This window comes from Metabacillus lacus (assembly GCF_009674805.1).
Taxonomy (GTDB): domain Bacteria; phylum Bacillota; class Bacilli; order Bacillales; family Bacillaceae; genus Metabacillus_C; species Metabacillus_C lacus.
The window spans coordinates 1-57,671 of record NZ_WKKI01000013.1 but is presented as its reverse complement, the minus strand read 5'-3'; the positions used below and the strand labels follow the sequence as shown (position 1 = coordinate 57,671).

Here is a 57,671-nt window from a genome sequence, read left to right as displayed (position 1 = left end):
ATTGGAAATGCAGCAAATCTATCCTGGATACAAAGAGTGAAAGAACACGGGGAGCTTATAGCTGCTGCAGCAGCAGGAATATTAATTGCTGCAGGGTGGATAGTTGGAGCACAGAGCATGCATGAAGCATCCACTTCTTTATTCATTGCAGCTTTTCTAATAGGTGGTTTTGCCAAAGCCAGGGAAGGCATTCTGGAATCCATCCGTGAAAAAACATTAAATGTAGAGCTGCTGATGATATTTGCTGCAATAGGCTCAGGGTTAATTGGCTACTGGACAGAAGGAGCTATACTCATTTTTATATTTGCTGTAAGCGGAGCTCTGGAAACTTACACGATCAATAAAAGCGAACGTGAACTGTCCTCTTTAATCACGCTTCAGCCTCAAACTGCTTTGCTGATCAATGAAAGTGGACAGCGGGAAATCGTTTCAGCTGAGAGTCTCGAGAAGGGCGACTATATAGAAATTAAAGCAGGAGAGAGAATTCCTGCGGACGGGCTTGTGTACAGCGGAAATGCTCTTATTGATCAATCAGCGATAACGGGAGAATCCATGCCTGTCGAGAAAAAAACAAAGGAAGAAGTATTTGCCGGAACAGTGAATATAAATAGCTCGATCATCGTAATTGTTACAAAAGCCAGCAATGAAACACTTTTTTCCAAAATGATAAATCTGGTTCAGTCAGCTAAGGATGAAAAGTCACCTTCTCAGCAGTTTATAGAAAGATTTGAAGGAGCATATGTAAAAGGTGTTCTTGCAGCTGTAAGCCTTATGATGATTCTTCCTCATTTTCTGCTTGGGTGGACCTGGACTGAGACTTTTTACAGAGCAATGGTTCTTATGGTTGTAGCATCTCCTTGCGCACTGGTAGCCTCTGTTATGCCTGCCACTCTTGCAGCCATTTCAAATGGAGCAAGAAACGGGCTGCTATTCAAGGGGGGCATACATCTGGAAAGGCTGAGCAGGACAGGGGCGGTCGCTTTTGACAAGACTGGTACCTTAACAAAAGGACGTCCGGCTGTGACAGATGTAATTCTCAGACATGGTGTCAATGAAGCTGAATTCCTGCGTACTGCAGCAGCAATTGAAAGCCAGTCCAACCATCCTTTGGCAAAAGCCATTGTTCAGTATGCACTAGATAAAGGCGTGGAGAAGAAGTTCCGGTGGCTGTCCGTACAAGAACAGTCCGGCAAAGGGGTGAAGGCCGAGTGGCAGAGAGAAAGCTGGAGGATCGGGAGCAGCGGATATATTGGCAGTAAAGCTTGTTCAGCATTTCAGCAGTCTGTGGCAGAAGAATTGGGCAGAGAAGGAAAAACACTTGTGTTCGCAGAAGATTCAAAAGGCATAGCAGGCTTGTTTGCCTTTAAAGACACAGTGAGGGAGGATACCGCTGATACTATAGAAACTTTGAAGAAGATTGGTGTATATACGGTTATGCTTACTGGGGATAATCAGCAAACCGCAGAAGCAGTGGCGTCAGAGGCCCGCATGGACGAAGTGATAGCGAATTGTCTTCCGGAGGATAAAGTAGAAGCGGTAAAAAAACTAAGGAAAAAGCATGGATATGTTGCAATGATTGGAGACGGAATCAATGATGCTCCGGCCCTTGCAGCAGCAGATATTGGCGTGGCAATGGGAGAAGGAACGGACGTAGCTCTTGAAACTGCAGATGTAGTGTTGATGAAAAATGAGCTTGCTAACATTTCAAGAGCAATTGAGCTATCGAGAAAAATGACGAGGATTATCAAGCAGAATATTATTTTTTCACTGAGTGTCATTGGTCTGTTGATCTCATCTAATTTTCTGCAAATTCTAGATCTTCCTCTTGGTGTAATAGGGCATGAAGGAAGCACGATTCTTGTGATATTAAATGGATTAAGACTGTTAAAAGGATAAATGAAAAAAGTGCACAACGCTTTGTCAGGAATGATGACAGAATGCTTTGTGCACTTTTAATAGGGACGCAGAGGCGATTTTTTTACTCAGGAGAAGATTCGTGAGGGGAATCCGGTCTTCTAAGCACAATAATATATGCGGAAATAAAACAAATAAATCCCAGAATCCATCCAAACAATGAGCTGAAATAAAAAAGGTCAATCAATTTCGTACTGACAAATGGAGCGGCAAGTCCCAGCAAACATAGCAGCTGGACAATATGCCTTTTTATAAAATCTATCATATAGAGCAGTCCTCTCCCTGCAAAGCTGACAATTTTAACGTTAAGAAGCAATAGTGCTGATGTTCACTTATCTTACTTATCTATGTATTCATATAGGAATGACTCTCCATTTCTGTAGAACCTTGGATCATATATTCCAAGCCGATTTCCATTCTCCACAACAACGACAAATGGGCTCCATGTATTCAAAGCAGCCGCTCTTGGGTTTTGGGCATATAAAGGAGACAAGTCAGCATCCTCATTAGATTCAAGAACGGTGTGGATGCTGTATTCCTTCCAAACTGCTGCTGATCCAATTGAAATATCTTTTCCGCTCTTAGCGACTATGGTGTAATGCCAAGGCAGGAATTCAGCAGATAGAGCTGCCTGCTCATAGCGTTCCCCTATAGTATTCAGTAAATAGGCACCCTGCAGAGTTTGCAATGATACATGAAGCAGAATGACTGCCCATGCTATCCGGAACACCAAATGCTGAGCTGTTCTTCCCATTCTCCAGCAAAGGAAAGCAGCAAGGAAGACGGCCCAAATAACAAAATCTACAATAGGAACGGTTCCAAGGCTGAGCCGAATCTGTGAAAAAGGCTCTAAATATCCGGTTCCCCAGGCATTTAATACATCAGATGTAATATGTATAAAAACGGAGAGCATGCCAATCCACAATAGTTTTTTCATCTGATGCCGAAATATCATTTTTGAAACCCAGTAGAGCAGTGCACCCCATAAGGGAACCAAGAATACTGAGTGGGTTAAGCCCCTATGCCACATTTGATATTGCCCGTTATAATCCCATAGTCGTGAAATCACATCAATGTCGGGTATTTGGCTTCCTGCGACAACAGTCAGAAGGAGCGCTCTTTTTTCATGTTTCTTCATATCCCTTTTATCAACTGCCGCATAAATACCTAACCCAAACAGAGTATGAGTAATAGTATCCAAAACACTTTCCACCTTTGTAAGAGTTTTATAAAAGCATACTAAATGCAAGGAAGAATGTGCAATATAAACTTTCTAGTACTCTTGCCGTATGGCAATGTTTATGAATAAGTCCTCCCTTTCCAGCTGTATTTTTGTTTTTTCAATGAAGTGAACATGGATCTAAACATAATAAAAATCATGGCAGCAGCGGAGAAGGGCATCCAAAGGGAAACTTGAAGATCTTGATTTGTACACCAGTCTATAAACAGCTTTTGTAAAACTATAATCAATAATGGAAGTAACCACAGAAACTGAAACTGCAGGGTAAGAAGCAGTTTTAGAATACCCGCAGCAAATAGAAACAACGGAAAAATATAAAAGGCAGCATAAAAGAAAGCTGTAAAAGAAACCAAAGTGACAGAACGGCCCATTCCAGGGAAAATATTTTTCGTAAAACCATCGATCACTTCTCTGTTGCTTTCATACATATAGCACCTGACATATTTCGTTATATTTACTAAAATTGCCTTCTTTCCTGACCTCTTCATGTTCCTGGCTAAATCTATATCATCCACAAGCGAATTCCGAATGCTGCGGTGTCCTCCTGAACTTTCATAAGCATCCCTTCGAAAAAGCATAAATGCCCCGTGTGCCGCAGAGGCAGCGGGAAATGTAGTAAAATTCGCCAGAAAAAGAGGCAAATGGAAAAGAGTTAGAAAGTGCTGCATGGGAACGATAAGCTTCTCCAGAAACAATGTCACGGGAAACTGGGGAAAGCCTGACAGAAGATCTGCATTTTTTCTTTGTATTAATTCAATCCCTCTTTGAACAGTGTGGGCATGAAGACGCACGTCTGCATCGAGAAACAAATAGTAATCTCCAGTAGCATGCCCGCTCAGCTGATGACACGCAAACACCTTTCCGGACCAGCCCTCTGGAAGGGAGGCGCCTTTTAAAATTTTGAAACGCTGATCGTTGTCCGTATATTGAAACAAAAGTTCTGCAGTGGAATCGGTTGATCCGTCATCTAAAAGGATAAATTGGAGCTGGGGGTATGTCAGTTCCTTTAAGGTATAAATTAATTCCTTAATATTTCTTTCTTCATTTCTCAGAGGGATAAGAATTGAAACAGGGGGATAATGCTTCAACGGCCTCGGTGAAAGTGACGGCATAAAGAAAGCATTTATGACAGTCCACAGGAGAAAAATCAATAAAATCATTATGTATAGCAGCATTGCTTCACCTCCAAAAAGAAAGTCAAAGCCGGCAGATAAACTCCGGCTTTGAACAGTAATCGTCATCTAGAATGATCATAGGATTACATTCTGTATAAAAAGATACTCAGCCAATATTTTTTTCTTTCTGCGGTATCTGTGTTTCTGCAATTAAATCTGCCGTCAGCTGGCCGGAGAGGGTAACCATGGGAACGCCGCCCCCTGGGTGTGTAGAGCCCCCTACAAAGTACAGGTTTTCATAGTGTGCACTTTTACTAGGGATTTTAAAGCCGCCGTTTTTCTTTCGATCTGTTACAACACCGTAAATTGACCCGCCGTTTGCACCATATAGCTCCTTTAAATCATCAGGGGTAAACTGATACTCAAATTCAATATGTTCACGAAGGTTTTCAACGCCCATTCTTTCCAGTTTATCAATCACCAGTTCACGGTACCTGTCCCGGTTCGCCTCCCATGTTTCTCCCTCTTTTAGAGGAGGGACATGCGTGAGTACAAAAAAGTTTTCTTTCCCTTGAGGTGCCTGGGATGGATCGGATTTAGAAGAGATGCCTATGTATACTGTTGGGTCATCCGCCAAAACACCCTCCTGGAAGATTTGCTGAAATTCTTTTTTAGGATCTTCAGAGAAGAAGAAATTATGGTGAGACAAATTGTTGTATTTTTTATCAACGCCCAGCAGCAATACATGTCCGGAAACTGTCGGAGGAAATTTTTCCATCCCTTTTTGGTCCTGTCCGCTGTGGATGCCATCTTTAAGAAGGGTTTTATAGGCAGGGATCGCTTCCAGGTTAGAAACAACCAGATCAGTAGAAATGACTGTGTCATCCTCAAGCTGTATGCCTGCTGCAGCAGATCCTTCAGTTACAATTCTCTTAACTTTAGTATTTAGTAGTACTTTTACATTTTGTTCTTCCAAAAGTTTCGCCATCGCTTCACCGATTTTGCTCATTCCGCCTTTTACATAATAAATACCCAGTCCAAGCTGAACGTGAGTGAGCTGTGAAAGTACGGCGGGTGCATTGTATGGTGAAGATCCTACATACATAATCAGGAAGTTAAATAACTGCTGAAGGTGAGGGTCTTTAAAATGTTTTTTGCTGATGGCATCAAGTGACTTCATAGGGTCCATGGATAGCAGTTCTTTCACAGTATTTAAAGATCTCATATCCCCAACAGTTGAAACAGATTTTTTATAAATGCTCTTCATGCTGTATTCATACATTTTGCTGCAATGCTGAAGATATTGCAAAAAATTTGATGCATCTTCAGGAGAAAGTTCGTTTATCTGCTGAAGCATCGCTGGCAGATCACTTGTTAAATCAATTGTGGTGCCATCTTCAAAAAATGTTCTCCATTGCGGTTCTACCCTGACAATGTCAATATAATCGTGGATGTTTCTGCCTGCACTTTCAAACAGCTGTTCAAGCACCCACGGCATGGTCAAAATGGAAGGTCCGGTGTCAAAGGAGTAACCTTTTCCGTTCCGCACATTCAGCTTGCCTCCAAGACGCTCTCCCTGTTCAACAATTGTAACATCATAACCGTCTGCTGCCAGCCTGATGCCTGCAGACATTCCGCCAAGGCCGCCGCCAATTACCGCAACTTTCTTTTTCATACATGTTCCCTCCAGTAAGTAAAAGTTTAAAAAAGACCAATACCTCAACAATTCCCCTTATAATAAAAAAATAAACAGGTTTTTATTCTCAAATATGCTGTTGGGGAGGATAGGGAATGACGTTTTCCATAAATAGATGTATGATGTAAGATAACGGGTTAGCAGTTTTCGTGTGCAGTATACATATCATGCTGAGTGCATAAGCAAAGGAGGCTTGCTGTTGGGGATTATTGCTGCGGCCATTACAATAGGTATATTTATTTTCTGGTCCATACCTGTCTTGTCTGCAAGGCCAAAGGCAGAGAGCAGGGAGCTTTTTTCAAAAGTGACCATTATCATTCCTGCAAGAGATGAGGAAAAAAACATAGCTGTCCTGCTGGACTCACTAAATAAACAAACAGAAGAAAATCTTGAAATCATTGTAGCAAATGATCAGTCTGCTGATTCAACTGCTGAGATTGCAAAAGCGAAAGGTGCAGCAGTGCTGGATGTTCCGGATTTGCCGCAAGGCTGGCTCGGAAAGTCTTGGGCATGCTGGCAAGGAGCTAGACAGTCTTCAAAAGAATGGCTTTTGTTTATAGATGCTGATACATATTTTGAAAAAAACGGTTTATTGAGAATCCTAGAAGCATTTCAAGATCAAAAAGAAGGAAGCGTTCTATCCATTCACCCCTTTCATGCGGTTAAAAAGGGCTATGAATCTCTGTCAATGCTGTTTCATATCGTCATCTACGGGTCTATGGGGGCCTTTCATCCTTTACAAAGGAAACTCTCCTCTAATGGTGCGTTCGGTCAATGCATGATTATCCGAAAAAGAGATTATGGAAAATTTGGAGGTCATGAAGCAATTAAGGGACGTATTGTAGAAAATATGGCGTTTGCAAGGCATGTGAAAAAGCAGGGAGGAAAAGTCAGGTGCATCAGCGGCAGGCACGCCATTTCAATGCGAATGTATCCAAATGGCTGGAGCGAGCTGATTAAAGGCTGGTCAAAAAGCTTTGCTTCCGGAGCAGGGACTACAAGTAAAGTTTCGCTCGTTCTCGTATTCATATGGCTTACGGGGATGTTTACTTTTATACCTGCTGCACTTTCAAGTACAGTAAGCTATCATTGGGTGCCGATTTTGATTTTATACGCTGCTGCTGTTCTTCAGATTTACACAATAGCAGTAAGAATCGGAACGTTTTCTTTCTGGCATGCCCTATTTTTTCCGGTTCACCTCCTCTTTTTTGCAGGCGTATTTTTATTTTCTTTTTTACAAACATATTTGACAAGAAACGCTAAATGGAAGGGTAGAAGTATCGCAGAAAAGGAGCAGGCATAGCATGTCGCTTCTCCTGATTAATATCATAGCGTGGATAATCATCCAAACGGGGATATCTGTTCTTGCAGGAAAACGGACCCTTGATTTTATGAGAAACTTCCAATGGATATATAAAGAGAGGAAATGGGAAAAGGAAGGCCGGCTTTATGAGCGCCTGCTGATTAAAAAGTGGAAGGACAAAGTGCCGGAAGCGGCAAGACTGCTGAACATAAAAAACAGCAGAGCAGGTGGTAGAAAAGAAAAGCTGAATCTGTACATAGACAGGACGAAAAGAAGCGAATACGCACACTGGCTTCAAATTCCTCCTGCCCTCCTTTTCTTCCTTTGGAATGATGCAGTCATTGCCGTCTATATGATTCTATATGCGTTGATATTTAATCTGCCGTTCATCATGATTCAAAGGTACAACAGAATCAGGTTCTCGCGAGCAGTAAAAAAACTTAACAATAGAGAGGGAGGCTGTTAGATTTGGCAAAGCGGTTGAAAGCAGTTCAGAAATGGCTTCAGCAGAAAGATATTCCATGTGCGTTTATTAGTTCAACAGAAAATGTCTTTTACTTGACTCAGTTTTACACAAACCCTCATGAGCGGATAATGGGAGTTTTTGTGTTTCAGGAAGAAGAGCCTTTTTTTATTCTGCCTAAAATGGAGCAGACTCAGGCGAAGGAGGCCGGATGGCCATATGAGATTATCGGCTATGAAGATCATGAGGATGCATGGGAGCTTGCAGGCAGCTTTCTGAAAAAGCGCTCACTAAAAATAGATTGCGTTGCGGTGGAAAAAGATCATTTATCCTTCAGCAGAGCAGAACGCTTGAAGGAAATCAGCGGAGCAGGCGATTTTGCAAATGTAGATAGTCTACTAAATGAGCTTCGTATGATAAAAGAAGAACAGGAAATTGAAATACTTAGACAGGCAGCAAAACTTGCTGATGCAGGAGTTGAAATTGGTGTCAGTTACTTAAGGGAAGGCGTCACCGAAATGGAAGTTGTCGCTGCTATTGAGTATGAACTAAAGAGAAAAGGCATTCGTTCCATGTCCTTTTCTACGATGGTTCTGTTTGGAAAAAAATCCGGCCAGCCTCATGGAAATCCTGGTTTGGAAGTTCTCGCCAAAGGAGATTTGGTCCTTTTTGATCTAGGTGTAGTGCTTGATGGTTATTGTTCTGACATTACTAGAACATTTGCTTTTGGATCAGTCAGCGAAGAGCAAAAAGAAATATATGATACTGTTTTGAAAGCGCAGAAAGCCGCATTGAAAGCAAGTAAACCTGGAACAGTATTGGGAGATTTAGATGCAACAGCAAGGAAAGTAATTGATGACGCTGGGTATGGGGAGTATTTTCCGCATAGACTGGGACACGGGCTGGGAATAAATGTCCACGAATATCCATCTCTGGCACAAAATAATAAACTTATGCTGAAAGAGGGTATGGTGTACACAATTGAACCAGGGATATACATTCCTTCCATCGGAGGGGTCAGAATAGAAGATGATGTTCTTATTACAAAGAACGCTCATGAAACGTTGACCGGTTATCCAAAGGAACTGCAAATCATCAAATAATATCCCAAGAAGTATTATCAGCTCATTTCTACTAAGGCCCGCCATGTGGCGGGTTTTCTTTGTAAAATAAGAAAGTATCATGTGACCAAGCCTCAAAGTTAATAATCGGTGCACAGGAGGCGGACTAGCTTCTTAAGTGTTAGTAACGGAAAGGATTTTATTTATGTGGAAAAAACTTTTAGCGGTGCTGTTAAGCACCCTGCTACTATCAGCCTGTTCAATCAACCTTGCAGAAGAATTAAGGCAGACGTCAGCAGATAAGCAAGGAACCCAAAAACATATTCCTGCAGAAGTTGTAAGGGTAGTGGATGGAGACACTGTGCAAGTTTCCATAAACGGCAGAAAAGAAACCGTTCGCTTGCTGCTGATTGATACACCGGAAACTGTCCATCCCTCAAAGCCTGTTGAACCTTTTGGACCGGAAGCAAGCAGCTTTGCAAAAAAACACTTGGAAGGAAAAAGTATCGGCCTTGAGCTGGATGCAAGTGAACGGGATAAGTATGGAAGGCTTCTTGCATATGTTCATGTCGAAGGCAAAATGTTTAATGAAATGATTCTGGAAGAAGGTCTGGCCAGAGTGGCATATGTATTTGCACCAAATACAAGGCATGTTGATAGATTTTATGAAATACAAAAAGCAGCGCAGAAAAGAGAAGCGGGACTGTGGAGTATAGAAAATTACGCAGCTGCTGATGAAAAATATAGTACTGACAGCGAAACGACGGCATGCAGAATAAAAGGAAATGTATCTTCATCAGGTGAAAAAATTTATCACCTGCCAGGAGGGCAATTCTATCAAGTGACAAAAGAAGAAGAGTTATTTTGTTCCGAAGAGGAAGCAGTAAAAGCGGGATATCGAAAGTCCAAACGGTAAAAAAATGAGTTTTCTCCTAGAGTTTTAAAGTGATAGGAAAATAGAAGGTTGTTATATTACGGATTTGTGTCAAAAAAGTGGTAATAAAGTCGATTGTTGTTACAAAATTGTAATACATGGTAAATAAACTGTAACTTCAAAACTATGGTTTTTCTGGTATTCTTTATATACACCAAAGAAAAACGGAGGTTTACCATGAAAAAGATAGGGGTATTGTTAACGTTTATTGTGTTTCTCTTCTCAAACAGTCTTGTGATAAATTCAGCTGAAGCTTCTTCCGGTGCAAAAGTGGACAAGTTTGTAACAGAAAGCAAAAAGCACGTGAAAACACCTTATAAATATGGCGGTACAACTCCTAAAGGCTTTGACTGTTCCGGCTTTGTCGGCTATTCTTATAAAAAATCTGTTGGTTCAGCACTTCCAAGAACTGCTTCTGATATGTATAAAAAGGGTAAGACAGTGTCAAAAAGCCAGCTTAAAAAAGGTGATCTAGTTTTCTTCTCCACTAATAGAAAAGGTGTATCCCACGTAGGAATATATGTAGGAAATAATCAGTTCATCCATGCATCCAGCTCAAAGGGTGTTACAGTGGATAAAATGTCAAACAGCTACTGGAAGACTAAATACGTTGGTGCGAAACGCACTATTTAATAGAATGAAACAAAAAAAGCGTGGGCAGCTGCCTGCGCTTTTTTTCTTTGCGGAATAAGACAACTTATCTGATGAGTATTCATTGCATGTTCTGTCAGGCTTTTCAGTAGAATAACCGGAAAAGCTTCCCCGTTTTCTCTATCGTTGGTACCTCAATCTATTTTTACTTGAAGAGTACACTGATTTAGCTCCTCCTTCTCACGATTGAAGAGGGAGTCTTCGGTCGAAAATTGATAGAGTTAACCTGTTTTCAGATCAATTAGCTTGCTCCTATGGAAAACTTCAATATTGATAGAAGAATTTTTGCCAGCTGTTGCAGTTAATAAAAAATACGCTCAAAATATTAATTTTTGAGCGTTAGGTCCTGCCTCCTATTCAAAGTCAGGAGGTTACTTGAAGTTTCATATTAATTTGCTTCAGAAGAAGGGGAGATAAGCTTGGCTTTTCAATATAATATCCCTGTCCATATTGTATTCCGAGATCTCGGCTGAATTCCAATTCTTCTTTTCTTTCAATACCTTCTGCCAGGATGCTTATTCCGTATTCGTTTCCAATTGCAACAATCTCTTTTAAAAAGTTTTCTTTTTCTTTGCTTTGATCACAGTAGCTAATATAAGCTCTGTCAATTTTAGCATAGTCTGGCTGCAAGAGTTTCAGTGTTTCTAACGTTGCAAAGCCAGAACCAACATCATCGAGAGCAACTTTCATCCCATTTTTTCGGTACACTTGAAAAATATTGAGCAAATGATCAATATCTTCAATTTTTTCAGATTCCACAACTTCAAATACTAAATCATCTGGTGATACTTTGTGTTTTTCAACCAATTTAAATGTGTGTTCAAGGCAGTGTTCAGGGCTGTAAATAGTGGAAGGCAGAAAGTTAATAAAACTTTTTATTCCTTTAGGAACTAGACTTCCACGGCTTTTGATTGCAACTTCTCGTGCCCGCTTGTCCAGAAAGGAATGCAGATTTGTTTTTTGAGCAGTATCAAACAGCTGATATGGTGAATATTGTCCGCTCATATCTCTCAGTAAAGATTCGAAGCCATAAAGCTCGGAGGATTGCAGGTGAACGATGGGTTGAAGATGGCTTTCCAGATCTCCTGAAGTGATGATATGGAGAATTCCTTCATGAAATGTGTGGTTATAAATTGTATAAAGCGTTTGATCTTTATAAAAAACAGGTGTATTCTGCCTGCTGATTGAGGCTGGATATGTATGCAGTGAAATTCCTTCTGAATGAAGAAAAGAAAGGATTTCTTTCAATTCATTTTTTGATGTATATTCTCTTTTGTAAACACTTGAAGAACTCTCAGTAAATTGCAGGCTGTTCAAGATGTGAATCAATTTTAATGAAAAAGTTTCTGATTGAATAAAAAGGTAAGCAGAATTTAGTATTTTTAATGGCTGAAAGCACATATGGCAAGTTTGCATGGTATATCTCCTCTTCTAACAGGTCATTTGATCTAATCATAACAGACTTGTATAACTTTTGTACAACATTAGTCGAAAATTATTTTGTTCACTAATCCATATTCTTTTTTTATAGTAAAATCTCTAAGTACTTACAAATGACAATAAGGAAGCTTTACCTGTTTTGTGTTTGTACTAAAAGATTAGGGGAATGATACCTAGAGCATTTCAAATTCTTAAGTGAGGTGAAAAAATGAAAAAAATAGGAGTTTTGACAAGCGGAGGAGACTCTCCAGGAATGAATGCAGCAGTGAGGGCTGTTGTGAGAAAAGGTATTTTTCACAATCTTGAAGTATTTGGTGTGTATCAGGGTTACGCAGGGTTAATGGAAGGAAACATCAAGAAGCTTGAGCTTGGATCTGTGGGTGATATTATCCACCGGGGAGGAACCATTTTATATACAGCCCGTTCTGAAGAATTCAAAACAGAAGAAGGACAGCAGAAAGCAATTGATCAGCTTAATAAATTTGGTATTGAGGGTCTGGTTGTGATTGGCGGGGATGGTTCTTACCGCGGAGCTGAAAAACTTACCCAAAAGGGATTTCCTTGTATCGGCCTGCCAGGAACAATTGACAATGATATAGCCGGAACAGATTATACGATAGGATTTGATACAGCTTTAAACACAGTAGTTGAAGCAATCGATAAAATCAGAGATACAGCTACCTCCCATGAAAGAACATTTATTATTGAAGTAATGGGAAGGCATGCCGGCGATATCGCGCTGCTGTCAGGCTTGGCAGGAGGTGCTGAAACCATTTTAATTCCGGAATTAGAGCATGATCTCAGCGATGTGATGGATAAGTTAAAAAGTGGAATAAAGAGGGGTAAAAAGCATTCAATAATTGTCCTGGCAGAAGGAGTCGGTAAAGCGGATGACCTGGCACAGCGTTTGAAAACTCAGTATGACCTTGAAACACGAATTACCGTGCTAGGACATATTCAACGGGGCGGAACGCCAAGCTGCTTTGACCGTGTATTGGCTTCAAGGCTTGGTGCACATGCAGTTCAGCTTTTGATGGATGGTGATGCAGGAAAAGCTGTCGGGCTTGTAAAGCAGGAAGTTGTCGCAAGAGACTTTCATGATGTTTTACAACATAGTAACACGGTCGATAACACACTTTACACATTATCACAGGAGCTCTCGATATAAAGTAAGTGAGCTGCTTTAAGACTGTGTAATTGTATTCATTATTTCGCAAAAAAGCAGCCCCTGTAGGGAGCTGCTTTTTAACATATGTTGAAAACATTATATACGTTTTCCCGCTTTCCTTTTTCGCAGCAAGATGAAAATTATAATAAAAATCAAGCCGGCAAGCAATGTTGCAATAGTACCGTATTCACTAATTAAGGTCGTCGCATTTTCACCAAGCAGCATAATCAGCAATGCAACTGTGAAAAAGCGCAAGCCTCTCCCAATGAAAGAGCCGACCACAAAGAGGGCAAGATTCATTGAAACTGCACCGCTTAAGACTGTGAACACTTTATAAGGAATGGGTGTAAAGCCTGCAATAATAATAGCACCTATACCATATTTTTCATAAAGCTGTTCAGCACGTAGAATCAGCTTTTCAGAGGCAAATTTATTAAGCAGGGGCCGCCCGATTCCTTTTCCTAAATAGTACCCGAAAATTCCCCCGAGAACAGAAAATAGAGTGGCATATCCAGCAAAAAGCAATGCACTCTGGGGTTGTAAAAGACTCATAGGAATTAACAGGGCATCCGGCGGTATGACAAAGAATGAGGATTCTGTAAAGGCAACCACAATCAGTCCCCATACACCCCATTCCTGGAAAAATTCAATCATGTGTTGAATACTTTGGTGAATCATATACAGCCTCCGGTAATATGTACTTTTACTTAAAGAATTTTAACAACACTTACTTCTCACGTCAATGACAACCCTGTGAAAAGCTAAAATAAAGAGACAGTGCACATGAAAAGTGCGCTGTCTCTTCAAATAATATCATGAAACTGATACTGCCATTTCTTGAGCATAGCTCCAAGGCATGACTGCTTGTTTCATAGAATCATTCCCTTTTCTCTGACTAACTACTCCGGCTGCTGCCACAGGTACTTCATTATGTAACAGCCTGAGCAAAACTATGCTGTTTCTTAAGTAAGTATTTCCTGTCTGCCATCTAAGGATTCAAATACCACATTTGTAGGTAAGTGTTTTGAAAGAAAGAGGGAATGAGCATTGCTGCCTGTATAAGACAGTCGCTCTTGACACTTAGACGATGTAAGCCCTGCCTCTCTTACATCCTTGCGGTTCCTGGACCGCGCCAGCTGAATAAGTGCCTTCAACATGAACAAGGACTGGGCCTTGATGATTGTTATAATTGATGACACTGGTTAAATTCCCGCAAGCCTGCTTTCCCAAACCTGTGGAAGAGCATTGGCTGATTTTTTTATGCTGCTTCCCTGCCAGATGAAAACCTTAAAATCAGATATCGTATCAAAAAGCCTGTAAATAAGCCAGGAATTAAAAAGAGCATTGGAAGAAAAACCGGTCCAGGATATATTCCAAAGAGCTTAAGCTTTGGAGAATACATAAGTCCCACAGTGACAAAGTAAGCACAAAAAACAAAAGGCAGGAATGAATATGGAGGGACTTTTCCTTCTGCGTGTTTGTATGCATCATAAGCTGCAAAGGTGTAGACACAAGGATAAAACATAAGCCATTGAAAGTTCAGTACTGCATAAGCTTCATTTAATTCACCTAAAAAGCTATGCATAATGGCAAGGTTAAATCGGCTGAATACATTTATCAGAAATTCAAGAGCGATAAAAAGAAACCCTTTTACAAGATGACCATTAAGAATTTGGGCAAAGCCGGGCAGGGCTATACTCCACATAACAGCTTCCAGCTTACTAGTCTTCACTGCAATACCTCTTTCAGGACGTATAGTCGAACAATGAATCATTGTGTTTCTTCTAATAAATGTGCAGAATCCTCGGTACTAAACAACACTTTCCATTGTTGGCGGCTTCTCCAGCCAGCCATATTTGACTGTAATATCCGCTCCCTCTTTGGCGAACATCCCTATTTCTGCAGCAAGTCTAGAATAATTAGCTGCCACGTCGATTCTTTGACTTGCTGATCCAGCAGCAGAATAGTTTCCAATTCCTGCAGCACTTGAAAAAGCCATTAAAAACATCATGAGCTTCTCTGAAAAAGGTACCCCTTCTCCATTAATCACACTAATTTCGCCGGACATCGGTGCGGCAATGTCACTATTTAAAAGTGTTTCCTGGAAAACCTGCACATGCTTTTTGCTGATTGCTTTCCCTTTGTGCATATATTTTTTTACTTCCTCTGTTTTTGCAGTTTCAGCGAAAACCCTGCTTAGCAGTAATCCAAGATGGTTGTTTTCAATGTTAAAAGACAAGTGTGCTATTTCAATCGCATTCAGCGGCCTGACTTTTTTGAGTGGGTTCAAGCCGGAAAAATAATCTTCTGATGATATCATCTCTGCTGTTGAGGGATAGGGAATAAAGGGTTTTTTCATATAAATGCCTTTTTGGACTGCCAATTTTAATGCATTACTGTTGAAAGTAATCATTTCTGTAAGGAAGTGCTGCATTGAATCATGAACATCTTCCCGTGAAACAAGGGTCATTCCTGCAGAGTAATTTAATAGTCCCATTCTGCTGATATTTAAAAGGAAAGTCAGCATATAGGCGTCGGTAAAATGTTTTCCCGCTGAAGTATCTACATCATCCTCTTGGAAACCAATAGGAAGGGGGAAATCTTCTTTTTTTAGTAATTCTTCCAGCCGCTGAATAATGTTTCGTGTAAGGGTCGAAGCGTGCTGAAAAAGCTGCTTAACATCCTCATCATCTGTCGTTTTTAAAAAGTATGCGAGTACTTTATCTGCCATACTGTTTTGAAGATATGTTGTCCAGATAGCGGCAATTTCAGAAGATGAGAGTGGTGAGTGTTGAGTAGGCATGCTTTCGGTATCCCTCCTGTTTAACCATTTCACTTATTATGCAGCGGGATTGGAAAATTTATGTGGAAAAGAAATTCTAATATGTAATGGAAAAAAATATGAAATCCACGCTACTCAACAGAATCCCTCTTTCTATAATAAAGTTGAAAAGGGGGTGAGAAAATGGCAGAAACATTTATTCAAGGTTCAGTGCTCCGCATAGCTTTTGAAAATGGTCTTGATGAAAACGGCAAGCAAAAGCTGACAATCAAAAACTACAGCAACGTGAAAACAACGGCAACGGCAAGCCAGCTTTTATCAGCAGCAGAAGCGGTCATCAGCCTTCAATCCAAGGCACCGATGTACGTAGGAAGAGTCGACACAAATCATGTAAGGCCGTAATTCAAAAGGAATATATATGGTAAGGAGGTGAACAACGATGGCAAGAGTTTTAGAATTGCTTTTTTTAAACACTGAAGGAAAAACAGTCAAGGTAAACGTCGATGAGCCGAAGCAAGATATCACAGAGGCTGACATCAATGCAGCGATGGACCAGCTTTTGGCTGCTTCTGTATTTACTTCTAATGGAGGAGAATACATTTCAAAAAAAGGTGCCCGTATCATCGAGCGAAATGTAAATGAGTTGTCGCTTTAAAATGAAAGCCAGCGCAAGCTGGCTTTTAGCTTAATGTCATAAAAGCAGAAAGAAGGTGAGGGATTTGGAGGAATGGATCAAGGTGATCAGTGATACAGGTTTTCCTGTAGTCGTAACTTTATTTTTACTTCACAGAGTAGAAAACAAGCTTGATGCTTTGAATGTTTCAATTCAAAATATCCCTGTTTTCTTAGCTAGAGAAATGAAATAAAGAATAGAAAAGCTCCTAAGAAAATCTCCCTACTTTTCTTAGGAGTTTTCTATTAAATAAATCAAATATAATAAAAAAGTCTAATGATCCTAAACAGGCTTCTTTCTCATTTTTGTTATTTTCTGAAAAAATGGTATATTTCTATGTTATAAATGTACTTGTACATACGATTAAGGGAGAGTGATTTGGTTGAAAAGGACATTATTCAAAAGTATTGCAGCAGCAACTATTACAATTGGAAGTTTTGCAGCAGTTCCCCTGCCTTCTGCGGATGCAGTTGGTAGTGGTCCTAATCCGGGAAATGGGCAGGTACAACTAAACCGTTTTACAACAAACCAGGAACTTTCTTCGTTTCTGCAATCGATTACGAAGAAATCTGATGCATTATCTTTGGAGGTCATTGGCCAATCCGTAAAGGGTAGAGAATTATATCTTGTAAAAGCAGGAAATAATCCTAATAATCCAACTGTACTGTTTCTTACTCAGCAGCACGGGAATGAAGGGCTGATAACAGAAGGTGCACTTAATTTTATAAAAAAACTAGGTACAAACTCTAAAGAGGTGAGGGATTGGCTTGATCATGTTAACGTCCTTATTCTCCCAAGATTAAATCCTGACGGTGCAGAAGGTGATGTGAATTTTGATATATCACACTACGTTGGTGGAGGGCAAGCAACCAGATTTAATGCAAACGGAGTAGATTTGAACCGTGACCACACAGTCCGTAAAGAACCTGAAACAAAGGCATTTCACGAAAATGTTCTTAAAAAATATAAAATCGACTATATGATAGATTTTCATCACCAGGGAACTCAAAGTGCGATCAATAATAAATATGTTTCTGGATCCATTCTTTACCCGACAAGTCCGAATGTAGCTCCAGAAGTAAGGCAAATGTCGCAGCAGCTTGGTTCAGTCGTCTATCATGCCATTGAAAAAAGAGGATTTGGCCACATTGGCAAGTATGTCGGCGGAACAGAGAATACCATTGCAAGAAACGGAATAGCTGCTGAATATGGAATTGCAACGCTCCTTTTTGAAATGAGGGGCATGATGGATCATGAAAGAGAAGATTATGTGCTTGGTCAAAAAAGCAATGGCTACCTTATTAAGCAGGCTGAAATTGCCATGCAGGAAAGTGTCGCCAGCATCGCTGACGCTACTATTAAAACAGCTGACACATCATTTTGGGAGAACCTTCCTGAACAAAGAAATAAAGAAGCTGAATAACCATTATCCCCTGCGCTCAAAAATGAGCGCTTTTTCTATGAATAAAATAATACTTGTTAAGAAACATTCCGGCCTGTTTGTGCAGCCGAAAGAACTCGGTCCAGGGAGAATGTCCTTAAAGCGCCTCTTTTATAACAATAGGCTGATATATGAGAAGCTGTCAGTCCAAGAACAAGTATGCTTCGCTGCGTTATTTCTCCAGATTTAGAAAGGTAAAAGATTGTGACAGGTGTTTGCATATTAAGGCTTTGTTTCAGTAAATAGTTCATTCTCCCCGCCCTCCTTATAAACTATTATATACGAACGTACATTCTATATTCCACTATTAAGATTATAATAATCTAATGAAGTGGTGTAAACAATTTGATGTATAGATATACAGGAGGGTTATTTAATGAAGGACATTTCTGATGCAGTTTCAGCTGGATTTGTCCTTCATTGCCCTTATGAAGGACATTTCTGCAGCTATTCGGGCTGTAAATGTCCTTCATCGCCGTTATGAAGGACATTTCTGAAGCTATTCCAGTCGTATATGTCCTTCATCGCCGTTATGAAGGACATTTCTGCAGCTATTCCAGCCATAAATGTCCTTCATCGCCTTTATGAGGGACATTTCTGCAACTATTCCAGCCGTAAATGTCCTTCATCGCCGTTATGAAGGACATTTCTGCAACCATTCCACCCTTAAATGTCCTTCATCGCCCATATGAAGGACATTTCTGCAGCTATTCCAGCCGTAAATGTCCTTCATCGCCGTTATGAAGGACATTTCTGCAGCTATTCCAGCCGTAAATGTCCTTCATCGCGTTATGAAGTACATTTCTGCAACTCTATTCCAGCCGTAAATGTCCTTCATCGCCGTTATGAAGGACATTTCTGCAGCTATTCCAGCCGTAAATGTCCTTCATCGCGTTATGAAGTACATTTCTGCAACTCTATTCCAGCCGTAAATGTCCTTCATCGCCGTTATGAAGGACATTTCTGCAGCTATTCCAGCCGTAAATGTCCTTCATCGCCGTTATGAAGGACATTTCTGCAGCTATTCCAGCCATAAATGTCCTTCAGCGCCTTTATGAGGGACATTTCTGCAACTATTCGGGCTCTAAATGTCCTTCATCGCCGTTATGAAGGACATTTCTGCAGCTATTCGGGCTCTAAATGTCCTTCATTGCCCTTATGAAGGACATTTCTGCAGCTATTCCAGCCGTAAATGTCCTTCATCGCCGTTATGAAGGACATTTCTGCAGCATCCAGTCGTAAATGTCCTTCATCGCCGTTATGAAGGACATTTCTGCAGCTATTCCAGCCGTAAATGTCCTTCATCGCCGTTATGAAAGACATTTCTGCAGCTATTCGGGCAGTAAATGTCCTTCATTGCCGTTATGAAGGACATTTCTGAAGCTATTCCAGCCGTAAATGTCCTTCATCGCCGTTATGAAGGACATTTCTGAAGCTATTCCAGCCGTAAATGTCCTTCATCGCCGTTATGAAGGACATTTCTGAAGCTATTCCAGCCGTAAATGTCCTTCATCGCCGTTATGAAGGACATTTCTGAAGCTATTCCACCCGTAAATGTCCTTCATCGCCCTTATAAAGGACATTTCTGCAGCTATTCCACCCATTAATGTCCTTCATCGCCCTTCAATTTTGGTAGGGATATTTTAAAAAAACAGAAAGTTACTCAGAAATTTTTCATTTAAGAGGACCTTTAAAGAAAGGAGATATAGTAGTGTTTATCGAAGGTATTTAATAGGAAAAATAATAAAGAAGTGCTCTCCTGCATATCATGAGGAAAAAGGAGTGAGTGTATTGGAGCAAAAAGACAAAGTCGACAAGATTAAACATACCGCAGAAGAAATAGTCAGGACGCTGTTGAAGGACAATTACCAGCCGAGTGATGGAGAATTGGTAAGAGCAGTAGAACTTCTATCAAGATCCGTTTGCGATTTGTCAGATGTCTATTTGGATGATTCTGTGAACCATGAAGAAACATTAAAGGCTGCACTTGCAAAGGTGAAAATAACTTACAATGCAGTTTCAAAAAATAATACCCGGAACACTTCAAACGCAGTTTAATCATAAGCTGCGTTTTTTTAGTTGTTACACATGCTGGTTTTCACCATTCTAAAATAAATCTCTATCCTCATTTATAACAAGGTGATTTGGTATGAAAGGACTAAAAAACAAACGTATGTTCTTATTTATGTAGAAATATGATATAATGTACTTGCAGTGTTACAGCCCCTGTAGAAAGGGGGTGTTGCCATGTCGGTGTACGAAAGCCTGATTATTATGTTTACGTTCGCTTCTTTAATTATTGCGATTTTGACATTTACGGCAAAAAAATAAGCCGCCTTCAATAATGAAGAGGACTTAGTTTATAAAAGTTCATATATTTAGTAACACTGCAGTTGACTGTAGATGCTGCAACATCTGCAGTCTTCAAACTAGATTATATCATACGGCTAATAGAACTTCATTCTAAATCTGACCATTTCTTAAAACATTTCACACTTCTGCTCTCTTTGAAAAAACGCGGGATATCTTATGTCTGAATATTATCCCATTTAACATATTTATTTCATATAATTTTTCTTTAATCAAGGGTGATATTTTAGAACACTGCCTTAATTTCTTGCACATCATTCAGGTTTGATATATTTTATTTTATAGAAACACACAACGAAAGGAGCTTCTCTTGAAAACATCCGCAAGTGATTTAGTTTTACATCCTGTCAGAATTAAAGTACTTCAAGTACTCGCGCTCGGAAAGCCGTTGACTGTTCAGCAAATTAACCAGCAGCTCCCGCAGATAGCTCAGGCAACCCTGTACCGGCATCTAAATAAATTGGTCAAAGGCGGCATGATTCAGGCAGTCGAAGAGAAGCAGGTAAGGGGGACCGTTGAAAAAACATATGCCCTTTCCTCTGGCAGCATGCTGCCAGAGCAGCAAGATATCATGAGTGCTTCACCGGAGGAGCACCTGAACATGTTTTTAAAGTTTATTGGAATATTGATATCCGATTTTGAAGAATATATTCATCAGCCGGATTTTCATCCATCCAAAGATCTGGGAGGGTACAGCCAGGCTATACTGCATATGAGCGATGAAGAATTTATGGACTTTAATAGGGAACTACAAAGAGTTTTCTTAAAAGCAGCCAAAAACGAGCCATCACCATTACGTCAAGCCAGAAATATTACCTTCATCACTACCTCGAAGAGAAATATTGATCCTTAAATATATTGATACAGTAGTGCCAGCAATCGGTATTATGTAAAAGGAGCATACAATATTAGCGCTTCTAATATCTATGCTCCTTTTCATAGAGTGTCCAACTTACCTTAAGTGCTATAGAGGTGTTAGCCCTGAAGCTCGCTGCTGTTCATTTCAAGAACCTTCTCTATAGCGTGGCTTACTGATTCAACAGTATAGACAGCCTGCTCTTTAACACCTGGCAGGGCTTCTTTCATTGCGAAGCTGTGTGGAGTGAGCGCGAACATAGGCAAATCATTAAAAGAATCACCTATGCAGGCAACCTCATGAGGCTGAATGCCCAGATGGTCAAGAAGAAGCTCCAGTGCTGCACCCTTGCTGATATTTTTAGGCATAATATCAAGACATTGTTTATCGGAAATGTACAGCTCAATGTCTCTGCCGTATTTTTGCTGAAGCTCCAGCTGAAACTCTGTCAGCTGCTCATACTCCCCCAAAACACTCATTTTTGAAATATGCAGGTTATCGCCTATGTCATTTTCCAGCGTGCTTACAACTTCTACAGGTGCAAACAATCTTTCTTCAATTTTTGTGATGATTTCAGTTCTTTTTTCCACATAGTTTTTGCTGTAGTCTGCAATTAACGTGACGCAGTCCAACGCTTTTATTTCCTGAAAGATTGATTTGGCAAGATCTTTTTCAAATGTAATTTCATGAAGCATTTTTCCGCTTCCTGTTTGGACAAACGCACCATTTTGGCTGACCCTGTGGTACGTTTCACCAATCACTTTTAATATTTCGGCAATTTCAATATCCATCCGGCCAGTAGCCAGGCAGATGTCTACACCGCTTGCTTTCAGGGCAGTTAGTGCTTCAATGTCCTCTTTTTTTATTTCTTTTTTAATATCAATTAACGTTCCGTCAAGATCACTTACGAAAAGCTTTATCATCATATTCCCTCCGAATTCTTTTTCCTTTGCTACTATACCATTTTCAAAACAGCAGAGTAAGCAGGATGCCTGAAAGTACCAGATTAATGTAGGCAGCTAACATCCAGACTAACTGTAAGGTAATCATGAGGAGTTGACTCTAAATATGAGAAAAATCACAGCATTGATTCTTATATTGTTTCTAGCAGGGTGTGTTCAGGATGATCAGACTGAAGAGAGATCATTTCTGATACCTGCCGGATATGTAGGCTGGGTAACTGTAGAATACAGCCAGCAAGGAACACAGGTTCAACAGGGTAGAAACAATACCTATGAAGTCAGTAACAAGGGATTAGTGCGGACGAGCCAATCGCAAATACATGAAGGCTGGGCCACCAACCATTTTTATTACGTTGATGATACTGGTAAAAAAACACGGCTTCAGCAGGGGAAAATGATTCATGGGCCATCGAGCGGCCAGGAAAGCAATCATGAATCTGTGGAATACTTTTTCGTTGGAACAGAGGAACAATACAGCAAAATTGAATATGTGCCAAAATAATACGAAAGCATCCCTATCATGAACCAGGGATGTTTTTAGAGCCGTTTCCTGGGCACATTAACCATAATCTCATGTGTTTGTTGATAATTTTTGTTAGTGAATGCCAATTCTTCTGCAATAAAAGTGCCAGTATACCCTGTTTAACTTTAGCTGATCTGTAAGTAGTTCATAACCTGACATTCCTCATAGACAAAATCCGTTGCACTTTTTCATTTTCTTATGTACCATATTGAGGATTGAAACTAAAAGGAGCTGAGGATCTAATGGGATCCTTCATTATAGAGAAGGTACTGAACAACAATGTGCTGATTGCTGCCCATTCCCAATATGAAGAAGTCGTACTGATTGGAAGGGGTATCGGGTTTGGGCGAATTAAAGGGGAAGAAATAGTAGAGAATATTGCTGAAAAAATGTTTATCCTAAAAAATGAGCGTGAGCAGGAACAATTCAAATTGCTGCTTTCACATATAGATGAGGAAACAGTGGAGATTGTTTATGATGTTATTCGATTTATTTCTGACAGACTAAACGTTCACTTAAATGAACATATTCATGTAGCATTGACGGATCATATTTCGTTTGCAATCAAGCGACTTCAACAGGGACTGGATATTAAAAATCCGTTTCTCCTTGAAACAAAGTCTCTATATCCCGAAGAATACAGGATAGCAGGCGAAGCCGTTACCATGATAAATGAAAAGCTGCAAATACATCTTCCGGAAGGAGAGATTGGCTTTATTGCCCTGCATATTCATAGTGGGATTTCAAATAAGCCAATTTCTGAAGTGAATCAGCATTCTCAGTTAATATCACGTCTCATCCAGGTAGTTGAAGATTGTTTAAAAATAACTGTGGACCGTGACAGCATGAACTATCTCAGGCTGATTCGCCATCTCCGCTTTGCGATTGAACGTGTGAAAGCGGATGAAAAAGTAGAAGAGCCGGAAAAATTATCATTGCTATTGAAAAATGAGTATCCTCTATGCTACAATACTGCTTGGAAAATGATTAAAGTCATGCAGCAAGCTTTAAACAAGCCGGTATATGAGGCAGAAACGGTATATTTAACTATGCACCTATACAGGCTGGCCAATAAAGTTTCATAATAGAGTGCAATTTGTTACGTGTAACTGATTCGATCAGGCATGAGAAAACAAGAGCGTTTGAAAGCATCATTCTGGGGAAAGATAACCCTAGAAGCTTTCAGCTTGTTTACTCATGCTTTTTTGTGTTTTTCATTATTTTATGAAAACGCTTGAACTTCATTGATCTTTCATTGCTTCTAAGGTGCTGCATGAGATACATATTCTAAGGAGGTTATTTTCACATGTTTAAAAACATCTTTGGTGTGCTTCAAAAAATTGGGCGCGCCCTGATGCTTCCTGTTGCGATCCTTCCGGCAGCAGGTATTCTTCTGGCGTTTGGTAATGCAATGCAGAATCCACAGCTGACAAACAGATTTGGCTGGCTAACCAATGAGTATGTTGAGCTGATTGCAAGAGTAATGGAACAGTCAGGGGATATAGTCTTCGCCAACCTCCCGCTGCTTTTTGCGGTTGGTGTAGCAATAGGGCTCGCTAATGGTGATGGAGTGGCGGGTATAGCTGCAATTATTGGCTATCTTGTTATGAATGCCACCATGAGTGCAGTGCTTCTGCAAACAGGGCAGCTGCCTGCTGATGCAGTTGAGCTGGCACAATTCTTCCAGGAAATTAACCCTGCATTTGCAAGGGTGCTGGGAATGCCTACGCTGCAGACGGGGGTATTCGGGGGAATTATAGTGGGTGTGCTTGCCGCCTACATGTTTAACAGATTTTATAAAATTGAGCTTCCTCAATATCTTGGCTTTTTTGCAGGAAAGCGATTTGTGCCGATTGTCACTGCTGTTTCAGCACTGATTCTTGGTTTAATCATGCTGGTTGTGTGGCCGCCGGTACAGCATGCGCTAAATTCATTTTCAACAGGGCTGCTTGCAGCTAACAGTACATTAGCGGCATTCATCTTTGGTGTCATTGAAAGGTCACTTATTCCTTTCGGATTGCATCATATCTTCTATTCTCCGTTTTGGTTTGAGTTTGGTAACTATACGACAGCCGCGGGAGAAGTTGTTCGCGGAGATCAGCGAATCTTCATGGCGCAAATTCGTGACGGAGCAGAGCTGACAGCAGGTACATTTATGACAGGTAAGTTTCCGTTCATGATGTTTGGACTTCCTGCAGCTGCACTTGCTATCTATCATGAAGCAAAGCCGGAAAACAAAAAGCTTGTCGCAGGGATCATGGGATCAGCAGCGTTGACAGCTTTTCTTACAGGTATTACAGAGCCGATTGAGTTCAGCTTCTTATTTGTTGCACCTGTTCTTTTTGCCATTCATGCCGTTTTTGCAGGCTTATCATTTATGATCATGGATCTTTTGAATGTTAAGATTGGGATGACCTTCTCCGGAGGGGTAATTGATTATTTCTTGTTCGGAATCCTGCCTAACAGAACTGACTGGTGGCTCGTTATACCAGTTGGATTAGTGCTTGCTGTTATATACTATTTTGGATTCAGATTTGCAATCCGTAAGTTTAACTTAGGAACTCCCGGACGAGAAGCTGCTGAGGTTGATACATCTGACGATGGCAAACCACAGAGTGCCGGAGATCTTCCTTATAACATCCTGCAGTCTCTTGGCGGTCAGGAAAACATTAAACACCTTGATGCCTGTATCACAAGGCTGCGCGTCACAGTAAATGACCAAAAATCTGTAGATAAAAACAGGCTGAAAAAGCTGGGAGCAGCAGGTGTACTTGAAGTAGGGAATAATATTCAAGCTATTTTCGGACCAAAATCGGATAATTTGAAAACGCAGATTCAGGATATAATATCAGGAAGAACACCACGTCCTACTCAAACTCATTCTCAAGAGGAAGAGGTTGAGCAGCAAATTGAAGAAGTAGTTCCTGAACCGCTTCGAAATGAAGCTGGTGAAGATGCGTTTGTGTCTCCGCTAACAGGTGCCATTTCTCCGATTTCAGAAGTGCCGGATCAAGTTTTCTCTGGAAAAATGATGGGCGACGGCTTCGCAATCATGCCTTCAGACGGCACAGTCGTATCACCGGTAAACGGTAAAGTTCTAAATGTTTTCCCTACGAAACATGCCCTTGGCATTGAGTCTGAGTCAGGTAGAGAAATCCTAATACACTTCGGTATCGATACAGTCAACCTTAAAGGAGAAGGATTCACCTCTTTTGTTTCTGAGGGAGACAGAGTTGAAGTGGGTCAAAAGCTGTTAGAGGTTGATATTGAGTCTATTAAAGACAAGGTTCCTTCATTGATGACTCCGATTGTTTTTACAAACCTTAAAGAAACTGAAAGTGTAAAAATCAATCACGGCGGAAATGTGAAGGCTGGACAAGATTCAGTCATAAAAATTGAGGAATCGTAAGGGTTCTTGCTTGTCAGATGGGACTATAGACTGTTAAGATAACTAATTGTGAACAACTAAATTTAAAATAATACTTTCTTAAAAGGAGATTGAAAATTATGGCAGAAAAAACATTTAAAGTAACAGCAGAATCAGGTATCCATGCTCGTCCGGCTACAGTTTTAGTACAAACAGCAAGCCGTTTTGATGCGGATGTTAACCTTGAACATAACGGCAAAACAGTAAACCTTAAATCCATTATGGGTGTAATGTCTCTAGGTATCAGCCAGGGAGCAGAAATCAAAATTTCAGCAAACGGTTCTGATGAAAACGAAGCTATTGCTGCAATTGAAGAAACGATGAAGAACGAAGGATTAGGCGAATAATGCAGCACTTAAAAGGAATCGGGGCTTCTGCAGGTATTGCTATTGCAAAAGCTTACCGCCTTGAAGAACCTGATTTGACAGTCCAGAAAAAACAATCAACGACCCGGCAGCTGAAACAAGCAGATTTGAATCAGCAATCCACACGTCAAAGGAAGAGCTTGAACAAATTCGCCAGTATGCTCTTAAGGAGCTTGGTGAAGATAAGGCGGAGATTTTTTCTGCACACCTGCTTGTCCTTAGTGATCCCGAATTGCTTAACCCTGTGAAAGACAAGGTTCAAAATGAGGGAGTCAATGCTGAATTTGCTTTAAAAGAAACGGCAGATATGTTTGTTTCCATGTTTGAGAGCATGGACAATGAGTATATGAAGGAAAGAGCTGCTGACATCCGCGACGTCACAAAAAGAGTGATTTCTCACCTTCTTGGTGTGGAAATACCAAATCCGAGCATGATTTCTGAAGAAGTTGTCATTATTGCCGAAGATTTAACTCCATCAGATACTGCTCAGTTAAACCGCCAGTTTGTAAAAGGCTTTACAACTGATATTGGAGGACGAACTTCACATTCTGCGATTATGGCTCGTTCAATGGAAATTCCGGCTGTTGTTGGGACTAAGGAAGCACGGAGCAGAATTTCCAACGGCACAATGGTAATTGTAGATGGATTGGATGGGGAAGTCATCATCGATCCTTCAGAGGAGACAATTGCGGAGTATCGTTCCAAGCAGGAACAGTATGCACAGCAGAAAATAGAGTGGGCCAAGCTCGTTAATGAGTCAACTGTAACCAAAGATGGCGTACATGTGGAGCTCGCTGCTAACATCGGTACACCTGAAGATGTAAAAGGCGTTCTTGAAAACGGCGGTGAAGGAGTAGGTCTTTACCGTACTGAATTCCTTTACATGGGCCGTGACCAGCTTCCTACTGAAGAAGAGCAATTCACTGCTTATAAAACAGTGCTTCAAAAAATGGAAGGAAAACCGGTTGTAGTCCGTACCTTGGATATTGGTGGAGACAAAGAGCTGCCTTACCTTCACCTTCCTAAGGAAATGAATCCGTTCCTCGGCTTCCGTGCAATCCGCCTTTGCCTTGAAGAACAGGATATATTCCGTACACAGCTGCGTGCTCTTCTAAGAGCAAGCACATTCGGCAACTTGAAAATCATGTTCCCGATGATTGCAACTCTTCAGGAGTTCAGAAGCGCAAAATCCATTCTTCTTGAAGAAAAAGAAAAGCTTGTTTCTGAAGGAACAGAAGTGGCAGGGGACATTGAAATTGGAATTATGGTAGAAATCCCTTCAACTGCAGTGCTTGCTGACGTATTTGCGAAAGAAGTTGATTTCTTCAGTATAGGAACGAATGATCTGATTCAATATACAATGGCTGCAGACCGTATGAATGAGCGGGTTTCTTATCTGTATCAGCCTTACAATCCGGCTATTCTGCGCCTTGTTTCCAATGTTATTGATGCAGCACATAAAGAAGGCAAATGGGCTGGCATGTGCGGTGAAATGGCCGGAGATCCAATTGCCATTCCAATCCTTCTTGGTCTTGGACTGGATGAGTTCTCAATGAGCGCAACGTCTATTCTTCCTGCAAGATCTCAGATAAAAGAATTATCCAAAGAAGACATTCAACGTTTTAAAGAGGAGATTCTTTCAATGGGCACGACAGAAGAAGTTGTTGAGCTTGTAAAAGAAAAATTTAATGTGTAACAGGCTCAGCCTGATAAAATCCGCCGGATCAGCCGGCGGATTTTTTTATGCTTGATATGTTATATTCCAAATTAATATGAAGCTCTAATATTTACCACACAAAAACTTGGCTTAGATGCTTCAGTACATACCGCTGTCGTAGACACCGCGTCTTTATTGAATAGAATTCCTGCTTCATCAACATACTAACCTTATTCAGAAATGAAAGGGTGTATTTTGATTGGAGAAAAAGGACCTGAAGGCTGGGGATAAAATCTTTGTGATTTATCGCAACCCCCATGCAGCAAATGTTGCGCACATCAAAGAGGCTGAAGTTGTTCAGCACCCAAGTGATGAAGATGATCTTGCCATGTTTCTCTATGACTCTTACCACCTTCTAACAGAGGATGATGCAATTTTCGGTTCTTATGAAGAAGCTGAAGTGTTGTACAATGAGTTATTTGACATCGAACAATATCAATAATGGGAATATCTGAAGAGCATATGTGAGCCGGACAATGCAGAAACAATGAATGCAAGCTGGAAAGGATGTGACAATAATGAAACCTTTTATGCCCCAACTCGTTTATATAGAACCCAGAGCGCTGGAATATCCGCTTGGAGTTGAGTTGAAGAAAAAGTTTGAAGATCTTGGAGTAGAAATCAGAGAAACCACATCGCATAATCAGGTTAGAAATATTCCGGGGGAAAACCATCTTCAAAAATACAGGATTTCCAAATCGACGCTGGTTATTGGTGTTAGAAAAACGCTTGATTTTGATACTTCCAAACCCTCTGCTGAATACGCCATTCCTTTTGCGACGGGCTGTATGGGCCATTGCCATTACTGCTATCTGCAGACAACGATGGGGAGTAAGCCATATATCCGTACATATGTGAATGTAGAGGAAATTCTTGATCGTGCACAGCAGTATATGGAAGAAAGAGCACCGCAGATTACGAGGTTTGAGGCCTCCTGTACTTCTGATATTGTCGGAGTTGACCATCTAACACACTCGTTAAAGAGAGCGATTGAGTATTTTGGAGAAACTGACCTTGGCAGACTGCGCTTTGTTACGAAATTTCACCATGTGGATCATCTGCTTGATGCGAAACATAATGGCAGAACCAGGTTTCGATTTAGTATTAATGCCGATTATGTGATTAAAAACTTTGAACCTGGCACATCACCTCTGGATAAAAGAATAGAGGCTGCAGTAAAGGTTGCCAAAGCTGGCTATCCACTGGGCTTTATCGTTGCTCCTATTTATATTCATGAGGGCTGGGAAGAAGGCTATAAAACTTTATTTGAAAAGCTGGATTCTGCTCTCCCAAGTGAAGCTCGAAAGGATATTACGTTTGAGATGATTCAGCACAGGTTTACAAAACCTGCTAAAAGAGTCATTGAGAAAAACTATCCAAAAACTAAACTTGCAATGAATGAAGAAGAACGCCGTTATAAGTGGGGAAGATATGGAATCGGAAAGTATATTTATCAGAAGGATGAGGAAAAAGATTTAAGGGAAACACTTGAGAGTTATGTTGATACTTACTTTCCTAATGCTAAAATAGAATACTTTACATGAGAATACCCGGGTTTCATGCCCGGGTATTTTATTAACCTTTAGCAGCTTACTGCCTGGAAAAGCAGTTAAACCAGCTTGTTTCCAGAGCGGATTTTAAATGAGAGGATTTTTCCATTCCATCAGCAGTCCATAATTGCACGACTCTTCGTCATCAAGATAGTTTTCAACAAGTGACACAGGCGTTCTGCCGCAAGAAAGAAGAAAACTGATAACAGGATCTCTAAGTGTGCCATTCACTACCTGGTGAACATATTCTTCAGGTGATAGCTCGTTTTTATAAGTGTGGTAGCCTGGCATTCTGCCGCCTCCAAGCAGCCTGTCCAACCTAAGGTGCACAACTGTTTCGTATAGTGATTGAAGCAGCCATTTTCCTACCTTGAGCTTACGGTAAGCAGGAGACACACAGATGTCTACCACATACAGTGTATTTCCATTGTGCTTGTGCGTTGAGATATAGCCGTTGTCCGTTATGAAATCCCATGTATGATGCTTGTCTGACTCAGTATAATCAATTCTCAGGCTTGTTATTGAGCCTATAATCCTTCCGTCTGCCTCTGCGCAAAGAGAACCTTCGGGAAAGAGCTGAATATGATTTGTAAGCTGATTCTCATTCCATAAAAGCTCCTCTGGAAATGGAGGAGGAAAGCTTTCCCTCTGAATCTTAATTAACCCTTGAAAGTCTTTCTCCTGATAATTACGTATGATGATCTTCCGCTGCTTTTGTCCGTCATACACATATAGCTCTTTTCGAAACATACTTGTCTCCTTTCATTAAAATCATTTTTTTACCCCCTTTAAAAACTTCTTAAACTTTGCTAGTTTTTGCCGATATAAGCTGTGACAGAGTTTCTCATTCTTAATACCCGCTGATGGACGGGAATTATCATAAAGCTGGTGAATGATACAATGATCCAAATACCTTTCTTTTACATAAGCATAATCGTGTTTCATGCAGGATTATCTATATTTGCCTGTTATCAATTTATGAAATTTTTTGAAAGAACAGGAGCACCATCTTCTAAAGTGAGAAAGCTTGTTCATTTGCTGATTCTTGCGGTTCCATTAAGTTTTGGACACTTATTTATTTTTCTTATGGTAGAACAGCCTTTTACAGGTATGCAGCTTGCAGTCTGTATTGGCATTTATTTTACTATAAAACTGCTGACGGCCTATTGCTGCCTCATTGCAGCAGACAGAGAATATATTCCTTTCGGCACTTACCTGGTAATGGGAATCTCAATAGCCGGACTGGTGCTTCTAGCTGACTATGCCAGCAGCCTGGTGCTTTTCAGAGACTTTCTATCTTTAAAAGCAGATTTGCTTACTCTTTCCATCATTATAACTTTAGGAGTTGCGTTTGCAAGCATTCGCATTGTTAGTATGCTCTCGCAGACCTGCAGCAGTTTTTGGCTTAAGCTATCCGCATCTGCAATCGGCCTTTCATTAAGCGGGATTCCGATTATGGTAATGTATTCTTTAGTAGAGACAAGCGCTTTGCTGCCAAGCCGGTATATAAGCATGCCGATTTTGGCACCCTTTCTGACAGAGGCATTTTTTCTTCTCATTTTGTGGCTCATTCCTGATTATTTGCTTTCTAAAACAAACAGAGAACAAAAAGCAGAGCTCCTTGAACAGCAGCATCACTATAAATCGCTGTTTGAGCATAATCTCTCAGCAGTGTTCACTTGTGATGTGAACGGGGTTGTTGTAAATTCCAATCAAAAAGCTTCAGAATTTCTTGGGTACCATGCAAAAGAGCTGCTGGGAAAACATATTCTTACAGCGGTACATACAGCAGATAAAGGGGAAGTAAAGGCTTTGCTTCAGAATGCTTTGGATGGAGAAGCATCAAATATGGAAACGAGAGTTATTCGCAGGGACGGTACCTCTACATCTCTGAGACTGAAAATGGTTCCCATCAAAACGGGAGAGATTGTTAAGGGAATATTTGCCATAACTGAGGACTTATCAGAAATCAAACAAAAGGATGAAAAAATCTCTTTTATAGCTTTTCATGATGAATTGACAGGCTTGAAAAACAGAAGTTTTCTGATTCATGAGATTGAAAAGCTAAGGATGGCTGGTGATGATCAGTTTTCAGTATTTTATCTTGACATTAACGGATTCAAAAAGTGGAATGATCTTTATACTCAATCTTTTGGTGATAAACTTTTATACGAGGTTGCGGAGAGATTTCAGCGAAAGGTGTCAACAAATGGATCTTTATTTGTAAGGTTTAATGGTGACGATTTTGGCCTGCTGCTTAGAAGTAAGCAAAAACACCGCCAGGAAGAAGTGCTTTTGCAGCTGAGAGAAGCACTGCACCACCCAATTATTGTTCAAAACCAAGAATGCTATGTTTCAGCTTCCTATGGAATTGCAGCTCCAGACTCGGTGGGGTTTATCACAAATGAATTACTGAAAAATGCAGAAACAGCCATGAGATATGCAAAACAAAGCTATGATGATCATGCGTATTATGGAGATGAAATACAGGAAGAAAGAATACAGGAACTTTTTCTGGAAAAAGAGCTTCGAATAGCGATTGAACGCAAAGACCTGCATGTCCATTATCAGCCAAAAATCAACAGCAGGTACAACTCTCTCGCGGGACTAGAAGCTTTAGTCAGATGGAGGCATGCTGAAAAGGGAATGGTCCCTCCAGGTGTGTTTATACCGATTGCAGAAAGAAACGGATTGATTGTACCTCTGGAGCGGATTGTGTTTGAAGAAGTATGTCAGGATATAGCCTCCCTTCTCAACAAGGGCCAGCTCATTAAAAGGGTATCGGTCAATATTTCACAGATTCACTTATATCAGGAAGATTTTTCTCAATTCATTATTTCCTGCTTGAAAAAGTACAATATCCATCCCACTGCTATAGAACTTGAGATTACAGAATCTGTGATTATGATGGATGACTTGAATGTGATCCAAAGGCTTGAGCACCTGAAAGAAATGGGTGTGGAAATCAGTATGGATGACTTTGGAACAGGATACAGCTCTCTAAGCTATATTAACAAGCTTCCTATCGACAGAATTAAGATCGATAAAAGCTTTATTGACCAGATTGAGATAGACGAACAGTATCAAACCATTATTAAAACCATTGTTTCGATGGCGAGACATCTCCGTCTGGAAGTAATTGCAGAAGGCGTAGAAACAGAAAAACAGATGTTATTTCTTAAAAGCGTAAATTGCTTTCATATTCAAGGCTATTTTTATTATGCGCCTATGACGTTTGAAAAAGTCCGAGAGCTGCTTTATAGTGAAGAGCTGCTAAAGGAACCAGCAGTAAACTAAGCTTGATCAGCAGGCAGAGTGACTAGGGAAGAACTGAACTGCAGTGATTCTCTATAGTTCGGTGCCGAGGGTAACCAGGATGGCTATGCAGCTTGTAGAAGGAAAGCCTGTTGGCTGGTGTGAAGACGGTATAAACTTTACCGTATTCATGCCAGCTGTTTTTTTATGCTAAAAAATAACCCTAACAAGTTCTGATCTAGCTGGCTGACTGTACAATGCAGGAAATGGAGGCAGGGAGCCGTCTTCTGTTACAATATAGATACATTGAAATAGGGGAGGGGAATGGGAAATATGGATTTACGTTACAAGGGAAAAACAGCTTTGATTGCTGCCTCCAGCCAGGGTCTTGGAAAGGCAGTTGCAAAAAAATTGCTGGAAGAAGGTGCTTCTGTCATGATTTCCGGGAGATCTGCGGAAAAGCTGGAATCTGTTATGGAGGAATTTTCAGCATATAAGGATAATCTTTCATACAGCGTATGCGACATTACGATAAAAGAAAATATTGAAGCAATCGTAAAAAAAACGGCTGAAACATTCGGTGGCATTGACATTCTTGTGAACAATGCTGGCGGTCCTCCTGCAGGCACATTTGAGCACTTATCCGATGAAGATTGGCAGCGAGCGTTTGAATTGAATTTACTCAGCTACATACGTTTCATTAGAGAAGTGCTTCCACATATGAGAGGCAGGGGAGGCAGAATCCTCAATATCGCCTCATCTTCCATAAAAGAGCCCATCCCTGGATTGCTTTTATCTAATACATTCAGATTGGGAATTGCCGGAATGACAAAAACCCTGGCCGGAGAACTGGCTCCATACGGCATCTTAATCAATACTGCCGCACCCGGCAGAATTGCAACAGACCGGGTTGCTGTACTTGATACACTCAATGCAGAAAAGGCAGGTATTTCAAAAGAGGAAATGGAGGAAAGTGTGAAGGGTGCTATTGCCCTCAAGAGGTATGGCCAGCCTGAAGAATTTGCTGTTTATGCTGCCTTTCTTCTCTCAGAGGTAAATAGTTACATGACTGGACAAGTATTTCTTGTAGATGGCGGGATGGTAAAGTCAGTATAAAAATTCCACCAAATGTCTGACTTGCTGAAAAAAGTGTTAACAATCACGATAAGGAGCGGGAATGAATGAAAACAATCGGTTTTATTGGAATAGGTGTAATGGGGGAAAGCATGGCGGACAATCTTATGCAAGCCGGCTTTCAAGTGCAAGTATACACCAGAACAAAGAGCAAGGCGGAAACTATCATAGGAAAAGGAGCCGTATGGAAGGAATCTGTTAAAGAAGTAACTGAAGGTGCTGATGCAGTGATCACCATAATTGGCTATCCAAAGGATGTGGAGGAAGTCTATTTAGGTGAAGATGGAATTCTTGCTTATGCAAAAGAGGGTACATATGTAATTGACATGACAACTTCTAAGCCTTCACTGGCTAAAGAAATTTATCAGGCTGCAAAAAATAAAGGTATCTTTGCTCTTGATGCTCCTGTATCAGGTGGAGATATCGGAGCAAAAAATGGAACTCTTGCTATTATGGCTGGCGGTGAGGAAAAGGATTTTCTGGCCTGTAGGAGTATTTTCGAGGCTATGGGAGAAAATATCGTCTACCAGGGAGGTCCTGGATCTGGTCAGCATACAAAAATGTGCAATCAAATTGCAATAGCTTCAGGAATGATCGGGGTCTGTGAATCCCTCGTATATGCAAAGAGAGCCGGGCTGGATCCTGAAAATGTGCTTAAAAGTATTTCTACCGGCGCTGCCGGAAGCTGGTCATTAAGCAATCTGGGGCCCCGCATGCTGAAGGAAGACTTTGAACCCGGTTTTTACGTAAAACATTTCGTAAAAGATATGGATATTGCACTTTCTGAAATTCAGCATATGGATGTCGAGATGCCAGGACTTCAGCTTGTCAGATCTCTATATGGTGAACTGCTGGACCGCAATGAGGATAACAGCGGAACTCAGGCATTGTATAAGCTTTGGAATTATTAAAGTTAAAATAAAAATCGCCGGCAGGGAGCCGGCGATTTTTCAATGAATCTATTATTTTCCGATAAACATTTGAGTCCAGTAGTTACCATCCGCTACATGTCCTACACCAATATGTGTATATTGGCCGTTCATGATATTTTTGCGGTGTCCTTCACTGTTCATCCACGCTTTTACAACTTCTTCAGGAGAGCGCTGACCCATAGCGATATTCTCACCGGCAGTTTTGTATGAAATGCCGAATTGCTTCATCATATCAAATGGTGATCCGTAAGTAGGGCTTGTATGAGAAAAATAGTTTTTGTTTTTCATATCTTGAGATTTTACTCTTGCCACTTTGCTTAAAGCTTCATCAAGCTGCAACGGTTTAAGACCTTGCTTCTGGCGCTCAACGTTTGTTAATTCAACCACTTTCTTTTCAAACGCACTCACGCTGGATTGTGTTTGCTCAGCAGGCTTTGGAGCCGGAGCTGGAGCAGGTTTAGTTTGCTCAGCAGGCTTTGGAGCCGGAGCTGGAGCAGGTTTAGCTTGCTCAGCAGGCTTTGGAGCCGGAGCTGGAGCAGGTTTAGCTTGCTCAGCAGGCTTTGGAGCTGGAGCTGGAGCAGGTTTAGCTTGCTCAGCAGGCTTTGGAGCTGAAGCTGGAGCAGGTTTAGCTTGCTCAACAGGCTTTGGAGCTGGAGCTTGCTGGAAATTAAATTTTAGGTTAGGAAAATGCTGTTTTAGCAAATTCTCAATTGAAGATTGATCTAATTGTTTTACCTCTATTTTAAAAGATTGTACTTCCTGTGCATTAGCTTGTCCTGAATTGAAAGTAAAAATAGTTGCTGCAGCTGCTAATGAAAGAACTGTCGCTTTTTTAAACATAATGATTATGCCTCCCGTTTTTTTCTTATTTGTAGTTGTCTCGATGACAAACTCATCATAACACGCTTTTTTTGTAACAAAGTGCCCAAGACTTTCCATTTACAATGTTTAAGATATTGTACTTTGTATAAATCCTTATGATTAAAGGGTTTACGAAAGAAATCCTTCCTACAGTTCTTTTAAGATATCACCCATAAATCTCCTAGTAATCTAATTTTTTCATAAAAATTGAGGTTGACATAGTTTTTTAGGTACAAAGATATATGACAAGTTTTACATAAATGTTACAATATATATAGTTTTGTGAAGAGGAAATACCGAAGGGAGAACCGAAAAAATTGACTGAGCAAAAGGGAAATCAGCCTGAACAGCGCAAGGTAAAGAAATTGAGGCAGTTTCGCATCAATATCTTTTTCTTTTTTATATTTCTGCTCTTTGTCGCATTGATTGTTAAATTAGGAGTTGTCCAGATTGTCCAGGGTGAGGAGTATTCAAAAGAAGTTTCAAAAACTGATGCTGATATAGCAAAATTTCCTGCTCCTCGAGGTAAAATGATTGATAAATATCGAAGGGTGCTGGTTGATAATACAGCCGTTCCTTCCATTACCTATACAGTAGACAGAAAAACAAAAGCAAAAGAAAAGCTTCAGATCGCAGAGAAGCTTGCTCAATATATTGAAGTTCCTACTGATGAATATCAGGAGGACAAGAAAGTGACAGACTTGAAGTATTACTGGCTTGCGGCCAACCCGGAGAAAGCGAAAAAGCTTTTAAAGGACAGTGAGCTGTCGCTGGAACCGAAAGAGACAAATAAGCTGCAGCTGGAAAGGGTGCCTTCTGAAGAAATAGAAAAGCTGAGAAAGGATCCGGAAGAACTGGAAGTGGCCGTCATTTATACAAGGTTTTCCTCTGGTTATGCCTATCAGCCGCAAGTGGTAAAGTCAGATGATTTAACTGAAGCTGAATTATCAATTGTTGCTGAAAGGCTGGAAGAGCTTCCTGGAGTTGATGTCATTACAGATTGGGCAAGAAAGTATCCTTATGACCGTACACTTAGAACAATTTTCGGCGGGCTGACAAAGCCCGAAGAAGGAATTCTGGAGGACCGCAAATCTCACTATCTGGCAAGAGGTTATGCGCGAAATGAGCGGGTAGGAAAAAGCTTTCTTGAATTGCAGTATGAAGACTATCTGAATCCCCGTAAATCCAAGGTCCTGTTTACTTCTGACCGTAATGGAAACATTGTATCAGAAGAAGTGATTGATGAAGGCAGAAGGGGTTACGATCTTCAGCTTACTTTTGATATCGAGCTGCAAAAAGAGGTGGACAGAATTATCGAGGAAGAAGTTCGGGAGGCACGATCAATAAACCGTAATGTAGACCGTGCTTTTGTTGTCGTCATGGATCCTTATAAAGGGGATGTTCTCTCTTTAGGCGGCAAGGTGATCAATGAAAATGGCGAAACAGAAGATTTTGCTTTCGGGACGTTTACCCAGCAGTTTGAGATGGGGTCAACAGTTAAGGGAGCCACAGTTCTGGCAGGTTATCAGAATGGCATATCACATGGTGCGTCCTTCTATGACAGACCGATAAAGTTTGCCGGCACGAGAGAGAAAAAGTCTTGGAGAGCCGGAGGTTTTGGCTGGCTTAATGATGAACATGCACTTGAGGTCAGTTCGAATGTGTACATGTTTTATATTGCGATGGACATTGCAGGAGTAAAATATGTCCCCAATGGACCTTTTCGGGCAAAAATGGATGCTTTTGTAAAAATGAGAAATTACTTTTCCCAATTTGGGCTTGGAGTTCCTACGGGAATCGATATGCCTTACGAATCAGTCGGGCAAAAAGCTGATCCGGATCAAATGGGTAAGCTTCTTGATTTAGCAATCGGACAGTTTGACACTTACACGCCGCTGCAAATGGCCCAGTATGTGTCTACTATCGCAAATGGAGGCTACAGGGTCGCACCGCGATTGCTGAAATCTGTCCATACACCAGGCAATGAAAACGAGCTGGGCGCAATTGTAGCTGAAAACGAAGGGAAAATCCTTAATCGCATCAACAATACCCCTGAAGATCTGAAGCGTGTACAAGAAGGCTTCAGGCTTGTTACCCAGGGATCTCAAGGAACAGCAGCCGGCAAATTCGGAAAGTACGATGTGAGCGGCAAAACAGGGACGGCTGAAACCTACTTGAATGGAAGATTGACAACAAATCTTACATTCGTAGGCTACTATCCTTCAAAGCAGCCGGAAATTGCGTTTAGTGTAGTGGTTCCTTATGGAGGTAAATCGACAATAAATAAGAATATTGCCAAACGGGTAGTGGAGGCTTATGCCACATTGCAGGAAAAATATCAGTCTGGAGACACTGAAGCACTAACTGACGAAGAAAAAACACAGCAGGTTATCGATACTGATACGAATGTAGAAGTTGTAAACTAAGAGGGAATCAATTGATTTCCTCTTTTTTTTTGCTCGTTTGCATAGCTTAGTTGAAATATGAAGTAATTGGTTACCCTCCCGATTCCGCTTAAGCGGTTCAAATCATCCATTTTAGTCCTTTTCACTAAATAGCGAAGTTCCTCCGTTACTATATGTATAGTGTCTAAGGTCCTTCATGAGGGCGATGAAGGACAAAATTGACTGGAACAGCATGGGAAAGGTCCTCCAACGGGGCGATGAAGGACAAAATTGACTGGAACAGCAAGAGAAATGTCCTTCATCGGGGTGATGAAGGACAAAACTGAATGGAATAGCAAGGGAAATGTCCTTCTTGAGGGGCGATGAAGGGCAATTTGGCAGGAACAGCATGCACAAGGCGCTTCCCCATCCCGACTAAGGAGAAATAAGGGTAGGAATTCCGGTTACATTCAAAATTAGCCGTTTTTAGGAGAAAATAAGGGAACGAATTCCGCTTAAGCTGCTAAAAATCCTCCTTTTTAAGGTTTTTTGAGTGCTTAGACGAAAATCCTCCGTTTAATTCAGTCCATTTTCATCGTTTGTTTAAAATAGGCGGAGTTCCTCCGTTTATCTATGTATGATGGTTTCCCCAAGGCACCTCACCACTTTTTCTTAAATAAAAACCCATTACCCTATTCAGTAGAATACTTGTATTTTCACAATCTAATAAATTTGCCTCCGTTCAGCAAAATATTAAGGTATTCAAACTCTGGGCTACCATCAGCTCCTTATTACAGAATTTTTAGAAAAATTGTTGAAATGTCGAAGTCTCTTATTATATGATTATAGAAGAAAGTACATACCAACCGGTCAGTATAGAAAGGAGGCAGAAAAATATTGTATTTTCAGTACAGTTCAAAAGTAGAAGAATTGCAGAAAGAACTTACTGCTTTTATGGAAGAGTATATTTATCCAAATGAAAAGGTATATGAAAAACAATTAAATGCAGAAGCTTCGCGATGGGAAACTGTGCCGCATGTCATGGAAGAACTGAAAAAGAAAGCGCGGGAAAAGGGGCTTTGGAATTTATTTTTGCCAGACAGTGAATTGGGAGCAGGTCTGACGAATACCGAGTATGCACCTCTCTGCGAGATTATGGGTAGATCTTTGCTTGCGCCTGAAGTGTTTAATTGCGGAGCTCCGGATACTGGAAACATGGAAGTTCTCGTCAGATATGGAACGCAGCAGCAGAAACAGAAATGGCTTCAGCCGCTGCTCAATGGAGACATTCGTTCTTGTTTTTCAATGACAGAGCCTGATACCGCTTCTTCAGATGCTACCAATATCGCAACAAGCATTGAAAAAGATGGGGCTGACTATGTCATTAACGGACGAAAATGGTGGTCGTCCGGAGCAGGAGATCCCAGATGCAGGATTTCAATCGTTATGGGACGCTCAAATCCCCATGCTCCCAAGTATGAACAGCAGTCTATGATACTCGTTCCTCTTGATACACCAGGTGTGATTATTGAGCGCACCCTTCCAGTTTTCGGCTATGATCACGCACCTCATGGACACGCTGAAATTTCTTTTACAAACGTAAGGGTCCCGGAAGAAAATATGATCTGGGGGGAAGGAAAAGGCTTTGCTATTGCTCAGGGCAGGCTGGGTCCCGGCAGAATTCATCATTGTATGAGACTGATTGGTGCAGCAGAACGTGCACTTGAGGAATTATGTAAGCGTGTTCAATACAGGGAAGCATTTGGAAAAAGTCTTTCACAGCAAGGGGTTATTGGCGAATGGATAGCAGACTCCAGGATAGAAATTGAGCAGGCAAGACTGTTAACCTTAAAAGCAGCTTATATGATGGATACTGCAGGAAATAAGGCCGCGAAAGCAGAGATTGCGATGATCAAGGTAGTTGCTCCATCTATGGCCCTGAAAGTAATTGATAGGGCAATACAGGCTTTTGGTGCAGCAGGTGTTAGTGAAGATCTCCCTTTAGCGGCTTTATGGGCGAATGCCAGAACGCTGAGAATAGCAGACGGTCCTGATGAAGTTCACAGGGCTCAAGTTGCAAAGCTTGAATTGAAAAAACATCAGATAAATGTTTGAAGAAATAAGGAGGGATATCTTGAACGCTCTAGAACTATTTCATCTTAACGGTAAAACAGCCATTGTCACCGGAGGAGGGCGGGGGCTTGGAGAGCAGCTTGCAGAAGCGTTGGCAGAGGCGGGTGCAAATATTGTCCTTTGTTCAAGAAAGGTGGAAGCATGTCAGGAAGTTGCAGATAGGCTTCAAAAGCAAACAGGAAATAAAACTCTTGCATTGTCATGTGATGTAACAAAGCAGGATGAGGTAAAGGCGGTGGTAGCTGCAGCGGTCGAAACTTTTGGGTCTGTTGATATTCTTGTCAACAACAGCGGGGCAACCTGGGGAGCACCTGCAGAAGACATGCCTCTTGAAGCATGGCAAAAAGTAATTGATGTAAATACAACCGGAACGTTTTTGATGAGTCAGGAAGCAGGAAAGGTGATGATTCAGCAGAATAAGGGCAAAATTATCAATATTTCTTCTGTTGCTGGACTGGGAGGGGTGGATCCCCGTTTCATGGATACTATTGCTTATAACACAAGTAAAGGAGCTGTTATTACCTTTACAAAGGATTTAGCTGTTAAATGGGGGCAGTATGGGATCAATGTCAATGCGATTGCACCTGGCTTTTTTCCAACAAAAATGTCCAAAGTCATCATAGAGCATGGGAAAAATTATATTCTTGAAAAAACACCGTTACAGCGTCTTGGTTCTAATGAGGATTTAAAGGGAGCCGTTGTGTATCTGGCTTCAAGAGCATCTGATTATGTAACAGGCGATGTGCTGATAGTTGATGGCGGTACGCATGCTATGTAGCCTTTGAACGTGCAGTTTTCAAAGGGAAAACTGCAACTATTATTTTAACTGGGGGGAGTTTAAAATGGCTTTAAATAAATCTGAATGGTTTGCCAGCTACCCAGAACACATTCATCATGACGTTGAAATACCTGACATTTCTTTGCCGCAGATGCTGCAGCGTACAACGGAAACCTATGGAGATCGTGAAGCTGTATCATTTTTCGGAAGAAAGATGTCCTATAAAGAGTTACTGGGACTTGTACAGGGCTTTGCTTCCGCTTTACAAAGTGATGGGTTCCAAAAAGGAGACCGTGTGGCTATCATGCTTCCCAATTGCCCTCAATACGTCATCAGTTATTACGGAACTTTAACAGCAGGAGGCATCGTTACCCAGGTAAACCCTATGCTTGTTGAAAGAGAATTAGAATATATTCTGAATGACTCAGGAGCAGAAACGATTGTTGTCTATGATGCATTATACCCGAGAGTAAAAGCAATCAAGGAAAATACAGGATTAAAAACAATTATTGCTGTAAGCTTGAAACCGGGAATAGATACAGAAGGGGCAATGCCATTTGATGCTTTCCTGTCCACTCAGACGGGACAGATCAGGCCGGCAGAAATTGTTCCTGAGCATGATGTGGCCGTTCTTCAATATACTGGAGGCACAACAGGGCGTTCAAAGGGGGCAATGCTGACTCATAGAAACCTCGTTGCCAATGTCGTTCAGTCTCTGGAATTTTTTAAGAACGATGTCAGGCTCGGGCAGGAAAGATGTTTAACGGTCATTCCTCTCTTCCATGTATTCGGCATGACTTCCTGTATGAATTTAACAATTCTTGGCGGCAACTCAATGATTCTCCTCCCCAGATTTGAAATCGAAGAAGTACTGAATGTCATAAAGCAAGAATCGCCGACAATCTTTCCCGGTGTTCCGACTATGTATGTGGCCATTACAAACCATCCAGGAGCAGAAGCCTACGGAATTGACAGTATCCGAATTTGCAATAGTGGAAGCGCACCGATGCCTGTTGAGCTGCTGAGGGAATTTGAACGAAAAACAGGAGCTAAGATCCTGGAAGGTTACGGACTCTCTGAAGCTGCACCTACTACTCACTGCAACCCTTCGTTTGCCGATCGAAAGCCGGGTACAGTAGGTCTCGGGTTTCCTGCAACCGCTTACAAAATTGTTGATGTAGGAACGGGAGAAAATGAACTGCCGCCCGGTCAGCTTGGGGAAGTAATTGTTGCGGGGCCGCAGATCATGAAAGGATATTGGAATATGCCGGAGGAAACTGCTGCAGCTGTGCGGGAAGGATGGCTGTATACCGGAGACATTGGAAGCATGGATGAAGAAGGCTATTTATCTATCGTTGACAGAAAGAAAGATATGATTATAGCAGGCGGATATAATATTTATCCGCGGGATATTGAAGAAGTTCTGTATGAACACCCTGCGGTTCAAGAGGCTGTTGTGGTGGGCGTACCTGATGCTTACAGAGGAGAGACTGTAAAAGCATTCATTGTGTTAAAAGACGGAGCTGCAGCATCTGAGGATGACATTACAGCTTTTTGCAGAAAACAAATGTCAGCATATAAGGTGCCGTCATATATTGAATTTCGCCAAGAACTTCCAAAAACCAGTGTTGGCAAGATTTTGAGAAGAGCACTTCGCGAGGAAGGATCGGGTAATCCTGCCTCTTAGTACTGCTGTAACTCGCTGTGTTATAATTCTTCTCAAGACAACTAGATTGAGAGGAATACAGGGATGAAAGACAGAATCATAGAAAACAGTATACGTATGTTTGGTGAAAAAGGATTTAACGAAACCTCCATTCAGGATGTTGTGGATGTTCTTGGAGTAACGAAAGGAACTTTTTATTATTATTTCACCAGCAAAGAACAGCTGCTGATGGATATTCATTTGCAATATATTGACAACCTTCTCAGCCATCAGGAAAAGATCATGGAAAATCAAGAGAAAGATTCAAAATCAAAGCTTTATGAAATCATTTTCAAACTAATTAGTGACATAGAAAAACAAGGCCTGAGTGCCAAGGTGTTTTTTAGAGAGATGAGAAATCTTAGTGAGGATCATTTAGAACTGATCGTTCCTAAAAGAGAGCAATTCAGAAAAAACATTCAACAGGTGCTGGAAGATGGCATTGTAAAGAAAGAATTTCGGAGCGATCTGCCTGCAGAAATCGTCTCACTAGGCATTTTAGGAATGGCAAACTGGAGTTATTTTTGGTTCAATCCCAGTGGTAAAAGAACAGACAGCGAGGTATCCGGCATTTTCTTAAAAATGCTGCTGGAAGGTATACAAAGAGACTAGGGTCATTGGTGCTGCTCAGCTCTGCTTCGAAGGAAGAGGAATTTTTGGGGGAGGCTGGGCGTGTATTTTTGCTAGGTATTCCTTTATGAGAAATAGCTGAACTCTCCTTTGAGAGTTTTCTTTTCAACAAAACATACCAACCGGTCAGTAGGGGAGGAAAGATAAATGGAAATTGGGGATGTAAAAAAAATCTGTGTTGCCGGTGGAGGCCAGATGGGCCATCAAATTGCCATGCTATGTGCTCTCGGAGGCTTTCAAACGGTATTATACGATTTAGATGAGGAAGTGCTCACTAAAGCAAGCAGCAGGCTTGAGGCTATCATGGAAAAATGGGTATTCAAGAATAAAATCACGTCTGAAGAGAAAGAGGCTGCTTTTAATCACTTGTCTATGACAACGAATTTACAGCTGGCTGCAGGGGATGCTGATTTTGTTATAGAAGCAATTGTTGAAAAGCTTGAAGCAAAGAGGCAGCTGTTTCAACAGCTGGACCGCATTACACCTCAGCACACCATTCTTGCAACAAACAGCTCGACCATTGTCAACTCCCTCATTGCTGAGAGTACAAATTCACCAGAAAAAGTCATTAACATGCATTTCTTCTTCCCTCCGCTTGTTATGGACTGTGTTGAGGTTGTGGTCAGCAAAGATACCTCTGAGGAGACGGCGAACATCACCATGCAGGTGTGCGAAAGAGTGAACCGTACTGCGGTATTGCTGAAAAAAGAAATATCAGGCTTTGTGGCTAACAGAATTTTGGGAGCGCTTCAAAAGGAAGCAGTGTTTCTATATGAAAATGGTTATGCAGATTACAAGGACATTGATGTCATATGCAGAAAAGCGCTCAATCATCCAATCGGGCCTTTTGAACTGATGGATCTTTCAGGGATCGACGTTGGATATTATGTGATGCAGCAAAGATATCAGGAAACCGGTAATCCTGATGATAAGCCTTTTTCGTGTATAGAGGAAAAAGTAAAGCAAGGACAGCTTGGCAGGAAAACGGGTCAGGGCTGGTATACATACAGCAGTAAAGGAGGAAGAAATGTATGAGTTCATATGTGCAGGTTACAAAGGAAGAGGGAGCAGCTCTTGTTACTATTGATCATCCTCCGCTGAATGTGATGAGCGCGGAGGTTGTTGAAGAACTGCTGGCAGCATTCCAAGAGTTGGAAAGGGATAAGAACATTGTGGCAGTAGTGTTAACCGGTGCGGGAAGTACTGCTTTTATGGCTGGAGCTGATATAAAAGAGTTTCCCAGCTGGATGGGCAAAAAGGGAATCAAAGAGGATTTTATGAAAAATCATGAATTCTTGTACAAGCTGGATGTTTTTCCTAAACCCACTATCGCAGTGTTAAACGGGCTTACTTATGGAGGAGGATGTGAACTGGCACTGGCTTTTGATATGATCATTGCCGAACAGCATGCAAGTATTGCCCTGCCTGAAATCAAGCTGGGCCTGTTTCCGGGGGGCGGAGGCACACAGCGTCTGCCGAGAGCAATAGGTTCAGCACTTGCTAAAGAAATGATGTATACCGGTGATGCCATTAGTGCGGAGCGCGCTGAGAGAATTGGACTTGTAAATGCTGTTGTTCCTAGGGGAGAAGGCATAGCTAAAGGGATGGAGCTTGCAAAAAGAATCAGCCGCCATTCTCTCCCGGCGTTATCAAAAATAAAAAAAGCGGTTGATGCCGGATTGCAGACAACACTTCAGAAAGGACTGGAGTATGAAGCGGAACTATTTGAAGAAGTTTTTCAGACGGAGGATGTCAGGGAAGGAGTAACTGCTTTTTTTGAAAAGAGAAAACCGGTGTTTGTCCATAAATAAAGGGCACTTTCATTTTCAAGAATTTGGAAAATAGCTGAAGACTAGTAAAAGGAGGTTGGCATCCATGTCGGCGACAATCCCGGTCAGAAAAGGAGAAGAATTAAGGAAAGAAAAGCTTTTTCAGTATTTAAGCGAACAGATAAGGGATTTTCCCCAGGAACCACTGGAAATTACTCAATTTGGAACAGGCGCTTCTAATTTAACATATGCGTTAAAAGCGGGAAATTGGGAAGCGGTGCTCAGGCGTCCTCCTTTGGGACCTCTAGCACCAAAAGCTCATGATATGAAACGGGAATACGAAGTTTTGAATGCCTTGCACCCCCTGTTTCCACTTGCTCCGAAACCCTTAACATACTGTGGTGATAAAACTGTCCTGGGAAGCTCGTTTTTTCTAATGGAACGGAAAGAAGGAATTCTGGTAGATACCGAGCTTCCGGAGTGGACTGAGAATAAAGAGGAAGCTGGAAAGAGAATTTCTGCATTGATGGCGGATACTCTTGCAGAACTGCATAAAGTTCCATATGAACAAACCGGTCTGACTGAAATCAGCAAACCGAACGGATTTATGGAAAGACAGGTCACGGGATGGATCGAGAGATATCAGCGGGCCAAGACAGATGATATTGCAGAAGCGGATATACTAATGAAATGGCTGGCTGAACGTATTCCGGATACACAATATATTTCTGTCATTCATTATGATTTCAAGCTGAACAATGCACTTTTTTCAAGGGATCTATATGAGCTTTCCGGTTTGTTCGACTGGGAAATGGCTACTGTAGGAGATTCTCTTGCAGATCTCGGTGCAGCAATGAGCTACTGGATGGAACCTGATGATCCGTTACCTTTGAAGCTTGGTTTAGGAAAACCGTCCGTGACTGCATCTGGAATGTTTTACAGCAGGAAAGAGTTTATGGAAAGATATGCACTCAAAAGCGGGAAAGATCTCACCCACATTCATTATTATCTGACATTTGCTTATTTCAAATTATCTGTCATTTGTCAGCAGATTTATTACAGGTATAAAAAGGGTCAAACAGCGGATCAGCGATTTGCTGATTTTGGAAAATATACTGAAATTCTCATACAGCATGCACTTGCGCAAACCGGGAAATGAGATTTCTATGAATAAAATTCATGTTCTTTATAAGAAGGAAGAGATAAAAGAGTTACAAATGAAAGGGAAAGCTGCAGTAGTACTGGATATCCTTCTCGCCACCTCAACGATTGTGACAGCTCTGGCACATGGCGCGAAGGAAATCATTCCAGTGAAAAACAGCGAAGAAGCTGAGAAATGTGCTGCAGCACTAGAACCTGGCAGTTATTTGCTTGCAGGAGAATACGAAGGGAAAACCATTCAAGGCTTTCTGGATCCGAACCCGGCCTCTCTTCTCCATGTGACGGAGGGAAAGAGCCTTGTTCTTTCTACAACCAATGGGACTGTAGCTGTGGCTGGCTCTTTTGCGGCTGAAAAAGTGTACATCGCCTCACTTTTGAATCTTTCAGCTGTTGCAGCACAGTTGGAAGCAGAAGCTGGAGGCAGGACCATTGTTATAATTTGTTCGGGATCTTCGGGAAGATTCTGCATGGAAGATTTTTATGGAGCTGGAGCACTTATCGCAAAGCTGCTGATAGCCGGAGAAAGAGACCTCACAGATGCAGCCCGTGCAGCCCTGCTGTTTTACAATGCCTATGCTGGAAAAGCAGAAGAGATTTTGCTTCAGTCAAGTACTGGGAAAATGCTGGAACAGTATGGGTTGAATGCAATTATTTCGTTCATCAGCCGAGAGGACGTTTATACCGCAGTACCTGTATTAAAGGGAAGTAAACTGTTAGGAAGGGGAGATGAGGAATGGAAAAAACGCACAGCTTGGGATTAAGCTTCTTATTGGGGAGGACTTTAGAGCAGGCTGTTTTCACTCCGGAAGATATGACAGATGAACATCGCATGATTGCCTCTTCTGCAAAGCAATTTTTAGAAAAAGAAGTTGATCCTTGTTCACAGGAATTGGAGGAAGGAAATTTTGCCAAAGTTGCAGAGCTGATGAAAAAAGCAGGTTCTTTAGGGCTGCTTGCCCATTCAGTTCCTGAAAAGTATGGCGGTCTTGGATTAGATAAAATCAGCAAAGGAATCGTCGGTGAAGTAATTGGAAGAAGCAGCGGATATGGAGTAGCTCATTCCAATCATACCTGTATTGCAACCTTGCCGATTACGTATTTTGGCTCAGCCTGGCAGAAAGAATATTATCTCCCGAAGCTGGCAAGCGGGGAATTTCTTGGCGCTTATTGTTTAACAGAACCAGGAGCAGGATCTGACGCGCTGGCTTCAAGCACATCTGCTTTGCTAAATAGTGAAGGCACACATTATGTTCTTAACGGTACCAAGATTTATATTACGAATGCTGTGTTTGCTGATACATTTATTGTTTACGCAAAGGTTGACGGTATAAAATTCAGCGCATTTATTGTTGAAAAGAGCTTTCCCGGCCTTTCTCTTGGACCAGAAGAAAATAAGATGGGCATCAAAGGCTCATCTACCAGGTCTGTCATATTGGAAGATTGCCTTGTTCCTATAGAAAATCTGCTTGGGGAAGAAGGAAAGGGACACATCATTGCATTCAATGTTCTAAATTTAGGGCGTTACAACTTAGGATCTGCCTGCATGGGTGCGTCAAAACATGCCCTGCAAATGGCAATTGCTTTTATTCAGGAACGTAAGCAGTTTGGAAGACCACTTGCGAACTTTCCTTCCGTAAAAGAAAAAGTGGCTAAAATGGCGGCTGATATCTATGCGGCAGAGTCCCTGCAATACCGGACGGCAGGACTCCTTGAAGAAGCTCTGGGTAGTCTAACTGATACGGAGGATCACAAATTGATTGGGCTAAGGTTAATGGAATTTGCGGGAGAATGTTCAGTCTGCAAGGTGTTTGGATCAGAGACGCTGGATGATGCTGCAGATGAAGTGCTTCAGTTATATGGAGGGGCGGGGTATATAAAAGAATACGGTGTGGAAAAGCTTTATAGAGATTCGCGAATAAACCGCATCTTTGAAGGAACAAACGAGATTAACAGACTGCTGATGCCTGGACTTCTCTTCAAAAAGGCTGCAAAAGGAGAGCTGAATCTTCAGACATATATTAAAGAGGCAACTGAAAAGCTTCGTGCCGGAGGACTGGAAGGGATAGATTTTCTGCGCCAGCTGTTTCTCTCTTTAGCAGGCCAGGTATATCTGGAATACGGAGAACAAGTGTTGGAGGAACAGGAAAGCATTATGAAACTCTCAGACTTGGCGATTACTCTTTATGCAGCAGAATCTGCCGTGCTCAGAACGAGAAAAGCCAAAGCAAAGAATGGAAGCGAGGGGGAACAGCTGAAAGAGATGCTTACAAAAGCTTTTTTGGAACGTGCAATTTTAAAAAGCGAGCTGATTGCAAAAGCACTATTGAACAGCCTGCCTCAAAATAGTGAAAGAAAAGAACTGATGATCTGCATAAATGAAAATTTTCTGCAGCATTACATGAAAGAAAATGTAGCAGTCATGCGGGAGATTGCTGACACACTTTATCAAAAAGGTTCTTACGTCTGCTAACAAGAGAAAGCAGCGTCGTTCACCGGCCTCATGATTATACTTAGCATCAACCGGCCCGCTGTCCGGTTTTTTTTTATACAGTTCTCTTAGGGGTGAAAGGTCTAACCAAAAGTATTAAGGAATCCCTTCATCTTCACCTGCAGGTCAACTGGTGTCTTCCTGAGAAAAGCAACTGTCTTTAAGGAGATGAAAATGGAAAACTGACAATTTATATGATAGGAAAATCAGCAAAATATTCAAATATCTGCCTTTTTATCTGTCAAAAATTTAAATTTAGAAGGATTTAATCAAAAGTGGGCGAAATGTAAATGAGATTGCATTTCGTTTAAAATAGTTCATATCCCGGAATAGAAAAAAGAGTAACATAAGGGGGGAATAAAAGTGAACTTTACAATTAAAGGGGCGTCAGCTGCTGAAAAAGAGGTAGATATGTATGCGGTTGTTACTTCTAATGGTAAATTTTTATACATTTCTGCAACCGTTTTTTCTCTCCTTGGCTTTAACCAGGAAGAGTTAATAGGGAAGTATTTGAAGGAGATCGTTCATAAAGAAGATGTTTTTTTAATTGAAAGCTACTTTCTTAACGAACATCATATGCACCCGGTCACGTTCCGATTTCAAAGAAAAGATGGAGAGTATACATGGGTTGAAACAACTGTAGACTTTGTGGAAAACAAGCTTGCCAACAGTGAAAAAGAAATCATTCTCAAAGCGGTATCTATAGAATGTGATGCAGAGCCGGTGGAGGTCGCTATACCGGAATTACAGGCATTCTTGAAACCGGAAGAAGTCAAGAAAGAACTTCAGACTGAAAATGTAGTGATTTTTAATAATATTCCATTTCCTTTGTTAATAGCCGTAAAAGGCAGAATACAATATGTTAATTCAGCCCTCGTGAAGCTCTTTGGAGCCCCCGCATCTCAGCATATGCTCGGACTTACGGTATATGATTTGATAGATAACGAATTTCATGGGATTGTGAACAGCAGAATTCAGCGGACCCAGGCAGGGCAGGCCGTAGGATTAATTGAAGAAAGATGGAGAAGGCTGAACGGCATCCCTCTTGATGTAGAGGTGAAGGCTGCACCTGTTACGTTTAACGGAAAACCGGCTGAAATTGTTTTGCTCAATGATATTTCCTCCAGAAAAAAATTCCAAAAAATCCTTCAAGAAAGCCGAGAACGCTATCAGCTCCTCATACAAAATTCTATTGATACAATTGGGGTTATCCACAAAGGGAAATGGGTGTTCATCAATGAATCAGGTGTTTCCCTTTTTGAAGCTCGTGATTACCCGGACATGCTTGGAAAAGATGTGTATGATTTTCTGGATCAAGAAGACCAGTCCATGACATCAGACACTCTTTATAAGATTACCTCTGGAAAATCTAAAGTAGAATTGCTGAAGCAATCATGGCGCTCCTATAAAAATAACCGCATCTACACAGAAACAGTCTGCATTCCCACCTCCTACTTTGGTGAACCTGCAGTACAGGTGATTTTAAGAGATCTTTCAGATAGGAGAAGGGCAGAGGAATTACTCCTGCAGTCTGAAAAGCTCTCTGTTGCAGGCCAGCTTGCTGCGGGGATTGCCCATGAAATTAGAAACCCGCTCACTGCCATTAAGGGTTTTATGCAGTTGATGCAGTCAGGGCACGACGAGAGAAAACAATTCTATGATATTGTTTTTTCTGAATTGAATCGAATTGAACTGATATTAAGCGAGCTTCTTATGCTTGCAAAGCCGCAGGAAAACGTTTATAAGCAAGTGGATATCAAAAATTTGCTTCATGATGTATCAGCTTTGCTGGAAACTCAGGCTAATTTGAATAATATCTGGATCAGGCAGGAATATGAAGACTGTAAACTACTACTTCAATGTGATCAAAATCAAATCAAGCAAGTATTTATAAATCTCTTGAAAAACGCAATTGATGCTATGCCCGCTGGTGGAAATGTTTATCTTTCCTGCAAAAAGGCAGACGGAAAAATTCTGGTGGAGGTAAAGGATGAAGGAGAGGGCATTCCTGAAGAGCTGTTAATCAAAATCAGTGAGCCTTTTTTTACTACAAAAGAAAAGGGAACTGGTCTTGGTTTGATGATTACGTATAAAATTATAGAAAATCACAGCGGCAGCGTTAGCGTTCAAAGCAAAGTAAATGAGGGAACCATTTTTACAGTTTCTTTTCCGGCAGCTGACGGGCCCTGACTGCAGCATAAAAGAGCGAAGAATTTTCCTGTAGGCCAGAGTATGGTTCTTCGCTGTTATTTTTGCTGAAAAAGGCAATGTTATCTAATTTGTGTTAAAAATCTTTCCATCCGGTCCATACCTTCCTGAAGCTCTTCCATCGAGTAGGCAAAGGACAGCCTGATATGGCCCTCTCCGCTGGCTGAAAAGGCACTGCCGGGAACTGCAGCCACTCCGCCGTCACTTACCATGGAAATGGAAAAATCAAATGAAGATAAGCCATATTTTTCTACTGAAGGAAATACGTAAAACGCACCAGAGGGCTTTACAACTTCTAACCCCATTTTAACGAGCCTTCCATATATATAATCAGCGCGTTTTTTGTACTGTTCTCTCATTATGATGGCATCATCAACTCCGCCGGTCAATGCCTCAAGTGCGGCCCGCTGGGAAATGGAAGAAGCACAGGAAACATTATATTGATGTACTTTAAGCATATGCTTTGTGATTTCTTCTCTGGCAAACAAAAGGCCTATTCTCCATCCTGTCATACTGTGGGATTTTGATAACCCGTTAATTACGATTGTCTGGCTGGGCAGGAGATTGGCAATTGAGTGATGTTTTCCTTCAAAAACCAGTTCGCTGTAAATCTCGTCAGATAATACAAAAATGTCTCTTCCTTGAAGCACTTCAGCAATTTCTTTCAGTTCTTCTTCAGATAAAACAGCACCAGTCGGGTTGGAAGGGTAGGGGAGAACAACACATCGGGTTTTTTCTGTTAAATGTGCTTTAATAATATTGGCTGTTAGTTTGAAGTTGGTATATCTTGTATCAGCTATAACAGGCTTAGCTCCGCACATCCTGATACAAGGTTCATATCCCGGATAAACTGGCCCGGGCAGAATCACTTCAGATCCTTCCTCCAAAATCGTCCTGAAAGCAATATCTATCCCCTGACTCGCTCCAACTGTTACAATCACTTCGCTCTCCGGTTTATAATGCTGACCATATTTGTTTAAAACAAACTCACTTGCTGCCTTTCTCAGTTCTATTAAGCCTGCATTATGCGTATAGCTGGTAAAATTTTGATCAATTGCCGTTTTTCCCGCCGTTTTAACATGATGCGGTGTAAAAAAATCAGGCTGGCCGATCGTAAGTGAAATAACATCTTCATAGTCAGCAACCAGATTAAAAAATTTACGTATTCCGGAAAGCTCAAGATTTTTCACCTTTTGGTTAAGCAAATGTTCCATATTATCACCTTTTCTGCTGCATTTATATAGAAATCATTTTATCATAAAAGTATGGAAAGTTTTATCCTGGAAAAATAATTTTCGATTGTTTAAAAGTAAGAAATAAGGGGTATTGGAACATATCAAAATTCTGTTAATTTGTCATATGTGTTGGGAAGCGAATTGAAAAATCCCTTTCATTATTTGACATTTTATGAGGAGTTTGGAAGGGTAACGGACAAAAAATTCTGTGCCGAAACGAATGTTATTACTATACAAGATGTAATAGCTGATAAACGAGGTGAGTGACTTGGATTTTGATGAAGAAATCTTAACCAAAGAAGAAGCCATTATTGCTCAAAAGTTGAAACAGGAAATGTTCTTCGCCCTGACTCTGGACTCTATCCATTTTTATAAAAATGAACTTCAACTGCTTTTTCAACAAGCAAGCAGAAGAAATAAGTTTATAGAAAGTCATACAGAAACTGAAAAAGCCGTTTAGCGTTCTCTAAGAGATAAGCTAAATGGCTTTTTTTTTTACCTATGCCATGAATTTTACTGCCCCGCTTCACTGCTGCCCTATTGATTACGCGGTCTTGTCTTTTCTGCTCGTTTATCAGAAGGAGATGAGTCGTGTTTTATATCCAAATCTGTAACTGATTTTGCAGTTTGAAGTCCCGATTTTGTTTTAACATTTCGCTTTGTCATGTGATCACCTCAGTTCTTTTCCGGCCTCCTTATAGGATGTCTTAATTTAATTTCTTATATGATTTTTTAAAAAACTGTAAATGTCATGAAGTTGAAAAGTGATCCTGTATAATGGTACATAACAAGCTGCGTTATGAAGTGTTAGCTCAGATGTGGCTGTATTTTTGGATAGAAAAAAGATTGTTTGCAACCATTAAACAAAATACCGATACAAAAGGGGAGGGGACTGTTTTGAAAAGAATTGCTGTCATCGGGCAGTCGGGAGAAATTTCGGAAAATACGAAGATACTTGCAGAAGAAGCGGGAGCGGAAGTTGCAAAAAGAGGTGCTGTGCTTTTGACAGGCGGAGGGAGCGGTGTAATGGAGGGAGCTTCCAAAGGTGCCAAAGAAGCTGGCGGTCTTGTTATCGGAATACTGGCCGGGGATAATACGGACGTAGCCAATGAGTATTTGGATGTTCCCATTACAACCGGACTGCCGTTTGATTATCGAAGTCTGATTCTCGTTCATTCCGCAGATGCTATTATTATGATTTGTGGAGGCAATGGTACCCTTGGAGAACTGTCAGCTGCCTATATGAATAGGAAGCCTGTAGTAGTATTAGAATCCTCTGGAGGCTGGTCAACGAGGTTAAAGGAAAGTGCATTTGAAGGCTGCTATCTGGACGAAAGAAGAACGGTCGAAATTCAATATGCAGACTCTGCAGCTGCTGCGGTCGAGCGGGCTTTTGAAAAGCTGGAAGAAGAAATGGTCATTATGAGAAACACGGGGACAAGGGGACAGGCACCATGTCCCGGCCTGCCGGGACAAAGTGCCTGTCCCTCTGTCCCACTAGCAGCTGAAGGATCTGATTCTTTCTAAATCTATTCCGAAATAAAACCAGCGGAATTGAAGCGGGTTCCAGCGGAATCCTGCGATAGATGTTCTGCCTACGAAAGTTGGATAGTACCAGAAAGATTGCCCGCTGTTGAGTCTGACAAATGTAAATCGGTATAAACATCGCCGAATTCCCCCAGGATCTACAGCGAATGCTGAAACTCCCTGCGGCTCAGGAGGAATTGTACTGGGAGGAGGGCCGGTTGGAGCGCCAACTTGACTAGGGCTTCCCCCTGATCCTCCTGGTAGTCCCTGCCCTCCACCCGGGAAAATGCCGGGTTGGCTTACGCCTGGAGGAAATCCGAATGGATTGAACGGAAAGGTTCCCTGTCCTCCAAATGGTGTTCCGCCCAAGCCAGGCTGAATCTGCTGGCGTAATTCATAATATGGCGGAGTTGCGTATAAACCCCCGTGTAAAAAAGAATGATGATTATACATTTTGGTCACTCCCTTCATAGATCTGTTTATAGACTATGCTCAGAGAGCTTATTGGGTGAAATGCCTGATTAATATTGGCTGGTATTTCTACAAATTGTTCGAACCAGAAAGTTCACTTCTTTAGGGGCGGGAGCTATCAGAGAGAAAAATGCTTCAATATGTTTTCAAACTGCGGTCTATCCTTGTATGTATATTTCTCTATTTAGGGGCATGCTTTGCCGGAGCTGCTGACCTTGGCTTGTTATGGTCAATTGGAGATGTTTTAAAATGCACTGATAATGCTTCCGGATTTGCCGGCTTTTCTCCTGCTGAGGGGTGAAGTTGTGAATGGCAACAAACGTATATTTTTCTGCACTGAAGCGGACAAATGACTCCGTATAAACAAGCAAGTTTAACAAAGAAGGCCTGCTGGAAATTTTTCAGCAGGCCTTCTTTGTTATATTAATAACCAAACTCCCAGGAAACATCACTTTGCCAGGCAATAGACTCTAACTGTGAAAAATTTAACTTATTTGATGATCCACTCTGATGATTCAGCTCTTTCTCTAATTCAACAAACACTTTTTTTTCCACATTTTCTAAAACAGTCATACTATGATCTTTGTAAAATAACAGAATGTTGCCCACTATATTCTTACACCTTCTTCTTCATCTTTTGCATGGAGTATTGTATCATGATTTTTGCCATTGCAAAGTGAGCCAGGAAAGTATTCATCATATGGACATATTCAAAGCGGTTTCATATAAAGTAGTCCTGTTACATACTGCGATTTTTTTAACATAGAACTAACATAATTACTTTAAATAAAAGTGAAAAGCTACTCACTAATACAGCATTATATTAGTTGGAAAACAACTATGAAGCTGAATAATATGTTGAAAAAGGGATGAATACTATGGTTTAATCTTCATGATACTCACCAATTTTTTTAAGATTTCCAAGCTTCGCATCTTTTATCAAATTCTTCAGCCAGGATGTTTCTGTTTCGGAATGAAGAATGGCACCTTTCATAAGATGAAGCACTGCACATGGAACCTGAGTATGATATAAATGAAAAATCTCCTTCAGTTCCTTGCATCGCTGCAGCTCTTTTTGATACCGTATTTCAAGCATCTCAGCAACCTGTTTTTGATCGCCGTGGAGAGCAAACGCAAGACCAGTGGAAAGAGGGTGAAAAAAGTTGGTTTTGGTAGAAAGCTGATCAATCAGCAATTTATGGAAGTGTTTTTCTCCTGAGTCTGTTATTCTATATATAGTTTTATCAGGCCGGTTAGAGTCTTTTACTATATCGGCAACTACAATGTAATTCTCTTTAAGCAGCTGTTCGACTGCGTAATACAGGGATCCTTTTTGCAGCTTAATATAATGGTCCATATGACGAAACTTCATTGTTTGCTTCATATCATATGGATGTGCTTCCCGCTCCATTAGCAGCCCAAGAATCGTCAGCTTCATTGACATCTCAGTCACTCCATCGTTAGGACATACTTATTTTGCACTCTATTATATAGTTCAGTTTTACTAATTTTCAACTAAAATACACTTTTCTGTTTATTTTATTGTGATAAAGAGACAAGCTTGGTATTCTTTAAATACAGTATTCAGCATTTTTATTTCAAAGCAGTCCGGAGGATATCCATCAATTGATAGCATTTATCAAACCGCTCATAGTGAATATCACTATTCTTTTTTCACTTACATTTAATGCAAATTTATTTTTCCCTTTTAATCCAAACTTTCATATGCGGATAAAGCAAAAGTTTATATACGGTGTTATTGGAGCTCTAGCCGGTATACTTTGCATGTTTTATCCTATCGAAACTCTTAAAGATACCAATTTCGATCTCCGGATGGTGGCTGTTTTTGTTGTCACCCTTTATGCAGGCTGGCTTCCAGGGGCAGTCAGTTTGCTCATTATTTCAGCTGTGAGGTTTGCAATCGGCGGGGAATTTTATACTATAGGTATTATTGTTACTTGTATTTCTTTTTTGATTGCACTGCTGTTTCGCAGATTCTTTTTAAAATCAAAAATGAAATTGATGTTTGGAACCTCAATTATAGCAATTTATTTTATTATTTACATTGTAATCCTTTATACGAATCTTGATTTTCTGGCATTAGATTTTTACATTGTGTATTTCCTTGCTTTTTATATCACTTATCTTTCAAGCATATTAATTATTGAAAATTTGAAGAAAAATAATCAGCAGTTTGCAGAAATGGTGTATGTGGATAAGCTCTCAACCATTGGACAGATGGCAGCATCGTTTGCACATGAAATACGAAACCCAATCACAACAGTAAGGGGGTTTATACAATTTCTTGGCAAAGATACCAAGGATGAAAAATTCAAGGAATTTACTCCCTTAATTTTAGAAGAACTCGATCGGACCAACAAGATTATTACCAGCTATCTGACACTATCAAAGCCTAATGAACAGCAGCTGAGCAAAATCAGTATAGACAAAACGCTGATGGATTCAATTGAGCTGATGAAACCCCTTGGTCTGTATTCAAGAGTTGAATTGCAATATGAAGGCATTGACAAAAACGATGTGTATGGAGATGAGCAGCACCTGAAACAGGCACTGATGAACGTGATTAAGAATGCGATTGAATCTATTGAATACGAAGGGAATGTTGTCATTACCAAAAAACCTGACTATTTCAATGAGGTTGTTGTTCTTACAATTGAGGATAATGGCAAAGGAATGACAAATGAACAACTAAAAAACGTAGGCCTTCCTTTTTATACAACTAAAACAAAGGGAACCGGTCTGGGAAGCATGATTACCAACCGGCTCATCCGGGAAATGCAGGGAACAATTCAGTATGACAGCAAGGAAAATAGAGGGACCGTTGTTACAATTACTCTAAAGCTGTATGACAAGAATGAGAAAAAGAATCACCTTAAAAAAGGATGATGTTAATAACTGGGAAGTGGTGTGGCTTGTCAGAGCCCGACACGACGTCGGACAGTCATGCGTTGCCACAGGACGTGGCGCACTTAGCATGACTTCCTCTTTATGGCGCCTACCGCTTTTCTAATTGTCCAGCTCCGGCAGCTAGGCTCTCGAGGTCATAAGCTGTCTTGGCCATAAGGGCAAAGAGCGCCCTTCCGTCCAAGCCATCTTATGCTTGTCGAGCCTGAGCAAGCTGCCTCCGCTTTTCTAATTGTCCAGCTCCAGGCGCCAGCCCTTCGAGGTCATAAGCCAATCATCTCCAAAAGGCAAAGAGCGCCTTTTAGAGATGCTCGTCTTATGCTTGTCAGAGCCCGACACGACGTCGGACAGTCATGCGTTGCCACAGGACGTGGCGCACTTAGCATGACTTCCTCTTTATGGCGCCTACCGCTTTTCTATTTGT

53 protein-coding genes and 1 pseudogene (1 of these 54 running past the window's edge) are annotated in these 57,671 nt (G+C 41.1%); 38 read left to right on the top strand and 16 right to left on the bottom strand.

Annotation, left to right across the window (positions count from 1 at the left end; translation table 11 throughout):
• Positions 1–1,896 carry the 3' portion of a heavy metal translocating P-type ATPase gene (locus GJU40_RS09050; RefSeq protein WP_154307437.1) on the top strand. Its footprint begins 36 nt before the window's first position, so the window shows 1,896 of its 1,932 coding nt (coding positions 37–1,932); its start codon lies beyond the left edge, outside the window; it ends in the stop codon at positions 1,894–1,896.
• Positions 1,897–2,251: 355 nt separating this feature from the next.
• Here the strand turns inward: GJU40_RS09050 and GJU40_RS09040 are convergent, their stop codons facing one another.
• The 3 genes from GJU40_RS09040 to GJU40_RS09030 all read right to left on the bottom strand — a co-directional run bounded on the left by GJU40_RS09040 (position 2,252) and on the right by GJU40_RS09030 (position 5,944).
• Entirely contained in the window at positions 2,252–3,115 is an 864-nt protein-coding gene (locus GJU40_RS09040) for a metal-dependent hydrolase (RefSeq protein ID WP_154307434.1), read from the bottom strand.
• A gap of 98 nt (positions 3,116–3,213) precedes the next feature.
• Entirely contained in the window at positions 3,214–4,329 is a 1,116-nt protein-coding gene (locus tag GJU40_RS09035; RefSeq protein WP_154307432.1) for a glycosyltransferase family 2 protein, read from the bottom strand.
• Positions 4,330–4,435: 106 nt separating this feature from the next.
• Positions 4,436–5,944 (bottom strand): phytoene desaturase family protein, encoded by a 1,509-nt coding sequence (locus GJU40_RS09030; protein ID WP_154307430.1) that lies wholly within the window; start codon positions 5,942–5,944, stop codon positions 4,436–4,438.
• 220 nt (positions 5,945–6,164) lie between these two features.
• Between GJU40_RS09030 and GJU40_RS09025 the strand changes: the two genes are divergently transcribed.
• The 5 genes from GJU40_RS09025 to GJU40_RS09005 all read left to right on the top strand — a co-directional run bounded on the left by GJU40_RS09025 (position 6,165) and on the right by GJU40_RS09005 (position 10,359).
• The gene (locus GJU40_RS09025; protein WP_170289366.1) at positions 6,165–7,268 is read left to right on the top strand and encodes a glycosyltransferase family 2 protein; all 1,104 of its coding nucleotides are present in this window, start codon (positions 6,165–6,167) and stop codon (positions 7,266–7,268) included.
• 1 nt (position 7,269) lies between these two features.
• Positions 7,270–7,734 carry a glycosyl-4,4'-diaponeurosporenoate acyltransferase CrtO family protein gene (locus tag GJU40_RS09020; protein WP_154307426.1) on the top strand — a complete coding sequence of 155 codons (465 nt, stop codon included), beginning with the start codon at positions 7,270–7,272 and terminating at the stop codon, positions 7,732–7,734.
• Positions 7,735–7,736: 2 nt separating this feature from the next.
• Positions 7,737–8,834, top strand: a complete 1,098-nt coding sequence (locus tag GJU40_RS09015; protein WP_154307424.1) for a M24 family metallopeptidase — start codon at positions 7,737–7,739, stop codon at positions 8,832–8,834.
• 163 nt (positions 8,835–8,997) lie between these two features.
• Positions 8,998–9,708 carry a thermonuclease family protein gene (locus tag GJU40_RS09010; protein ID WP_154307422.1) on the top strand — a complete coding sequence of 237 codons (711 nt, stop codon included), beginning with the start codon at positions 8,998–9,000 and terminating at the stop codon, positions 9,706–9,708.
• Between the two features lie 195 nt (positions 9,709–9,903).
• Entirely contained in the window at positions 9,904–10,359 is a 456-nt protein-coding gene (locus GJU40_RS09005) for a C40 family peptidase (protein WP_154307420.1), read from the top strand.
• Positions 10,360–10,740: 381 nt separating this feature from the next.
• Here GJU40_RS09005 and GJU40_RS09000 read toward each other — a convergent pair whose 3' ends face one another.
• The gene (locus tag GJU40_RS09000) at positions 10,741–11,793 is read right to left on the bottom strand and encodes an EAL domain-containing protein (RefSeq protein WP_246188324.1); all 1,053 of its coding nucleotides are present in this window, start codon (positions 11,791–11,793) and stop codon (positions 10,741–10,743) included.
• 232 nt (positions 11,794–12,025) lie between these two features.
• Here GJU40_RS09000 and pfkA point away from each other — a divergent pair, with 232 nt between their 5' ends.
• Positions 12,026–12,985, top strand: coding sequence for a 6-phosphofructokinase (gene pfkA, locus GJU40_RS08995; protein WP_154307418.1), 960 nt, complete (start codon positions 12,026–12,028; stop codon positions 12,983–12,985).
• A 96-nt stretch (positions 12,986–13,081) separates the two neighbouring features.
• On the opposite strand, the gene GJU40_RS08990 is transcribed toward pfkA, so the two are convergent.
• The 3 genes from GJU40_RS08990 to GJU40_RS08980 all read right to left on the bottom strand — a co-directional run bounded on the left by GJU40_RS08990 (position 13,082) and on the right by GJU40_RS08980 (position 15,788).
• Positions 13,082–13,663 carry a YqaA family protein gene (locus tag GJU40_RS08990; RefSeq protein ID WP_246188323.1) on the bottom strand — a complete coding sequence of 194 codons (582 nt, stop codon included), beginning with the start codon at positions 13,661–13,663 and terminating at the stop codon, positions 13,082–13,084.
• 580 nt (positions 13,664–14,243) lie between these two features.
• Positions 14,244–14,690 (bottom strand): hypothetical protein, encoded by a 447-nt coding sequence (locus GJU40_RS08985; protein ID WP_246188326.1) that lies wholly within the window; start codon positions 14,688–14,690, stop codon positions 14,244–14,246.
• A gap of 105 nt (positions 14,691–14,795) precedes the next feature.
• The gene (locus GJU40_RS08980) at positions 14,796–15,788 is read right to left on the bottom strand and encodes a DUF3231 family protein (RefSeq protein ID WP_154307413.1); all 993 of its coding nucleotides are present in this window, start codon (positions 15,786–15,788) and stop codon (positions 14,796–14,798) included.
• Between the two features lie 162 nt (positions 15,789–15,950).
• Between GJU40_RS08980 and GJU40_RS08975 the strand changes: the two genes are divergently transcribed.
• The 4 genes from GJU40_RS08975 (at position 15,951) to GJU40_RS08960 (ending at position 17,863) form a co-directional block, all read left to right on the top strand.
• On the top strand, positions 15,951–16,169 hold the full coding sequence (locus tag GJU40_RS08975; protein ID WP_154307411.1) for a DUF1659 domain-containing protein: 219 nt from the start codon (positions 15,951–15,953) through the stop codon (positions 16,167–16,169).
• A gap of 37 nt (positions 16,170–16,206) precedes the next feature.
• On the top strand, positions 16,207–16,422 hold the full coding sequence (locus tag GJU40_RS08970; protein ID WP_154307409.1) for a DUF2922 domain-containing protein: 216 nt from the start codon (positions 16,207–16,209) through the stop codon (positions 16,420–16,422).
• Positions 16,423–16,486: 64 nt separating this feature from the next.
• Positions 16,487–16,633, top strand: a complete 147-nt coding sequence (locus GJU40_RS08965) for a YvrJ family protein (RefSeq protein WP_154307407.1) — start codon at positions 16,487–16,489, stop codon at positions 16,631–16,633.
• 180 nt (positions 16,634–16,813) lie between these two features.
• Positions 16,814–17,863: a M14 family zinc carboxypeptidase gene (locus GJU40_RS08960; RefSeq protein ID WP_343031482.1), complete on the top strand. Its 1,050-nt coding sequence runs from the start codon at positions 16,814–16,816 to the stop codon at positions 17,861–17,863.
• 56 nt (positions 17,864–17,919) lie between these two features.
• Here the strand turns inward: GJU40_RS08960 and GJU40_RS08955 are convergent, their stop codons facing one another.
• Both GJU40_RS08955 and GJU40_RS08950 read right to left on the bottom strand, forming a co-directional pair.
• A complete protein-coding gene (locus GJU40_RS08955) occupies positions 17,920–18,132 on the bottom strand; it encodes a WYL domain-containing protein (protein ID WP_154307403.1) in 213 nt (70 codons plus the stop codon).
• A gap of 874 nt (positions 18,133–19,006) precedes the next feature.
• Positions 19,007–19,204 (bottom strand): hypothetical protein, encoded by a 198-nt coding sequence (locus GJU40_RS08950; protein WP_170289365.1) that lies wholly within the window; start codon positions 19,202–19,204, stop codon positions 19,007–19,009.
• A 468-nt stretch (positions 19,205–19,672) separates the two neighbouring features.
• On the opposite strand from GJU40_RS08950, the gene GJU40_RS08945 reads away from it, so the two are divergent.
• The 3 genes from GJU40_RS08945 to GJU40_RS08940 all read left to right on the top strand — a co-directional run bounded on the left by GJU40_RS08945 (position 19,673) and on the right by GJU40_RS08940 (position 21,104).
• Positions 19,673–19,939 (top strand): hypothetical protein, encoded by a 267-nt coding sequence (locus tag GJU40_RS08945; RefSeq protein WP_170289364.1) that lies wholly within the window; start codon positions 19,673–19,675, stop codon positions 19,937–19,939.
• Positions 19,940–20,128: 189 nt separating this feature from the next.
• On the top strand, positions 20,129–20,212 hold the full coding sequence (locus GJU40_RS21525; RefSeq protein WP_425481215.1) for a putative holin-like toxin: 84 nt from the start codon (positions 20,129–20,131) through the stop codon (positions 20,210–20,212).
• Between the two features lie 349 nt (positions 20,213–20,561).
• Positions 20,562–21,104 (top strand): helix-turn-helix domain-containing protein, encoded by a 543-nt coding sequence (locus tag GJU40_RS08940; protein ID WP_154307398.1) that lies wholly within the window; start codon positions 20,562–20,564, stop codon positions 21,102–21,104.
• 122 nt (positions 21,105–21,226) lie between these two features.
• Here the strand turns inward: GJU40_RS08940 and GJU40_RS08935 are convergent, their stop codons facing one another.
• Positions 21,227–22,033, bottom strand: a complete 807-nt coding sequence (locus GJU40_RS08935; protein WP_154307396.1) for an HAD family hydrolase — start codon at positions 22,031–22,033, stop codon at positions 21,227–21,229.
• 142 nt (positions 22,034–22,175) lie between these two features.
• On the opposite strand from GJU40_RS08935, the gene GJU40_RS08930 reads away from it, so the two are divergent.
• From GJU40_RS08930 to splB, 7 genes and pseudogenes are all read left to right on the top strand, one after another.
• Positions 22,176–22,571, top strand: coding sequence for a DUF6843 domain-containing protein (locus GJU40_RS08930; protein WP_154307394.1), 396 nt, complete (start codon positions 22,176–22,178; stop codon positions 22,569–22,571).
• Between the two features lie 263 nt (positions 22,572–22,834).
• A complete protein-coding gene (gene glcT, locus GJU40_RS08925) occupies positions 22,835–23,677 on the top strand; it encodes a glucose PTS transporter transcription antiterminator GlcT (RefSeq protein ID WP_154307393.1) in 843 nt (280 codons plus the stop codon).
• 221 nt (positions 23,678–23,898) lie between these two features.
• Entirely contained in the window at positions 23,899–26,001 is a 2,103-nt protein-coding gene (ptsG, locus tag GJU40_RS08920; protein WP_154307392.1) for a glucose-specific PTS transporter subunit IIBC, read from the top strand.
• Positions 26,002–26,099: 98 nt separating this feature from the next.
• The gene (locus tag GJU40_RS08915) at positions 26,100–26,366 is read left to right on the top strand and encodes a phosphocarrier protein HPr (RefSeq protein WP_154307391.1); all 267 of its coding nucleotides are present in this window, start codon (positions 26,100–26,102) and stop codon (positions 26,364–26,366) included.
• Positions 26,366–28,080, top strand: a pseudogene (gene ptsP / locus GJU40_RS08910) (phosphoenolpyruvate--protein phosphotransferase). The gene GJU40_RS08915 and the pseudogene ptsP overlap by 1 nt, the downstream one beginning before the upstream one ends.
• Before the next feature lie 220 nt (positions 28,081–28,300).
• The gene (locus GJU40_RS08905) at positions 28,301–28,543 is read left to right on the top strand and encodes a transcriptional regulator SplA domain-containing protein (protein ID WP_154307390.1); all 243 of its coding nucleotides are present in this window, start codon (positions 28,301–28,303) and stop codon (positions 28,541–28,543) included.
• Between the two features lie 73 nt (positions 28,544–28,616).
• Complete coding sequence (gene splB / locus GJU40_RS08900) at positions 28,617–29,645, top strand: spore photoproduct lyase (protein ID WP_343031485.1); 1,029 nt, start codon at positions 28,617–28,619, stop codon at positions 29,643–29,645.
• A 93-nt stretch (positions 29,646–29,738) separates the two neighbouring features.
• Here the strand turns inward: splB and GJU40_RS08895 are convergent, their stop codons facing one another.
• Complete coding sequence (locus GJU40_RS08895; RefSeq protein ID WP_154307388.1) at positions 29,739–30,401, bottom strand: GNAT family N-acetyltransferase; 663 nt, start codon at positions 30,399–30,401, stop codon at positions 29,739–29,741.
• A 150-nt stretch (positions 30,402–30,551) separates the two neighbouring features.
• On the opposite strand from GJU40_RS08895, the gene GJU40_RS08890 reads away from it, so the two are divergent.
• The 3 genes from GJU40_RS08890 to GJU40_RS08880 all read left to right on the top strand — a co-directional run bounded on the left by GJU40_RS08890 (position 30,552) and on the right by GJU40_RS08880 (position 34,951).
• A complete protein-coding gene (locus tag GJU40_RS08890) occupies positions 30,552–32,948 on the top strand; it encodes a putative bifunctional diguanylate cyclase/phosphodiesterase (RefSeq protein ID WP_154307387.1) in 2,397 nt (798 codons plus the stop codon).
• A 291-nt stretch (positions 32,949–33,239) separates the two neighbouring features.
• The gene (locus GJU40_RS08885) at positions 33,240–34,022 is read left to right on the top strand and encodes an SDR family oxidoreductase (protein ID WP_154307385.1); all 783 of its coding nucleotides are present in this window, start codon (positions 33,240–33,242) and stop codon (positions 34,020–34,022) included.
• Between the two features lie 65 nt (positions 34,023–34,087).
• On the top strand, positions 34,088–34,951 hold the full coding sequence (locus tag GJU40_RS08880; protein WP_154307384.1) for an NAD(P)-dependent oxidoreductase: 864 nt from the start codon (positions 34,088–34,090) through the stop codon (positions 34,949–34,951).
• 51 nt (positions 34,952–35,002) lie between these two features.
• On the opposite strand, the gene GJU40_RS08875 is transcribed toward GJU40_RS08880, so the two are convergent.
• On the bottom strand, positions 35,003–35,812 hold the full coding sequence (locus tag GJU40_RS08875; protein ID WP_154307383.1) for a CAP domain-containing protein: 810 nt from the start codon (positions 35,810–35,812) through the stop codon (positions 35,003–35,005).
• A gap of 338 nt (positions 35,813–36,150) precedes the next feature.
• Here GJU40_RS08875 and GJU40_RS08870 point away from each other — a divergent pair, with 338 nt between their 5' ends.
• The 11 genes from GJU40_RS08870 (at position 36,151) to GJU40_RS08820 (ending at position 51,071) form a co-directional block, all read left to right on the top strand.
• Positions 36,151–38,259, top strand: coding sequence for a peptidoglycan D,D-transpeptidase FtsI family protein (locus GJU40_RS08870; protein WP_154307382.1), 2,109 nt, complete (start codon positions 36,151–36,153; stop codon positions 38,257–38,259).
• Between the two features lie 855 nt (positions 38,260–39,114).
• Positions 39,115–40,332 (top strand): acyl-CoA dehydrogenase family protein, encoded by a 1,218-nt coding sequence (locus GJU40_RS08865; protein WP_154307381.1) that lies wholly within the window; start codon positions 39,115–39,117, stop codon positions 40,330–40,332.
• Between the two features lie 19 nt (positions 40,333–40,351).
• Positions 40,352–41,128, top strand: a complete 777-nt coding sequence (locus GJU40_RS08860; RefSeq protein ID WP_154307380.1) for an SDR family oxidoreductase — start codon at positions 40,352–40,354, stop codon at positions 41,126–41,128.
• 64 nt (positions 41,129–41,192) lie between these two features.
• The gene (locus GJU40_RS08855; RefSeq protein WP_154307379.1) at positions 41,193–42,815 is read left to right on the top strand and encodes a long-chain-fatty-acid--CoA ligase; all 1,623 of its coding nucleotides are present in this window, start codon (positions 41,193–41,195) and stop codon (positions 42,813–42,815) included.
• 63 nt (positions 42,816–42,878) lie between these two features.
• Positions 42,879–43,445 (top strand): TetR/AcrR family transcriptional regulator, encoded by a 567-nt coding sequence (locus GJU40_RS08850; RefSeq protein ID WP_154307378.1) that lies wholly within the window; start codon positions 42,879–42,881, stop codon positions 43,443–43,445.
• Positions 43,446–43,610: 165 nt separating this feature from the next.
• Positions 43,611–44,498 (top strand): 3-hydroxyacyl-CoA dehydrogenase family protein, encoded by an 888-nt coding sequence (locus GJU40_RS08845; protein ID WP_154307377.1) that lies wholly within the window; start codon positions 43,611–43,613, stop codon positions 44,496–44,498.
• Positions 44,495–45,274: an enoyl-CoA hydratase gene (locus tag GJU40_RS08840; protein ID WP_154307376.1), complete on the top strand. Its 780-nt coding sequence runs from the start codon at positions 44,495–44,497 to the stop codon at positions 45,272–45,274. The genes GJU40_RS08845 and GJU40_RS08840 overlap by 4 nt, the downstream gene beginning before the upstream one ends.
• A gap of 64 nt (positions 45,275–45,338) precedes the next feature.
• Entirely contained in the window at positions 45,339–46,391 is a 1,053-nt protein-coding gene (locus GJU40_RS08835; RefSeq protein WP_154307375.1) for a phosphotransferase family protein, read from the top strand.
• Positions 46,392–46,398: 7 nt separating this feature from the next.
• Complete coding sequence (locus GJU40_RS08830) at positions 46,399–47,154, top strand: 2-phosphosulfolactate phosphatase (RefSeq protein ID WP_154307374.1); 756 nt, start codon at positions 46,399–46,401, stop codon at positions 47,152–47,154.
• The gene (locus tag GJU40_RS08825) at positions 47,127–48,863 is read left to right on the top strand and encodes an acyl-CoA dehydrogenase family protein (protein ID WP_154307373.1); all 1,737 of its coding nucleotides are present in this window, start codon (positions 47,127–47,129) and stop codon (positions 48,861–48,863) included. The genes GJU40_RS08830 and GJU40_RS08825 overlap by 28 nt, the downstream gene beginning before the upstream one ends.
• A gap of 381 nt (positions 48,864–49,244) precedes the next feature.
• Positions 49,245–51,071, top strand: coding sequence for a PAS domain S-box protein (locus tag GJU40_RS08820; RefSeq protein WP_343031481.1), 1,827 nt, complete (start codon positions 49,245–49,247; stop codon positions 51,069–51,071).
• Positions 51,072–51,151: 80 nt separating this feature from the next.
• Here the strand turns inward: GJU40_RS08820 and GJU40_RS08815 are convergent, their stop codons facing one another.
• On the bottom strand, positions 51,152–52,303 hold the full coding sequence (locus GJU40_RS08815; protein ID WP_154307372.1) for an aminotransferase A: 1,152 nt from the start codon (positions 52,301–52,303) through the stop codon (positions 51,152–51,154).
• Between the two features lie 289 nt (positions 52,304–52,592).
• On the opposite strand from GJU40_RS08815, the gene GJU40_RS08810 reads away from it, so the two are divergent.
• Positions 52,593–52,784, top strand: a complete 192-nt coding sequence (locus GJU40_RS08810) for a hypothetical protein (RefSeq protein ID WP_154307371.1) — start codon at positions 52,593–52,595, stop codon at positions 52,782–52,784.
• A 437-nt stretch (positions 52,785–53,221) separates the two neighbouring features.
• Positions 53,222–53,851, top strand: coding sequence for a TIGR00725 family protein (locus GJU40_RS08805; RefSeq protein WP_154307370.1), 630 nt, complete (start codon positions 53,222–53,224; stop codon positions 53,849–53,851).
• Here the strand turns inward: GJU40_RS08805 and GJU40_RS08800 are convergent.
• The 3 genes from GJU40_RS08800 to GJU40_RS08790 all read right to left on the bottom strand — a co-directional run bounded on the left by GJU40_RS08800 (position 53,822) and on the right by GJU40_RS08790 (position 55,766).
• Positions 53,822–54,304 (bottom strand): hypothetical protein, encoded by a 483-nt coding sequence (locus GJU40_RS08800; protein ID WP_246188322.1) that lies wholly within the window; start codon positions 54,302–54,304, stop codon positions 53,822–53,824. The two genes, GJU40_RS08805 and GJU40_RS08800, sit on opposite strands and share 30 nt — an antisense overlap.
• A gap of 441 nt (positions 54,305–54,745) precedes the next feature.
• Positions 54,746–54,931, bottom strand: a complete 186-nt coding sequence (locus GJU40_RS08795) for a hypothetical protein (RefSeq protein WP_154307369.1) — start codon at positions 54,929–54,931, stop codon at positions 54,746–54,748.
• Between the two features lie 274 nt (positions 54,932–55,205).
• The gene (locus GJU40_RS08790; protein ID WP_154307368.1) at positions 55,206–55,766 is read right to left on the bottom strand and encodes a PadR family transcriptional regulator; all 561 of its coding nucleotides are present in this window, start codon (positions 55,764–55,766) and stop codon (positions 55,206–55,208) included.
• Positions 55,767–56,047: 281 nt separating this feature from the next.
• Between GJU40_RS08790 and GJU40_RS08785 the strand changes: the two genes are divergently transcribed.
• The gene (locus tag GJU40_RS08785; protein ID WP_343031484.1) at positions 56,048–57,229 is read left to right on the top strand and encodes an ATP-binding protein; all 1,182 of its coding nucleotides are present in this window, start codon (positions 56,048–56,050) and stop codon (positions 57,227–57,229) included.
• Positions 57,230–57,671 lie beyond the last annotated feature (442 nt).

Excerpts from the sequence above, each read along its gene's own strand:
- GJU40_RS09035 (WP_154307432.1), bottom strand. The coding sequence starts at position 4,329 with ATGCTGCTATACATAATGATTTTATTGATTTTTCTCCTGTGGACTGTC.
- GJU40_RS09030 (WP_154307430.1), bottom strand. The coding sequence starts at position 5,944 with ATGAAAAAGAAAGTTGCGGTAATTGGCGGCGGCCTTGGCGGAATGTCT.
- GJU40_RS09020 (WP_154307426.1), top strand. The coding sequence starts at position 7,270 with ATGTCGCTTCTCCTGATTAATATCATAGCGTGGATAATCATCCAAACG.
- GJU40_RS09010 (WP_154307422.1), top strand. The coding sequence starts at position 8,998 with ATGTGGAAAAAACTTTTAGCGGTGCTGTTAAGCACCCTGCTACTATCA.
- GJU40_RS09005 (WP_154307420.1), top strand. The coding sequence starts at position 9,904 with ATGAAAAAGATAGGGGTATTGTTAACGTTTATTGTGTTTCTCTTCTCA.
- GJU40_RS09000 (WP_246188324.1), bottom strand. The coding sequence starts at position 11,793 with ATGCAAACTTGCCATATGTGCTTTCAGCCATTAAAAATACTAAATTCT.
- pfkA (WP_154307418.1), top strand. The coding sequence starts at position 12,026 with ATGAAAAAAATAGGAGTTTTGACAAGCGGAGGAGACTCTCCAGGAATG.
- GJU40_RS08990 (WP_246188323.1), bottom strand. The coding sequence starts at position 13,663 with ATGATTCACCAAAGTATTCAACACATGATTGAATTTTTCCAGGAATGG.
- GJU40_RS08985 (WP_246188326.1), bottom strand. The coding sequence starts at position 14,690 with ATGTGGAGTATAGCCCTGCCCGGCTTTGCCCAAATTCTTAATGGTCAT.
- GJU40_RS08980 (WP_154307413.1), bottom strand. The coding sequence starts at position 15,788 with ATGCCTACTCAACACTCACCACTCTCATCTTCTGAAATTGCCGCTATC.
- GJU40_RS08975 (WP_154307411.1), top strand. The coding sequence starts at position 15,951 with ATGGCAGAAACATTTATTCAAGGTTCAGTGCTCCGCATAGCTTTTGAA.
- GJU40_RS08970 (WP_154307409.1), top strand. The coding sequence starts at position 16,207 with ATGGCAAGAGTTTTAGAATTGCTTTTTTTAAACACTGAAGGAAAAACA.
- GJU40_RS08955 (WP_154307403.1), bottom strand. The coding sequence starts at position 18,132 with ATGAACTATTTACTGAAACAAAGCCTTAATATGCAAACACCTGTCACA.
- GJU40_RS08950 (WP_170289365.1), bottom strand. The coding sequence starts at position 19,204 with ATGTCTTTCATAACGGCGATGAAGGACATTTACGGCTGGAATAGCTGC.
- GJU40_RS21525 (WP_425481215.1), top strand. The coding sequence starts at position 20,129 with ATGTCGGTGTACGAAAGCCTGATTATTATGTTTACGTTCGCTTCTTTA.
- GJU40_RS08935 (WP_154307396.1), bottom strand. The coding sequence starts at position 22,033 with ATGATGATAAAGCTTTTCGTAAGTGATCTTGACGGAACGTTAATTGAT.
- GJU40_RS08930 (WP_154307394.1), top strand. The coding sequence starts at position 22,176 with ATGAGAAAAATCACAGCATTGATTCTTATATTGTTTCTAGCAGGGTGT.
- glcT (WP_154307393.1), top strand. The coding sequence starts at position 22,835 with ATGGGATCCTTCATTATAGAGAAGGTACTGAACAACAATGTGCTGATT.
- ptsG (WP_154307392.1), top strand. The coding sequence starts at position 23,899 with ATGTTTAAAAACATCTTTGGTGTGCTTCAAAAAATTGGGCGCGCCCTG.
- GJU40_RS08915 (WP_154307391.1), top strand. The coding sequence starts at position 26,100 with ATGGCAGAAAAAACATTTAAAGTAACAGCAGAATCAGGTATCCATGCT.
- GJU40_RS08895 (WP_154307388.1), bottom strand. The coding sequence starts at position 30,401 with ATGTTTCGAAAAGAGCTATATGTGTATGACGGACAAAAGCAGCGGAAG.
- GJU40_RS08890 (WP_154307387.1), top strand. The coding sequence starts at position 30,552 with ATGATCCAAATACCTTTCTTTTACATAAGCATAATCGTGTTTCATGCA.
- GJU40_RS08885 (WP_154307385.1), top strand. The coding sequence starts at position 33,240 with ATGGATTTACGTTACAAGGGAAAAACAGCTTTGATTGCTGCCTCCAGC.
- GJU40_RS08880 (WP_154307384.1), top strand. The coding sequence starts at position 34,088 with ATGAAAACAATCGGTTTTATTGGAATAGGTGTAATGGGGGAAAGCATG.
- GJU40_RS08875 (WP_154307383.1), bottom strand. The coding sequence starts at position 35,812 with ATGTTTAAAAAAGCGACAGTTCTTTCATTAGCAGCTGCAGCAACTATT.
- GJU40_RS08855 (WP_154307379.1), top strand. The coding sequence starts at position 41,193 with ATGGCTTTAAATAAATCTGAATGGTTTGCCAGCTACCCAGAACACATT.
- GJU40_RS08850 (WP_154307378.1), top strand. The coding sequence starts at position 42,879 with ATGAAAGACAGAATCATAGAAAACAGTATACGTATGTTTGGTGAAAAA.
- GJU40_RS08845 (WP_154307377.1), top strand. The coding sequence starts at position 43,611 with ATGGAAATTGGGGATGTAAAAAAAATCTGTGTTGCCGGTGGAGGCCAG.
- GJU40_RS08840 (WP_154307376.1), top strand. The coding sequence starts at position 44,495 with ATGAGTTCATATGTGCAGGTTACAAAGGAAGAGGGAGCAGCTCTTGTT.
- GJU40_RS08835 (WP_154307375.1), top strand. The coding sequence starts at position 45,339 with ATGTCGGCGACAATCCCGGTCAGAAAAGGAGAAGAATTAAGGAAAGAA.
- GJU40_RS08830 (WP_154307374.1), top strand. The coding sequence starts at position 46,399 with ATGAATAAAATTCATGTTCTTTATAAGAAGGAAGAGATAAAAGAGTTA.
- GJU40_RS08825 (WP_154307373.1), top strand. The coding sequence starts at position 47,127 with ATGGAAAAAACGCACAGCTTGGGATTAAGCTTCTTATTGGGGAGGACT.
- GJU40_RS08815 (WP_154307372.1), bottom strand. The coding sequence starts at position 52,303 with ATGGAACATTTGCTTAACCAAAAGGTGAAAAATCTTGAGCTTTCCGGA.
- GJU40_RS08800 (WP_246188322.1), bottom strand. The coding sequence starts at position 54,304 with ATGTATAATCATCATTCTTTTTTACACGGGGGTTTATACGCAACTCCG.
- GJU40_RS08790 (WP_154307368.1), bottom strand. The coding sequence starts at position 55,766 with ATGTCAATGAAGCTGACGATTCTTGGGCTGCTAATGGAGCGGGAAGCA.
- GJU40_RS08785 (WP_343031484.1), top strand. The coding sequence starts at position 56,048 with ATGCGGATAAAGCAAAAGTTTATATACGGTGTTATTGGAGCTCTAGCC.